Consider the following 43,310-nt stretch of genomic DNA (forward strand, 5'->3'; position numbering starts at 1 on the left):
AGAGCATTTTAATCTGTTCTTGAAAGAATGTGAGTGGAGGTTTAATATGGGCACACCAAGTGACTTACTGGCAGACCTGAAAAAGTTGCTCAAAGAATATTATTAGGTGTCAGCCCCAAGAAATAACCTAAAAATAAATTCTCGGAAGTGGCTTTTTTTAGATTATTTGAATTCATAACACTTATTTAACCCCTATCCTTTACTCTAACGGCTTAGAACCAGTGAAAGAGCGCATCGATGTCGACAGGAAATCCCAATGTTAAAGCAGCCAAATATATCGCAGATTATATCAATGCAGCCGTCACACGTCAGAAAAGCGAAACATACAATCCCCCCCAGTAGAGGGTGATTTCACTAAAAAGCAGATGATTGGCCAAGCGTTGCTTAAAACTTGTGACCCTGAAGAGCCGTATACCTCAATGCGGAAGCCGTGGCTGTAGAACAGGGAGAAGTGACTGCAGACCACGTCCAGGGCCTATTGGATGAAATGGGCAAACCGGTTAGCTATCCCCAAATTGTGCGTATTGAGAATGAAATCAATCGACCTAACAGCTCGTTTTTAGGCTAATTCGCAGAAAAACCTAGATTTCACACAATTGTCACAAACAAAGGCAAGCCTGTGCCTTATGATACCTCAGTTTCTTTGCTCACTTTTGCATACATATTACTCATCATTCTGATGACCTACGATATCACTCTATCGAATTTTCTTACCTTATGCGTACGAAGAAACGTTTATTTAATTTCTTAAATTTCATTTTAAAAAACATTTTAAAACTTCAGTAAAATTAATTCATTATGAAAAAAGTACCATTAATCTTAACATTGTTCCTTTTCGTATCCCTTACAATACAGGCCCAAGAGCTAGTACTGGATTATCAAGCTCTAGACATAATTGACCTAAGGACCATCCAAGAGCAACTTACTGATACAGGCTATAATTTTCAGCCTTTTGGAAAAGTTTTAGTCATCGAAAAATTTGGCGACGAAACCTCAAAAAAGTACAAGGACGTGCTTTTAGATCACAAAAAAGAAGTGATCTTAGTAGGTGGAAGCACGCTATTCCCTCGACCAGCAGGTAACCCAAGTAATTGGGTAGTTGCTTATTTTAGCTTCTTGAATGGAAATCAACTTCTACCCAATGGAGTCGAAATCCCGGACGGTAGCCATATAGCAGCCACCAACTACAAGGCAAAAAATACTACGTGTTCAACACCCCAACCTGCACAGTTATCGACTGTGATGCAAATGGATGGAACAGGTTGTTAATAATGCCTTCCAACACCCTCGACTGGTAAAACCAGTAGAAAAGATAAGAGTGATATCGTAAAAAACAAACCGCTAGAACTGCTTCCAATGGGAAGAGTTTTAGCGGTTTTGTCGTTTCTACACCCTTCTCACACCCATTTTTCCTTTATTCTCCCGCCGCTTCCACCAGCTGAGTAGCTGGCTTAGGGCATCGACTTGATCATCGTGGGCGGATGCGGGGAAGCTTAGGAGTTCATGCTCAAAATCGGCCAGCCACAGGGCTTGGGTGGGTAATATCATTCGGCCAGATTCGATCATTGGCGTGACGGCGGCAAAGCGGGTGAGCTTATCTTGCTTGGGCATAATCGGAACCAACGGCAGATTAGTATCGGCGCGCAGATCTTGCAGCAGCGATTGGCCAGAGGCCTTATCCTCAATCAAGATCGCATCCGGTTGCCATTTCTCCGCTCGCGCCAACAGCGCAGCACGCAAATGATGATATTCCAACCGCTCACATAGCACCTCCAGAATATGACATTCGCCCTGCACCAATTGCGCGGTGATACAGACAGACGGATCATTGTTTTGCCCAGCTTTAATGGCGGTATCCCAGCTTTGCACGATCTGGCCTCCCGTCGGCGGGACATCATCATAGAGCAGCCAACTGCGACGGATCATCGAACCATCGCGTGGCCGTGGGCGCTGCTGATATTGTGCCGAAAAGCTTTGACTTCCCATCTCATATTTGACCTTTTCAAGCTGCATTAAATCCTCACGCGCAGGATGCAAGACCTCGCCTTCACGGCGCAGATGGTGATTGTAAAACTGGGTTTGCGGCGCGAGTGCGGGAAGCTCCAACACCTCCCATCCGCCTTTCTTTCGTAAGTAACCCGTCAAATCCTCTTCATGTACACGCTGCATGACCAGCACGATTGCGCCGTGTCTTTTATCATTTAAACGGGAGGAAAACGTATGCTCAAACCAGCGGTTGACCTTATCACGCGCGACTTTAGATTCGGCATTAAGCGGGTTGATGGGGTCATCGATAATCAAGATATTACCGCCCTCGCCCGTGAGTGCGCCGCCGACCGAAGCCGCCAAGCGAAAGCCATGGTGCGTCGTCACAAACTTATGTTTTTCATTCTGCCCTGTGAAGATTTCCAGCTGCGGGTACGCACGCTTGAACCATGCCTCACCCAGCAGATGACGGCAATCGAGCGAGTGCTTCAGGCTCAATCTTTCCGCATAGGATGCGACGATCACCCGCCTCGCAGGATCTTGCCCTAACAGCCAAGCTGGCCAAGCGACCGATACGGTAAGCGACTTTAAATAACGCGGCGGCATATTAATGATAAGCCGGCGAATGGCGCCGGATTCAACTGCCTGTAAATAGGTTGCAAGCACTTCAATATGCCAGTTCTCATGGTAAGTTGCGCCACCATTCAACGACATAAACGCATTATGCAGAAAGGCCAAAAAGCTGCTTTGCATGGCCTGCGCTTCCAACGCGAGCAGTTGATGCTGCAGGAGAGCCTCGCCCATTTTAAACATGTTTCTGCTTGCCTTTACGTAGCTTTTTCTCGGCGCGGGTTTCCCTACCATGTTTTTTATTTAGATAATTCCTAATTATTTGTTCATTCGGTTGCGGTATCTCTTTGGTCGCCTCCTGCTCTTTTTCAATGGTTCGCAAAAAAGTATATTGCTTCTCAAGCAATTGGATCAATTTGATTAAGTCTCCTAGCAATGTACTTGTTTTTATTTGACTTATGTCAGTTGCTCCGGTGACTTCAGTCAGAATTTTTTCAGCCACTTCCTCAGCGACATCCAATATATTAGCCATACGTGCAAGCAAGGTGCCTGCCGCTTTTTTTTCTTCTTGGTTCATTTTGATACTTCCACCTGAAATTAATATGGATATATCTTATATTATAATAAGATTTATCATACTGGGAGGATGAAAATCATGAGGTATTATGGAGCGGAGATTCCAATAATGGGCATTCGAGGAGAGCAAGCATTGTGGCGCGCCGTCATCACGCAAGCGCTTATGGATGCCTCGAGCAAATCAAAAAAGATGGAGCTGAAATATGAAAAATCTCAATCCCTTTGTTGGCTAACAAGCAATAGCAACGACTATAGAATGGTCTGCGACTATGCAGGATTTGATCCGACATACATTCGCGAGCAGTCGATTGAAGCCCTCAAACGTGATTGCCAGTGGCGCGCCTCTTGCAACCCTTCAAAGCAGAATAGTCCTGATAAGAAAAACGAGAAGGAATTAGTCTGATGGGATTTTCAAGCCGCAGAGGTCGCCCCAAACAGAAGCGCGAAGACGTCGATAAAGGTACCGCAGAGCTACGCAAAAAACGTCGACTCAACCTGACAACAGAACCGCTCGATTGGCTACGTGAGCACGAACTCATCTCTAGCAAACAGCATTGGTGTGGCTTACATTTTCGCTGGCTTTACACCTTACGATATGGCTCCACCACCCCCCAATCTTTGGATGCCGCACGCGAAAAAGGGATTCTCCACAAACAAGACGATGAGAGCTGGAAACGAGAGCGTGAAGACGAATGGAAAGACGCCACCGCACACCTACGGCGCAACCACTTACTCGAAATAACACTCAAATATTGCATCTACCAACAAAACACCCCTCATTCCTGGCAACAACGCTCCCATTGCGCCTATAATAGCATCGCAGATTTGAACCACTCCCTAAGCTTTCTAGAAAAACTGTGGTGTAGACGCATCAGTTTTGACTAGCCCGTCATAAATGTTTCATATTTTAGCGAAAAATATCTCAAATTTTATATGACTTTACAGAAACTTACCTAAAACTTGTTTTTAGAAACCGCTTTGTAGATTTGCTAACTTATGTTAATATTAAGGTAGCTGAAAAATTCAGCGTATGTGAGAGAGAACACAGCTTCTCTCTAAAATGAAGAGCTAATGTTAAGGAGACTATTATGACTATGCTCAAAGAACTTTTTAAAGATGAATCAGGCGCAACGGCTATTGAATATGGCCTAATCGCCGCACTTCTATCTGTTGCTATTATCGCGGCGTTAAGCTTCGTAAGTGGCCAGCTAGAGAATACATACACCAAGATTGGTACTGCACTAGAGACTGGCAATACATAAGCTTAGTTTTTATTAAAGGAAAGCCCTGCCTCACGGCGGGGTTTTTTTTGCACTTTACGTAAAATTATTTGATTACCCCCCTCACCCCTGCCGGACTCCTAATGGACTGTCGTACGCTCACGCTTACCCCCGACTCAGCCTATTATCGCCACCCCTTTCTTCTTAGTTATATAAAGAGCATGCAAGTAGGCCGCAGAGCCATCAGTTAACGCAAAGGGGCTCCATCGAAGCACGAGTAGACACCCCCCTGAAGAATAAGCAGATCACTAGTCTGAGAGCTGCACCTGCAACCAATGCAGTGCAGAAATTAAGGCTACACCGCCTAACATGCACAAAGCCACGACACCTAAAGATCCAGCGTCAGACTGCGTCATAAAGGGTAAGGGCCATAGCTGCGGTAATGTTCCTGCAATCAGCCCTGTAATAAACATCAGCATCGTATCGTGATATTTCGCAAGTAACCACGTTAGCACGCGCACAAACAACAACATCCCCACGACAATACCTGCCAGGAATATCCCCAACACGGGCCAGTGCAGCGCCGCAAGCGCATTCAATATGAATTCATACTTACCCAACATCAGCAAAATGTAAGATCCCGAAATTCCAGGCAGTAACATAGCTGATATCGCGACCATACCACTCAGGAAGATATACGGTTTTGTGTCAGGCAAAGCAGCGAGATCCAGCGAAGTCAACAACAAGCCAAGCGCCGTACCAATTGCAAGAGTCAGCAATCGCAGCAATTTAGCACTCTTTTGCTGAGTAAGGAAAACAACGACGGTCGCAAAGACCATCCCAAAGAAGAAGCCATACACTTGCGGCTTGTAATAAACCAACCATGTTGGCAGGGCGATAATCCGCGTAAAGAAAAACAGAGCAAATAAAATTCCACACCCGATACCCGCTAAGGTTTTAACATCCACCTCTTCCCAGACCAATTTCCACTTACCGGTGATAAAATGATAGAATGCATCGCCATTTAGCGATTTCAGTGCTTGCATGAAGCGCTCATAGATCCCTAAAATGAAAGCCATGGTGCCGCCGGAAACTCCGGGGACAAGGTCGGCAGCTCCCATAACGAAGCCCCGCAAAAATAAACCAAGAAAGTCGCGCATAACGTGATGGAAACTGCATTGAAATCAAACGAAAATCAAGTGGGTAATACTACCACTTACCTAGATCGCCTTAATTCGCCCCAACAAGAGGCGGTCACAACGACAGAAGGTGCTGTTTTGGTACTCTCCGGCGCAGGTACGGGCAAGACGAGCGTTCTGACGGCACGTATCGCGCATTTGCTCAATACCGGCAAAGCGTGGCCGAGCGAAATCCTCTCCGTCACCTTTACCAATAAAGCCGCTCGTGAAATGGCAAAACGCGCCGAAACACTGGTGACGAATGCCGAGGGGCAAAGCAGTGGCCCACTTCCATGGCTTGGCACTTTTCACTCGATCAGCGCAAAAATCCTGCGTCGCCATGCGGAGAGGATCGGCTTTAGTAGCGATTATATTATTTTGGATACGGATGATCAAATTCGCCTGATCAAAACGATCTTGATTGAGAAGAATATTGACCCAAAACAGAACCCGCCAAAGCAATTTGTGTGGAATATTCAAAATTGGAAGGATAAGGGCCTAATACCGGAAAAAGTCTCCCATGCCGATAAAATGGTAACGGGTGGCAAACAGGTATTTGAAATTTATGAAGAATACCAGAAACGCATGCTCAATATGAATTGCATGGATTTTGGTGATCTCTTGCTTCATTGCCTCACACTCTTCAATAAACACCCCGATATTTTACAACAGTATGGCCAGCGCTTTAAGTATATTATGGTCGATGAGTATCAGGACACGAACATCGCGCAATATCTCTGGTTACGCTTGCTAGCACTAGGTCACAAGAACCTTTGCTGTGTCGGAGATGATGACCAATCTATCTATGGATGGCGTGGCGCTGAAGTAGGAAATATTCTAAAATTTGAGAAAGATTTCCCCGGAGCCGCCATTATTCGTCTTGAACAGAATTATCGCTCTACGCCGCAAATTTTGGCCGCGGCGTCGCATTTAATCAATCATAATGACACACGCTTAGGAAAAACGCTTTGGACTGAAAGCCCAGATGGCGACAAACTACAACTCCAAACAACCGCCGATAGCGAAGAAGAAGCCTACCAACTGGGCGAGAAAATTGAACACCTACGCCGCAATGATGTCGCCTATAGTGAGATGGCTATCTTGGTGCGCGCCGGCTTCCAGACTCGCCAATTTGAGGAACGCTTGCTCACGCTAGGCCTGCCGTATCAAGTGATTGGCGGACAACGCTTTTATGAGCGCGTGGAGATTCGCGACATTACCGGCTACTTACGCGTGACCCAAACCGCCTCCGATAATCTCGCATTTGAGCGCATCATCAACACGCCTAAACGAGGCGTGGGTAAAGCGACGATGGAGAAGATTCATTCCGCTGCGCGCGCGTGGAATATCAACATGGTTGATGCCGCCAAACGCCTGATTGACGAGAAGCAAATGCGCGGAAAAGTCGCGGATTCGATCGCTCACTTACTCGGACAACTTGTGCGTTGGCGCACCCTGCTTGGTACCATGCCGATTGGCGAGATCACCGATATGATCCTCGATGAATCCGGCTATCGCGCTATGTGGGAGAAGGAAAAGAACGCCGAAGCCAATGGCCGCTTGGAGAATCTACGAGAACTCGTACGTGCGATGGGCGATTTTGAAAGCCTAACGGCTTTCCTCGAACATGTGAGTTTAGTCACCGATATCGCTGAAGCGAATCGCGGAAACGATGGCGAGATGGTCACGTTAATGACCCTGCACGCCGCCAAAGGGCTCGAATTTGATGTCATCTTTTTACCCGGTTGGGAAGAAGGAGTATTTCCGCACCAACGCTCACTCGATGAATCGGGTAAAGAGGGCTTAGAGGAAGAGCGCCGCCTTGCTTATGTTGGCATCACACGCGCGCGCAAACAGGTCTTTATCAGCCACGCCGAACGCCGCCGCTTCTTCACCAAAGGCGGCATTGAGTGGCAGCCAACCGTACCATCGCGTTTCATTACCGAACTACCGCCGGAACATGTTGACGCCCAAGATCACTATAGCCGTCACAGCTATAACCGCTTCGCAAAGAGCCGCGATAACTTCGCCGATGAAATGGCCAGTATCATGCAAAATGCCGGCGGAAGCTTCGGCGGTTTACCGCAAAAAGCAAAGCATAAAACTGCGACGCAATCACGCGACACTCACGCCCCCGGCACCCGTGTCGCTCACCCAAAATTCGGCGAAGGAATCGTGATCAAAAAGCAAGATGACACCCTAGAGATCGCCTTTAATAGCGGCGAGAAAAAACGGATTATGGCCGAGTTTGTGGAGTTGGTTTAAGGAAAATTCAACACCAAAAAAATAACACCGCCAAAGCTCCTTTTAAAAAAGGTGCCGTAGCGGTGTTATCAACATTGATCAGAGATAGTTTGTAAAAAATATTTTAAAGAAATTATGAATTCTAAAGTTTTATAGGAGGAGTTCTCCATTTTGATAAAACCTTAAATTTCTAATCTTTCCTGCTACTCTATTAAAAATAAACCCCTTATGGGTTCCAATAGTGAGTACCGAGTCCTCTGTACCGATTTGGCAAGAAATACCCCCTTCTGTTGCAGATGCATAATGTAAATACACTTGCAAATTTTTAATTATTTTTCCTTCCTTATCATAAATATACCCTATGATTTCGTAAGTAACATTGTAACCACCTTGGTTATGGTGATCAATTCCTCCCCGAGATAGGGCCTTTTTGACGATGTATTCCTCACCGTCCCACTTCATGGTGAAACCATCTTTTTCTAAAGACAACCCTTTCGCAATCGGCTGCCAAATCAACTCCCCAAATTGAGAAATGTCTTTCTGTGAACTTCGCACAGAAGAGATTTGAGAGAGTTTAGGTCGGCCTTTTATTTCCAACCAACCGCGTAATTGCGTTGCGCAATTTGCTCCTCCTTTAATCGCCATGTAACTTAAGCCTGTAGCATCAAAACTGCTCTCAAAAAGCATCATACCTTTAGCGCATGACATCTGCTTTCTGGTAAAAGCTGATCTATCAATATACAGTACAGAGCCATCATTGGCTTCTGCTTTAGTAGGGCTGAAAAATATAAATTTCTTCACCGACCCTTTATCGTTGGTTAGGGTGGCAACATCCGATACATTTGGCAAGTCATCTGGAATGTTGGGTTTTTCTGTTTTGCCGCAAGACGTGGAAAAAAGAAATACTGTAAAAATGAACACAAATTTTAGAATTTTCATTTTGAAATTGTTTTAGTGTGTAAAAAAAATCTCTGATTTTAGACTGATTAAAAGTACATAAATGCGCCGTGAGTAAACTCTTCTGGCGAGGTTTAATTGAGGGGGCGTGATCCAAAATGGATAACAAAAGAGTTCAAAGAACGCATTAATACCCCGCCATAGTACAGGAACAAGTGTGCAAATAATAATGACAGTTTTGTGACGACCCTGCGCTAAAGCGTACTAATCCTGCGCGAAGGCTTCGTCGAAGGTGAGTTCTAGCACTTCGCAAATGCGGCGTAACGTGGCGAAATCGGGTTCGCGGTCATCCTTCACATAGCGACTATATCGCTGCTGGCTAATACCCACTTGACGCGCCACTTCCGCATCGCTCCATCCCAACTCACGCGCCCGCTTGCGCAAATTTTCCCCAATACCACTCATCACACCAATATGGTTATGAAAAAAACACTTGTACAACACCGTTACGGTGTATAATGTATCTATTATGGATATAAACAACAAAATTGAACTCCGCAAAATGCGTCGCACGATTGGCCGTCAGTTGCTGCGAGAGCGCCAACGCCAAAAATTATCACTCCACACACTGGCACAGCAATGCGGTTTCGGCATCAACAGGCTAGATGAGATCGAATTAGGCAAACGAACGGTCACGCTCGAACAACTGGCCTTGCTGGCCACCCATATGAACATACCACTCTATCAACTACTGCCCTCAACGGGCCGTAACCACTAGCCCGCTTTGCGAGCCAATGGCTTGAACTTGATGGCACGTGGCTCAAATTTATGGCCGTAGCGACGCTCATAGTCGGCTTCGTAATCGGCGAAGTTCCCTTCAAACCATTCCACATGACTATCGCCTTCAAAAGCGAGAATATGGGTAGCAATACGATCCAAGAACCAGCGATCATGCGAGATAACAATCGCGCAACCAGCAAATTCTAGTAAGGCATCTTCGAGTGCACGGAGGGTTTCAACATCCAAATCGTTGGTCGGCTCATCGAGCATGATGACATTATTGCCGGCTTTGAGCATTTTGGCTAAATGCACACGGTTACGTTCACCGCCGGAGATTTGTCCGACTTTCTTTTGTTGATCGGAGCCTTTGAAGTTAAAGGCTGAGCAATAGGCGCGGGATTTCATCTCAGTTTTTCCGAGATAGATCATGTCCGTGCCGCCAGAAATTTCTTCAAATACGGTTTTCGAACCATCGAGTGAATCACGTGATTGGTCGATATAACCAAGCTGTACGGATTCACCAATGGTGACGGCTCCAGAATCGGGTTTTTCTTGTTCGGTGATCATTTTAAACAAGGTCGTTTTACCGGCACCGTTTGGCCCGATGACACCGACAATCGCCCCGGGCGGGATATCGAAGCTGAGATCATCGATCAGCAAACGGTCGCCAAAGGCTTTGCTCACCCCTTCGACATTGATCACATTTTGCCCCAAACGTTCGGCAGCAGGGATGATGATTTGCGCATTCCCGCTGCGTTTTTCAGCGGCATTACGCACCAATTCATCAAAGCTTTTAAGACGCGCTTTTGACTTCGTTTGACGCGCTTTCGGTGAACTACGCACCCACTCCAACTCTTCTTCGATTTTCTTTTGCTTATTGCCATCTTCGCGCTCTTCTTGCGCAACACGCTTGGCTTTCGCTTCGAGATAGGTCGAATAGTTACCCTCGTAAGGGATGCCCTGCCCGCGATCGAGCTCCAAAATCCAGCCCGTTACATTATCGAGGAAGTAACGATCATGGGTAATCATCACGACGGTGCCCTCATACTGCTCAAGAAAATGCTCAAGCCATGCGACGGATTCGGCATCCAAATGGTTGGTTGGCTCATCGAGCAATAGCATATCGGGCTTCTCTAGGAGGAGCTTACAAAGTGCCACACGACGCTTCTCACCCCCGGAAAGTTGAGCGACTTCAGAATCACCGGGAGGCGTGCGAAGCGCATCCATCGCCACTTCGGCTTCGCGCTCTAAATCCCAAGCATTCGCCGCATCGATTTTATCTTGAAGGTCAGAGGCTTCATCGGCCACCTCATCGGTATAGTCCATCATGATCTCGTTATAACGATCAACAAGGGCTTTCTTTTCAGCCAAGCCCAGCAGGATATTTTCCATCACGGTTTTAGATTCGTCCAGATGTGGCTCTTGCTCTAAATAACCGATCTTGGTGCCTTCAGCGGCCCATGCTTCACCGACATAATCTGTATCCACGCCAGCCATAATTTTGAGGAGGGTTGATTTACCCGCACCATTAGGACCCAGCAGACCAATTTTCGCGCCCGGGTAAAAGCTAAGATAAATCCCCTTAAGTACTTCCTTACCACCGGTGTAGGTTTTCTTAAGGTCATGCATGTGATAGATAAATTTTTCGCTCATGGTCGCTCTCTCGCTTACGATTCGTTAAGATTTAAGTGCTAGGCTAGAGTCTCCGATAACAGTGCGCAAGAGCAATGATAGTGAATTACAAAGATGATTGGGCAAAGAGTGTTGGAGCGTCACCTACAATTGAAAATGGCGATAAAAAGCCGCCAAAAGATCAAGATGGCAAGAAAGTACGCCACAAGCCTGGAAAACGCAGTGATGATGGGAACCCACGCCCCACGCCCAAACGCCCACCCCCAAAAGGGCGCCCTCGGTAAAAGACACTTAATGCCAAGCTTCTCCCTCACCCCCCGCAAATAAACCACGTCATCTTACCCTTTTCTTAAGTTTTTCGCTTTATCGTGAGTTAAACACTGGTAAAAGGCTTGCCGCGCACTACATTAGGATAACATTAGCCTTAAAGATTTGCGAAATTGGATATGAATGACATGGATATGGAAGACGACATCTTAATCGACTACCCGACAATGATTGACGATGCTATGCGTAGCGTGGTTAAGCAAGCGTTACGTCAGGTTGAAGCCGAAGGCGAATTGCCCGGCGAGCATCATTTCTTCATTACGTTCGATACGAATTATGAAGGCTCGGAACTCTCTTTGACCCTGAAGAAGAAATATCCGAATGAGATGACCATCGTGCTACAGCATCAATTTTGGGATCTTATCGTGACGGATGAGCAATTCTCTATCACGCTCAGCTTTAATAAACGCCCCGAAAAACTGGTCGTGCCTTTCGCAGCGATGACGGCTTTTGCCGATCCATCGATCAAGTTCGGCCTTCAATTCCACCTTGTGGATGATGATTTCGACTTTGATGATGAAGATGCCGAACTCCCGCTCGTCGATGGTGATCCCGTCAATGATGCGAGCAGCAGCAAGAAAAGCAAAGATAAGCGCCCGGTAGCTGAAGTGATCAGCATCGATACCTTCCGTAAGTAATCATGCCTTTCATGCAGCAAGCGTTAGACCTTGCAAAGAAAGCGGCTCAAAAGGGCGAAGTGCCTGTGGGCGCGGTTATCGTCAAAGATGGCAAAGTGATCGCCGCAGCGCATAACCTGACCGAAACGAATAACGACCCTTGCGCGCATGCTGAATTATTAGCCATCCGCGCTGCCTGTGATCGCCTTGAATCCACCCGCCTGCCCGATTGCGATCTATACGTGACGTTAGAACCTTGCGCCATGTGCGCGGCAGCCATTAGCTTTGGGCGTATCCGTCGACTCTATTTTGGCGCTTACGATCCTAAGGGCGGCGGCGTTGAGCATGGGGGACGCTTCTACCAACAATCGACCTGCCATCACGCACCCGAAGTGGTGGGCGGCATGATGGAATCAGATTGTGCACTTGCATTGAAAGAGTTTTTTTCCGATAAACGATAGTATGAAAAACCTTATTTATCGTCCTGCCGAGCAAGCAGATCTTTCGGAACTTCGTGAATTTTCCATCCGCACGATGGTTGAAAAGTTTGGGCATATTTACCAAAAGGAAGATTTGGACCAGCATTTAGCAGAGGATTACTCTCCAGAGTATCACCAACAAGCCTTCAAGAATTCGAACCTCTTACTCGTAACGGATAAAAGTAAAATCATCGGTTATGCTAAATGGGGAGAGATGGGTTTGCCGCTCGAAAAACCGATCACTCCTTGCGGCGAGGTACACCGGCTTTATGTCGATGATGCTTATCGCGGACAAAAAATCGGCCATACGCTCATGCAACATATGATGGAGGATATGGCTGAGAAAAAGGCGATTTACCTCAGCGTATTTTCAGAGAATAAAGGCGCACATCGCTTCTACCACCGCTACGGATTCAGCAAAAAAGGCGAATATAAATACATGGTCGGCAGCCATGCAGATCATGAGTTTATTTACGGACTAGAACGCTAGCCATGATCTTTCATGATGCGGGATTTTTGTTTATCCCAATCACGCTTTTTGATGGTCGCACGTTTTTCAAATTCCTTCTTACCCTTACCTAAGCCAATGAGAAGTTTCGCTAATCCACGCTCGTTAAAGTAAAGCTTCATCGGAACAAGGGTGATTCCTTTTTTGGCAATTTCGCCCATCAGCTTCTTTTCCTGCTTCTTATGCAGCAGACATTTACGCGGGCGTTTCTCTTCGTGGTTTTCGCGATTTCCTCCAGGATATTGTGCAATAGCACCGCCGAGCAACCATAGCCCGCCATCCTTCTCACCCACATAAGCTTCATTGATTTGCGCCTTACCATTGCGCATCGACTTCACTTCGGTTCCGGTGAGAATCAACCCTGCTTCGACCTCATCCGTGATCTCATAATCATAGCGCGCGCGTTTGTTATTCGCGACGACCCCATGTGAGATGAGGGTGTTTTTACTGGTTTTTTTAGAAGTCATAATTATATCAGATTTAAACCGGCAAGCGCTGCGTCAATTTGCCGTTTTGCGGCTTCATCGACCGGCACGATCGGAAGGCGAACCTCCGGCGAGCATTTACCCAAATGCGCTAATGCATATTTCGCAGGAGCTGGAGAGGACGTGCAGAACATCGCTTCATGCAAATCAACCATACCATCATGCAACGCAAGAGCGGCCTGAAAATCACCCCGTGCTGCCAGTTCCTGAATTTTTACCAGCGCTGCCGGCATAACATTAGAGGTCACCGAGATACAGCCGACACCGCCCATCGCATTAAAACCGATAGCGGTCATATCTTCGCCTGAGAGTTGGATAAAATCGTTCCCCGCTAAGGAGCGTAACGTGCTGACGCGCGATAAATCGCCGGTCGCATCTTTAAGGCCGATAATACGAGGAAGTTCCGCAAGGCGTGCAATCAGCGCATCGCCCATATCAATCACGCTACGACCGGGGATGTTATAAAGGATGATCGGCAAATCACAGGCATTATGGATCGCCTCGAAATGCGCAAAAATTCCATCCTGCGACGGTTTATTATAGTAAGGTGCCACCGATAAAATAGCCTGCGCACCGCTAGCTTGGGCGGCTTGCGCTAATAAGATCGCCTCATCTGTCGAGTTTGAACCTGCACCGGCAATAATCGGCACGCGCCCGGCGGCGATTTCGACCGTGCGCTTCACCACATGCGTATGTTCTTCATGGGTAAGCGTCGCACACTCGCCAGTCGTGCCACAAGGAACCAAGCCATGTACGCCTTCGGCAATTTGCCAGTTAATGAGCGCTTCCAATGCAGCATCATCCACCGCACCCTGACGAAACGGGGTGACAAGCGCTGTGATAATTCCGTGAAATTTTTCCATGGGGCAATCTAACGAGACTCATCTGTTTAGGCAATAGCCATAAAAAGCTCCCCCACAGGAATAAACCTGCAAGGGATAAGGTGGACAGAGAGGTAATAATCTTAAAAGCTACATGCCGTGTAAACTTCACCGCCAACGGGAAACGGCACTTGCTCGCCTACCCTTAAGTTTAGGTGAGACCATAACGGGCTTTCATGGCTGTGATGATAGTATTGCGATCCGTATCGGACAAGGCTTCTTTGGAGAGCAATAAACTACGGAACCAACCGATACCGGTACGAGCAGAATGGCTGGGTTGTTCGTTAAATAAACAGCCCTTTCCAAACACACGGGTTGCCCCCGCCGCACCGCCACCACCTTCAAGCGTATCACCATAGTGAACCGACACATCCTCCTGGTCATAGGTGATCGCGAAACTTTCAAACGCCGCATAAGGGTTGCCATCCAAGATGGAGCCTTTGCTATAGGCGACAAAGCTAAAATTTTGCGCATTGGTGCGATCTTGACGCAAGGCGACACTGTTATCTGAGGTATCAGCACCGCCAAAAGCGAACACCACATTTAAAGAGGAACCTGTCGTTGGATCTAGCGTGACAGCATCGCCTCGAAATAGAGCAATGACGGTGAAAGGGTCATTCTGAGTGACACTATGGGTGAAGTCGAGTTTGCGCCCCGTATCGCCATTACTGTAAATCGCCGGATAACCGTCCTTATCCGCTACATAGGTTGGCATCGGATCGCTCCCGACCTGCAGCGCGTGATTGCCGTTACCGGATAAATCACTCCACTGGCTGATATCGCCGCTGCCATCTTTGGTGATCGGCGAATCAATCGCGTCGAAATACACCTCTAATGAAGGGCGCGAGACTAGCTCAGTAAAAGCATTACCGCTGCTCGTAAGCGTTGTTAATAAGCTCATGAGCTGCTCCCTAAACCGGGCGCGTCATAAGCGTGAGAATCGTCGCACCGTCTTGCGCGGTATCCGCGACAAGTTTGATGAACCGCACGCCGGCTAATTTAGCAGGCTCAATGACGGTCATACGCGAGGCACTCGCGGTGATGCTCATTTGTGTGCCTGCCATATCATGCACATCCACAAAGGTACTGTCCGCAGAGCTGGCCGCTTTAAGCGTGACCGCAGTTCCATCAAATTCCGCAGGGAAAGCGATCGCCGAAAGCGTGGTGCCCGAAAGGTCAATCGCGTCCGACTCAGTCGCCGTATCGGCAATGGTCGCAGTTAGGTTACTGGTAACAATAGGTTGAAATTGGTTAGACTCCGCCATGATGATTCCTCTTGAGGTTCGTTAGATTACCTGAAGAGTATGGCGAGTTAGGGATGCCCGGAAGGGGATTTCTTCTGTTCCGTCCCCGCTCGCCCTACTGGGCTCGACGATGGACTATTGGCTTCGCCAATGCTCAAGGCTGGGTCGGCCTACTGGCCTCCCTTCTTTGTTATGTTTAGTTTTGTATAAAGAATCCCTTGGGTACGAAATCGACTAGGGCTTGTTGGAGGGTTGGTAGTACGTTTTCAGCGGTGCAGATATCGTGTTCGTACAAGCGCTGCAGGGCGGCTTCTAGCGTTTCGGTTTCGTGGATGGCTTTAAGCACGTGATAGTCGTTACCCTCTAATGGCTGGCGGAACACCTCTAGTTTTTGGCATATAAGTGCGAAATTTGGCAAGAGTTTGGCAGCGGGAGTGAGACTCAGATTTAAATGCAGGAATTGGTCTGGGGGTGTTTGGCCTAGGGCCTCTAGGCTCAGTGCTTCGGGTTGCGGATATTCTTGAAGCGAGCCAGTCAGCACCTCCAGCGCTGCGGTGGCAGCATAGTCTGCCGCCTGTTCTTTTAGGAATGGCACGAAGTTACGGATGTAGGGCTCCAAGGCATAGAATTGCGAAGGGTTGCGCTCAATATAGGTTCTGACGAGGATGTCGAAGGCTTCCTCTCCCATTTCCTCACGGGTTTGCGGATAATCTTGCACAATCGTATCGAACAGGCGCTTTCGGTACGCCAGCTGGTAGACATTCATTTGGGCTTTGGCGGGGAATTCGTCTTTTTCGCGCACCCAATCACTTGGCTCTGCACGTTCTAATATGCAGGCCTGGAAAGTATCCATGAGTATTTCGTAAGACTGGTTATGCTCGCCGGTGAGCACGGGGCGCTGTTGTGCGAAATTGGGGAGATTCTCGGTTTCAGCAAACTGCTTCACTTTGTCTAATTCGGCCAGCATTGCTGAGAAGTCTGGGATGTTCGAATCCCACTCGATCATCGTGCTTTTCATGCCTTTGGTACGCATGGCATAGGCATAAAGCGCCAGCACTTCGTCATTCACAGGCGCATCATGCGTATCGATGAGGTGGGTGCCGTGGTTTTCATGCCCGGCCAGATGGATCTGACCGATACGCTCCGCCGGTATCGCATCAATATAGACTTTCGGATCAAGCCGGTGATTGTAGCAGGTGACATAGACGTTGTTAATATCTAGCAACAGCATGCAATCGGCTTGCTTGAGCAGTTCCGCAATGAATTCCCATTCGGACAGGGTATTGGCAGCGAATTCCATATAGTTGGAAGGATTTTCCAGCAAAATACGTCGACCTAGAAACTCTTGCACCTGCCCGACTTTCTCAACCATCTGCTTGAGCGCATCTTCGGTATAAGGCACCGGCAGCAGGTCATGTGTGTTGATATGCGCATTACCCGTCCAGCAGACATGGTCGGATATCCAGGCAGGTTCTAGCCAGTCGGCCAGCGCTTTAAGATGGGTGAGGTATGTTTCATTCACCGGATCGCTACTGCCGATAGAGAGCGACACGCCATGCATGACCACCGGGTAATCTTGGCGAATTTTACCCAGCACTTCGCGCGCATAACCGTAATTGGTCATGAAATTCTCAGAAATAACCTCGAACCATTCGACTTTCTTGGACTTATCATTGAGCACGTCATCCCAGTGCTGCGAGCGCAATCCGAGGCCATATCCAAGATGTGGGAGTGTTTGAGTCATATCGCATAAAAAAGCCGAGAGCAGCGTTTACTGCCCCCGGCTCCTTTAAAAGCTTAGAGGCGATTAGCCTTTTTTCGGCTCAGTCGTCGCACCGGCGAGTTTATCGCAAGAGCCTTCAGGTAGGTATACCCACTCGTCCCATGCACCATCGGCGGCAGCTTGACCGGCGCAACCATGTGTACCCGATACGTTACCACAATCGTTTTTACCGGCTTTAACAGCACCGTAGCATTTTTCCATACCAGGTTTAGCGGCTTGAACGTCGTTAGCGCCCAATGTAACAGCGCCAACAACGGCAGCAAGAGCAACAGCAGGGATAATCAATTTTGTTTTAGTCATAGTAATCTCTCCAATGTGTAATTTTGTTAAAGCAGAATCAAAAATGAATTCTCATAACTCACTTCGTTAGTGCTAACGAAACCATTACAAGAAATCATGTATTTTTTACCAGCGCAGTGCTTTTTTGCCGATAAACACGCCAACCAAGCCACAAAAAAGGATCGGTGAATAGCACCAAACCAACACATCCGCGAAGTTATCAGCCTGACCGATCGTACGCATAAGAAGATGCCCGACCGCGCTAGCCGAAAGCAGAACCATCGAACCAGCCCACCCTAACTGCGTGGGTGATCCTTGACGCAACAACCAAAACAAAAGCAACGCCACCGGCACCGCACCCGCTAGTACACCCAGCGTAATATAGAAATGACTGGGCGATTGAATCGAGGCAGAGAAGCTCTCCACGCTGACTTGTCCTAATAGCCAAATAACGGCGCCTATCGCAATCGGAAGAATCAACATCAACAGGCTTAAAGAAGATTTCCTTTCGCGCGGGACGGAAAGGCGCAAAGCAGCAATCGCGGCACCAAAGGCCAATATCAGCGTGATCAGCATTTCTGATGGGTAGGCAGCCCCTTCTATCATCTGATCGGCCCAATCACGACGGAAACCAAAATACGCCACCGTCAACAGGATGTAAGTCGTCAGAGCCGTCACCATCCAAAAGCAACGCCTGAACAGGTTAAGCGGCACGACGGGCGTCGCGTCTTCTACCAAATTGGCTATGAGGGCTTCGTGACTCATCCGACCATTTCCGCTTTCTTACGTAATTCTTTCATCGCTCTATGCGCAGAGGTGCGAACATCCGGCACTGAGATTTTCATTTCATCCGACACTTCTTGCGCGGAATTCCCCTCTAGATAGAGCAGTTCTACTATCCTTCGTTGCTTAGGCTTCAAACATGACAATAATTTTTCACTTAATTCTTTATCGCTCGTAACCTCTTCAGGATTAAGCGCATGGACACCTTCCACCGGGTACAAAGATTCACCCGTTTCGCGCGCTTTCAGGCGATAATAACGACGCAGGTAATCTTGCAAACGATAACGGAAGATCGCATACATCCATGGATAGAAAGGCTTAGCCGCATCGTAAGTGGGGCGCGCTTTATGAATCGACATCAGAATTTCTTGCACGAGATCATTGGCATCATCACGCACAGCCAAACGTGTTGCCAGATAACGCGTTGCCAAGGTCTCAACCGTGCCTAACAGCTTCGCATACGTGGCTTTATCGCCCGTTTGTGCTGCGGCCATCCACTCTTGGCACTGTTTTTCTTGGCTATCGGACATTATTTGTAACGTTTTAGACTCCCTTAGCGAAGATGAGTTTAACACCCTGAAAAATCCAAGGAGAAGAACCCATGTCCGCTTTGATCGCTTTATATCATAAAATCATCACAATGCTAGCACCCCTGCATGACGTCGTCATATTGCTGACTCGCATCTGGATCGCGAAGATTTTCTTTATGTCTGGGCTATCCAAAATTGATAATTGGGAAAGTACGCTCAGCTTATTTGAGTATGAATATGCCGTGCCCGTACTGCCAGTTGTCTTTGCAGCGGCTTCCGCCACTTTCTTTGAGCTTGTGGTACCGCCTTTATTAGTACTTGGAGTCTTCACTCGTATCGCAGCCTTGCCATTGCTCGCCATGACGGCGGTGATTGAATTTACCTATAATTCTTATCCTGAGCATGCTTATTGGGCTTTATTGCTGGGTGTCCTGATCACTTACGGAGCCGGTAAATTCTCGGTCGATCATTATGCGAAAAATCATTTTGCGAAACCTGTATGAACAAAGGTCCCTTCACCGTAAAAGAGCAAATCCCGCCCGAGAGAGACCATAGCAATACCTTTCTCGGGCTGGGAGCACTCAGCGGTGCTTACGGTATCTTCACCAAAATCAGCGTCGGCTACTTTTGCCCCGCGTGCCTATCTTTGACCCCTATATTGCTGACCATCGGTCTTTGGAAGAAACAAATCAAAAAGCGACGCAACAAATAACAGCCTTATCGTGATTGACTCCTAACGCGCACACCATATTCTACAGCTACCCTATTTGTATAATAATGGAAGTGCTGACTCGCCCTATGACGATCAAACCTAAAATTCTGATTATTGACGACTCAATCAGCGAATGCTTAATTCTGAGAAAATATTTATCGCCAACTGCCGTTCCTATTTATGAGATTCAAACTGCCAATGACTTTTCTGAAGCACGCAAGATTCTCGCAACGACACACTTCGACTGCATCCTACTCGATTATCTGATCGGCGCGGAGACGGGCCTAGATTTCATACGCAAGATTAACCCTAAACTAGACGCTGATAGCGCTGTTATTATGATAACCGGTTACGCGAATCCCGAACTAAAAGAACAAGCTCTTGAAGCCGGGTTCAATGCGTTTATTAGCAAAGATGACATGACACAAGAGCATCTGAATCAATGCGTTCAAAGCCTGATCAAAGTTACACAGGAGAGGCCTGATGACGAATAGAGACATTACCTCTTGCGCACAATACCAAGCACTCGAACAAGATTTCGCTAACTTTGTGTACTCTGTTTCGCATGATTTCAATGCGCCGTTACGCCATGTGCGCGAGTTCCATAAGCTACTCTTGCAAAAACGTGAGGCCGACGCCTCAAGCGATGAAAGCCTCTATATTGACATGATCAATCAATCGCTCGATCATATGCAGGCGATGCTTGACTGCTTGCTCGAAATTTCACACCTATCCAACAACAGCCAAGAAACGGTGCAGACACTTGATAGCAAAGCAGTTATCAAAGAAGCGATGCACTCGTTCCAAGACACCCTTGCTGAGCATAAAATACAAATCACTTACGGTGAGAACTTACCTACTATCTGCGGTCAAAAAGATGTTCTAGTACGGCTATTTTCTGAAATTATTGGTAACGCCATTATGTTCAGAAGCCCCAACACTGTGCTGCAATTAGACATAGCAGGCAATGAGCAGAGCGGCACCAGCCAGCTTACCTTTACCGATAACGGTATCGGTATCGCCGAGAGTTTCCGGACAGATGCCTTTACCGTTTTCCGCAAATTACATCCTGAAGAACATCACGAAGGCATGGGATGCGGGCTTGCATTATGCCAAGCTACCATACGCCATCTCGGTGGGAAAATCTGGTTTGAAACGGCACCTGACAAAGGCACCCGTTTCCACGTTACCCTGCCTACATGTTAGGCAGAATCGCCGTATTACTCCAATAATTTAAAACATTCGTAAGAAGTTCTTTCAAGCTACCTTCTTTACCGGATTTAAGGATATAACTCGCCGCGCCCATACGGTAACTGCGCATCATATCATCCCAATTGATACTACCTGAAATCACAACCACAACCAAATGTCGCAGACTGTGATCGTCTTTAATTTTCTTTAGCAGGTCGAAACCATTGCCCGATGTCAGACTTAGATCCAAAAACAAAATATCGGGAAGCTGATAGTTCGGATTTTGATGATGGTTCAGTAAAAATGGAATCACCTTATTGGCATGATGCTCAATAATGATGTCATCGATCATGTCTAGCTGCTCAGCCGTCTCACGGAACAGAATCGCGTCCGCCGGGCTGTCTTCGACTAGCATTAATTGGAGTTTCTTCTGGCGCGTACCGTTGATGACCGTTGGTTTTGCACCATCGCCAATCGTGATCGCGTTAAAATCAATATCACTGTAGAAATATTCGATCGGCTCGCTGAAAATATGCGAAATCAGCGCTAGGCGCTCCGCCGAGACTTTACTCGCCCCTGATTCATATTTCTGCACTTGCTGGCAAGACAGTTTTAGTAAATCGGCGAGCTGTTGCAGACTGATTCCCATTTGCTTGCGCTTCTTTCGAATGCGCGCGCCAATATATTTATTAAACTCTAAATTACTCATGGTAAGATATTTATCTCATCTGATGAGAGAAAGAAAGCAGCTATACCCGAAAAGTGCCCACAGCACCGACTTCGAGCGTTAACATGGTTATCCGTTAATCTTTGAGATAGAAAAAGCGCTTATCTGGCGAGGGAGCATCAAACTCCTTACGAACACGGGCTAAGCGCTCATTACCCTCAAAAAACTGACCTTCATTGGCCGTGATATAGACACCTGGCTCTAATGTTTCGCTACGTAATTCCTTTACCGCACGCGTCAAATTCGCATAACCATCCGGGCATGACTCATTGGCTAGCGGCACCATCGAACAGGCGAACACAATAAGTTTGTCACTTCCGGCGGCTTTCATTGCTTGATAAAGCGCAACCGCCGTAATGCCCAACGCATCTGTACCATGCGTAATCAAAATATGCGTCTCGCTCGAAGCTAAAATTAACTCGATTAGCAGACTCAATCCGCCACCATCGGCCAAGAACACTTTACTATCCGCCGGGGGCAAGGGATGGTGCTCGAAATTTTCCACCTGCAATTTAGCCAGAGCCGCAGGCACCAAGCTTTTCGCTAAGGGAGTAATATTCGCCGGCGTTTGCGCGATATCATAGGGCTGCGCATCAATCGTCCCACCGGTGGTAATCAACATTATTTTCGGCTTTGTCATCATTCTGTAATAATCTTTTGTTATATTCTTTTTAAGGAAATACTAATCACGAGGGCTTATTCATGACAACAGAAACTATTCTACCCACCACTCACGCCATTTCAGCAACGGATACTGGTGTAGCAACCGCGATGCCCGCGATGGCCTTGCCGGTAAATGATGCAAGCGCAAAAGTTACTAACCCCACCACCCTTGGTGCAACGCCTGTCATGCAAAATATGACTAACACACCAACAGGGGTTCAGCTTGAAAAGCCTGCAGTAATTGCACCTAAAAAAGAAGCAACAATCACATTCACAGAAAAAGAGCTTGAAGACTTGATGCTTCAAACCATTATCACTTACGAAGCTCAAAAAGCAGGCAAAGAGGCGGCGCAAGAAGCAGCTAAAGCAACAAATAAAGATCTCCATAGTGGAAATATTGCAGCACAGCTAGCACAACAAGCAATGGGTAATCGGGCTCCTGAAACAGTGCCTACAAAGGCGCGCCCTACAACGCCAGCATCTATCATCGCAGCCACTCAACAAGACGTCTCTCATACTGAAACAGTCACGACTCGTGCGAATGCTGCACAAACCGTTCACGTCAAATGCTAGATTTTTCTAACCAAACTTATTATCGCGAGGGAAGCCTTGTGGAGGCAGCTTGCCTGCACCTGCACGATTTCCTAACCAGCTTGTTAGGGTTTCCTCCGTACGGGTTCGGTTCTCGCCTTGTGCCCAGCTTAATCCCTGTTCGATATTAATCGCCAACGCGTCGGTTAGCTCACCATCTTTATATTTCTGCAAGGTTACGCCCTGCCCCTTTTTCATCTCAGGCAACTGATCGATGGGAAATACTAACAGCTTACGGCTCGTGCCGGTGACGGCAATATGCGTCGTATCAGCAGGCATAGTGCGGAACACCACCCCTTTAGAATCACCCGGCGGGTTCAGTACTTGCTTACCGCTTTTGGTAGAGGCCACCATATCCGATGCTTGCACCACAAAGCCCTTACCGGCAGAAGATGCTAGGAGATAGCGATGCTCTGCATTGTAAACGGCCATGCCGATAATATCAGCGGTGCTTTCAATATCCATACTCAGATTGAGTGGTTCGCCATGCCCACGCCCGCGCGGGATTTTATCGCCACCAATGGTGTAACAACGGCCATTGCTGGCAAAGCAGAGAATCTGATCCGTCGTGTAGGCATTCAGGATAAATTGCTCGCTATCACCCTCTTTATAATCCGCCGTCGTTTGGTTGAGACCTTTAAGCGCACGAATCCAACCTCGCTTTGAATAGAGTACCGTGAGCGGTTCTTTTTCGACAAAGGCTTCGATCGACACGACCACACCCGTTGGCGCATCCGCAAATTGCGTGCGGCGTGCACCGAGTTCTGTTTTCTGACCGAAAGCAACTTTGGTGGCTTTGATCTCTTCAGAAATCCGATCCCAACGCAGCTCTTCGGATTTGAGGAGGGCTTCTAAACCGGCTTGCTCTTGTGACAGCGCATCATGCTCAGTTTGAATCTCGATCTCTTCCAGCTTGCGTAACTGACGTAGACGCATATTGAGGATCGCTTCAACCTGAACATCGGATAAGTCCCACTTGGCCATCATCACTTTTTTCGGCTCATCCTCTTCACGGATGATGCGGATCACTTCATCGAGATTGAGATACGCAATCAGGAAGCCTTCAAGAATTTCGAGGCGATGCGCAATCTTTTCTAAACGGTATTCAGAGCGGCGGGTCAGCACTTCCATCCGGTGATCGAGGAAGCAACGCAGCACTTCACGCAAGTTCATCACACGCGGGATTCCGGTCGCATCCAACACGTTCATGTTGAGGCTAAAGCGGTTTTCCAACTCCGTCACTTTAAAGAGCGATTCCATCAGCATATCAGGATCGACCTGACGTGATTTTGGTTCTAATACGACACGGATTTCTTCCGCCGATTCATCGCGGAAATTGGCGAGTAAAGGCAGTTTTTTCGCGCGAAATAGTTCGGCCATTTTCTCGAGCAAACGAGACTTCTGCACCTGATACGGAATCTCGGTAATAATGATTTGGAACAGGCCGTGGGAAAGTTTCTCCACTTCCCATTTCGCGCGGGTACGGAACGAGCCTTTGCCCGTTTCATAGGCTTTAAGGATATTTTCGCGCGGTTCCACAATGATACCGCCCGTTGGGAAATCTGGGCCGAGCACTTTACCGACAAGCGTTTCGATACGCGCTTCAGGCGTTTTTATCAGATGCAGCAATGCATCGCAAAGCTCGCCCGCATTATGCGGCGGGATCGAAGTTGCCATCCCTACGGCAATCCCTTCCGAACCATTCGCCAACAGGTTCGGGAAAGCAGACGGCAGCACCACCGGCTCATTATCAGAACCATCATAGGTTGGGTTGAAATCAACGGTATTTTCTTTCAGGCCTTCTAGTAACGCCATCGCCACTGCTGTCAATTTCGCTTCGGTATAACGCATGGCAGCCGCGTTATCTCCGTCGACCGAACCAAAGTTACCCTGCCCCTCAACCAACGGATAGCGCACGGCAAAGTCTTGGGCCAAACGAACCATCGTATCGTAAACGGCAGTGTCACCATGCGGATGATATTTACCAATCACATCACCCACCACACGTGCACATTTTTTGTAACCACTAGCAGGATCGAGCTTCAATTGTAGCATCGCATAAAGTAGGCGACGGTGAACAGGCTTCAAGCCATCGCGCACATCCGGCAGCGAGCGTGAAGTGATGGTGGACATGGCGTAAGCGAGGTAACGCTCGCCAATGGCATCTTTAAAAGCAACAGGGATGATCGGCGCTTCGGCCTTATTATTATTTTTACTCATCGTTACTTCTTAACGGCTTCCACAGCCAATTCCAAGTAAATTAACCGCGTTTCTCATAAATCGTGACGCCTTCATCGGCTGCTTTAAGCAGAGCCTCTGTTACGGCCTTGGCGCCGATGCAGAAAAACGGGACGCCGTGCCAGTGCCATTCACGCAACTCATTTGGCTGCAAATACGCCTCGATACGCTCGACTCGGCGCAGGTCATTATTATTGGCGCGGATCAGGGTGAAATCATGTTCTTGTGCCTTCGCATCCACGATTTTCATGGGCACGTGATCGTAATCGAGCGGGTATGGGAATTTCTCACCCAAAACATTTTCCACCGTATGCACCTGCGTTAGCACGCGGAAATACTGACAGCCCAGACCGATAATTTCCGTCTGATAATCATTCATGCGCATGAATGGCGAATCCGCGCCGAAGATGCTGCCACACGTATGGTGCGCCTCATTGAGTTTTTCGGCCAGAGGGCCAATCGCGCAGATCGAATGGGTTGGATGCAGGCTGCGGTTCACGCCCTGTTTATTGCGGAAATACTCGGTCATAAAACCGGTTTCTGATTTGGCTTGGATCACATCGAAAATTGGGTTTTCTGTATAGAGCTGTGTCGCATCGTAAGCTTTCCCGCCAAAGATAAAGGCAGGCATGCAGAGCGTACGATTTGTTTTAATGGCATAATCGGCAAGCGCATCGGCGAGTTCTTGCGGGCTCCCCGAATACATCGGATAGAGATCATGCATGGAGCTATGCAGCATGATTACTTCGGTCGAATCTGGCAGTTGCGAGTCAAGATGATCGACTAGATCCTGCGCGCTGAAAGGCCCATGATAAGCACGGCGAATCGGTGCCATTTTCTTTTTCGTTTTGCGCAGTGTTTGCTTAATACCATTACGCGTTTCTTGCGAAAGAACCCGGCGCAATAGCGCATAAATTTTAGACTTCATATTATTTATTCACCTCCATTTTTACAAAATGTAGGGGGCGCTCACACGGCGCGTATCCTTCGCCGCTAACGGCGGATTGGCCTTGCCAATCTAACCTCAAGATCAACTGTTTAATAAAAACCTTCATTTCCACTCAGTATCCTCTGCTAATAGTAACTGCCCTTCATGCTTCGTTACGGCACGCGATGAAAGTATCATTTTATTACCCGGCAGCACGCCTTTAGGCAGATGGAAAATACCAAATTGCGGCACTTTATCATTAGTTGCTTGATAGACATCCTGCCAGCTTCCATCAGGGCGCAACGCAATGAGATGTGCGAGATTATCTTTCACTGCAGGGCCCGGCTCTGCGGTTGTTCCTAGATACACGCCACCCGCCTCGTTACGCGTCATATAATAAGCAGGACCTGGCAGTTCATAGATAATTTCAGGCTCGGTTGGGTTATGTTTATCGACTTGCAAAATGTACGAAGTCTCAAGCGGTGAATCCATTCCCCAGATAAGCTTATCTTCTAGGATGATCATATCCACCGCGCGGCTCTTTTGGCCGAAATTACAAAATTTATGCACGGTCTCAAATTCATCATCCGTATAATAGATGGTGCATTCCTCATCTTCATCGCCGCACGGAATCCAGATGCGTTGGGGCATATAAGGATCATTTAGCAAGGCGTGAATGTGACGAACCTCACCGGCTGCAAATGCATGTACGGGCGCGAAGCTCAAGCTATCTTCACGACTGCCCAACACCTCCACCGCGCGACGCTGCGCATTGCCGAAATACTCGCCGTAATAGACTCGGCCAGAGGCACCGATGCAGGTACTGCGCATCATCGGACGGGTATCTGACGGCATCGAAACTTTGCTCGCACGCCCTTGATCGAGCAACCACCAACCATGGTCATTCGCGACGAGGTAACGTGACTCATCAATCGGACAGGCATGTAATATGCCGTACTTTAAAATACGATCGACCAAACGGATATGACAGGGTAGCTGCTTAATTCCCCAAGGAACATCGCCCAAAGGTTCCTGCGTTTTGAAATCCTGCATCGAAAGTCGGAACAGTCGGTTTTTCGAGGAACAAATCAGCCACTCGCCTTGCACCGCATGCGCTACCGTGTTTTTCAAAAGCGGGTGAAAGGCGAGTTCAGGCATCTTCCGGCTCCCGATCCCACTGCATTTTATTGACCTGATTCTGCATACGGTTGCGCGCTTCAGGTAGCGACTTATTATGACTCGCAAACAAACGATGCTCTAAGAAATAACCGCTCAGACGCAACGCCTGATTCAGCATCACCCCATCAACCGACGCGGATGAATCACGCAAAAAGGCAGGCAGCGCTAATAGCTTCTCTTTATAGGCCGCACCCGCATCTTCCGTAACGGCACAGCCTGATTTTGGCGACACATAGGCGAGATTCTCGACCTCACCCGTCACCACGCAACGCTTCAGTTCCAAACGAAATCCGCATTCAGAAAGCAGCTGCAATTCGTAACGCGCATAATCCGCAAGCCACGCTTCATTGCGCTTCATTTTATCTAATAGACTCGCCAACGCATCGTATAATTGCGGATGCGGGTCATGCTCCGCCATCGTGGTTTGCGTTAATATAAGTAACGAGTTCAATCCGGCCAACCGTAAAGGATCATTCAAGAAATAAGCGGCGACAGGAGATAACATTTCGCATTTCAAGCTGCCTAAATGCTCAGCTAAACGCGCGCTCCACTCCACCTGCAAAACATTGCCCGGCTGATAATTGCCGCGATTCTTCCGACCCGTCGCACCGCGCACAGCCCCCGAAATCAAACCATAGTCGCGGCCAAATAATCGGCAAATGCCGGTCGATTCGCTGTATTTGGTGACTCCTAATAAAATGGCATGATCGGTAAAACGCATCAGGCATTGTGTCATTGCGAGCGCAGCGTGGCAATCCAGAATTTACGCGTTCACTGGGATGACGGCGCGCTTTCACGCTACGTCTTTCTTCACTGCGCTCCGTTTGCCGCGTCACTTGCGCTCCTCGCCATGACGAGCTAGATAATAAGCTATGAACAAACAAGCACTCACTGAAATTTTTAGTCGCCTACAAGCGGCTGATCCTGAACCGGTGACGGAACTTGATTATACCAACGAATTCACGCTACTCGTGGCGATCGTACTATCGGCTCAGGCGACGGATGTGGGAGTCAATAAGGCCACCAAAGCGCTCTTTGCGAAATATGATACGCCACACGCGATGCTCGAATTAGGGCTAGAGGGCTTGAAGGGTTACATCAAAACGATCGGCCTGTTTAATTCAAAAGCCAAAAATGTGATCGCCCTATGTGAAATGCTCATTCACGTTTTTGGCAATGAGATTCCAGAAACCACGCAAGAGTTGATCAAACTTCCGGGAGTCGGCACCAAGACCGCCGCGGTTTGGCTCAATTGCGCGCGCGATCACCCTACGATTGCGGTGGACACGCATGTATTTCGCGTGGCCAATCGTACAGGGATGGTCAAAACCAAAACGACCGATGCGACTCAACAAGCGCTCGAAAAGAAAGTGCCTGCCGAGTTCAAACAGAATGCCCATCACTGGATGATCTTACATGGCCGCTACACTTGCAAAGCGCGCAAGCCCATGTGCTTCAACTGCCGGATTGATGATATTTGTCGATTTAAGCAGAAGACACCGCCACCGGAAGGTACATAAAAAAAGGGAGCACGAGGCTCCCTTTTCATTGACCTGATGAGTCAGAATTTATGCGGCAGCTTTTTCTTTTTTGCTGCTTTTCTCAACTGCTTTTTTAGCAGCTTCTGGCGAGTATGACTTGATCGTACCGGTCAATTCGCCGCCACGTTCAATTTCGATTTCACCGTAAGTAATCTTACCGCGAACTTTACCCGTTGCGTAAATCACCAAACGACCACGAACGGTTAATTCCCCGTCGAATTCGCCGCTAATTTCAGCATCTTCAATTTCTGCAGCGCCCTTGAAAGAGCCTGTTTCAGAAATTTCTACCGTGTGCACTTCGTTCAAGACTGCATCTACAGCGCCTTCAATCACCAAACGGTCACAGGTTGCGATTTCACCTTTAAGCAAAATGTCATGACCGACGGTTAGCACGCGACGACCTGCCGGTGGTTTTGGTTTTTCGCTAGGAGCACCCATGGGCGCTGCAGCCATTCCGCCTGCCGGACGATAATCCGAACCCGGACGACCTGCACCTGCGGGGCGAGTTGCTTCGCCACCTGGACGGAAACTTGCTGGGCGTGTTGCTGATTCTGCAGGACGCGTATAGCCACCTGCGGGTGCCATTGGCGTCACTGCTGCTGGCGCTGCGGCGGCAACTGGAGCAGTCGCTTCCGGTGCTGCTGCCATTGGCGTCACTGCTGCTGGTGCTGTCGCCATTTGCGGCTCGTTCTTTTCGTTTGTATCTGCTGGCATGTTTCCCCCTGCTTCGCTCAATAAATCGATATCATCTTCTTTGCGTTTGAACATTGTATTCCTCCTCGAAATCTTCTTTTTCTTCGTGCGCTCGTGCAATATAGCAACACCATAACCCAAGCATTTCCTTATTCCCAGCGAATTTTTGGGATTTCCTGATTTTTATTTCTTGACTTCAATCGTTGCTATCTGCGGCTTTGCGGCTTATATACAGTAACATGTTTGAATCACTCAGTAATCGCCTTGGCGGTATCTTTAGCGGGCTTAGCGGCCGCGGTAAATTAAGCGAAAAAGACATCGACACTGCCATGCGCGAGGTGCGTATCGCTTTACTCGAAGCGGATGTCGCCCTGCCCGTCGTTAAAGATTTCGTCAAAAGCTTGAAAGAAAAAGCCCTCGGTGCGGAGGTGATTAAGAATGTTAATCCCGCACAAATGGTTATCAAGCTAGTACAAGACCATCTTGAAGAATTACTGGGTTCGGAAATCGTTGAACTAAACTTACGCGCCGAACCTCCTGTTGTCATTTTGATGTGCGGGTTGCAAGGCTCTGGTAAAACGACCAGTTCCGGCAAACTTGCCTTACGCTTAAAAGATAAAGAAAATAAGAAAGTGATGCTCGCGTCACTGGATACGCAACGCCCTGCCGCACAAGAGCAGCTTGAAGTGCTCGCCGGACAGGTTGAAGTCGACTCCCTTCCGATCGTCAAAGGCGAAAATGCGCTGACCATCACCAAGCGCGCGCTGAAGGAAGCCAAGCTTTCCGGTATGGATGTATTGATCCTTGATACTGCAGGTCGCCTCCACCTTGACGGTGAGTTGATGGATGAGTTACTGCAGATTCGTAATCTGTCCAAACCGACTGAAACACTCCTTGTCGCCGATGCGCTGACCGGCCAAGATGCCGTAACCATCGCCCGTGAGTTCCACGAGAAGATTGGCGTGACTGGCATTATCCTCACCCGTATTGATGGTGATGGCCGTGGCGGTGCCGCACTCTCTATGCGTCAGGTAACGGGCCAGCCGATTAAGTTTATGGGTGTCGGTGAAAAAGTCACTGAATTTGAACCATTCCACCCGGAACGTATTGCCAGCCGTATTTTGGATATGGGTGATGTGGTCTCGCTTGTTGAAAAAGCCGCTGAAACGATTGATGCCGCAGAGGCTGAGGCGATGGCAAAGAAGATGCAATCGGGCATGTTCGATTTCAACGACCTCGCCAATCAACTCAAGCAGATGAGCAAAATGGGCGGCCTCGGCGGCCTCATGAAAATGCTACCGGGTATGGGTAAGATGAAAGGCCAGCTTGATGCAGCAGGCATGGATGATTCGGTTATCACACGCCAACAAGCCATTATTGGTTCGATGACGAAGAAAGAACGCGCCAACCCGAAGCTTCTCAATGGCTCGCGCAAGAAACGAATTGCTGCAGGCGCAGGCGTAGAAGTGCCCGAAGTGAACCGCCTCATCAAAGCGCAAATGCAAATGCAAACCATGATGAAGAAAATGAAAAAGATGGGCGGTGGCAAAGGCGGCATGATGAAAATGATGCAGCAAATGGGCGGCATGCCCGGCATGGGCGACATGATGAAAGGCGCTGGCGGTGGTGGCGCTGCAATGCCCGATATGAGCAAAATGCCACAAATGCCTCAAGGCGGCGCCGGCGGATTACCGCCAGAATTGGCCAAATTGCTCAAAAAATGATATAATGAGGGATGATTCAAAAAATCGCACTCCTCATTTTAGGGATTGGCCTGATGGTCGGTGGATTTTATTGGGCGGAAAATTATTCTTCAGGAAAATCTAAAGCCGTTTACGAAAAATTCGCACGAGACTTAAGCTCCGGCAATATTCAAGCGGCTTATGATGTACTTCATCCAAACGCGCAACGCGGCATCCCGTTTGCCCAATTCAAAGCAGCATTTGGCCGCCTACAACCGATTGTAACTATCTCCATGCACCCAGAGAGCACCATTGACAAAATGTTCGGGAAGACCTTCAGCGTGCAGGGCTGCGAAAGTGAATATACCATGAAAGCCGTCGATTATGTCGGCGAAATACTGATCACTCGCTTCAACTTCAAACCTTTTTGCGGTTATTAAGAAGAACAGGCCATCCATAGCATTATCGGCCTAATACTGAGCGAAAATTATCGTAAATAAGTGAGGGGTTCCTGTTGCCCGGTACCCCTCGGACCGCGTTTACAAACTGTACTCGTTAGGTGCCGTTAGGCAGCCATACGAGCAGCTACGACAAAATTGTCGTTAGATGCAACAGTCGCTGAATTATCATTAGCAACTATAAAGTTTGACCCGATTCGGTGGTATCATGCCGAGCGAAAATAATTTCTTTATTACGTCTGTCGAGTCTGTTTCATCCCCCTAAATGGTGGAGATGCCGAGTACTGCCCTCGGGTCCAATCCGCCTATTCCAAACAACGTTTATCGCCATAGTTCAAAAGAACAGGTCAATTATGCCTCACTTGCACCCCTATGGGAAGGGAATTGCACCTGGATTGGATCATTTTATTGAGTAACACTTAATTTCACAGCCAAAGGCAGTAAAATTAACAAATGTCTAGTTCAGCACAACAAGCCACAACCGTCGATGCTTTAAAGCAAGATCGCGACCGGTTCGTCGCCTTTGCCTTCGCCTCCTCGGATATGCTCATCGAGTTAAATGAAAACCACGATATCGTCTATATTGACGGTGCCACACGTGGATTTTTAGGCGATGCCGCAGATAGTTTTTTAAATAGAAACGTCACAGAATTATTCGAAGAAGGCCAATCAAAAAGCTGGAAACGGATCTTATATGACATCACCAACACGGGCCGCGTACAGCAGCGAAAGCTCATTCTGGCCAGTCGAATTTTCCCCAACCTTCCCGTCGCCATCTCTGGCGTTACATTGCCGAGTAACGAAACGTCCATTTTCTTGAGCTTTTCGATCCTACGACACGAGATAGATGAAAGTGAAATTTCCGCACGTGACATCACTACCGGTTTATTCAATCGCGAAGAATTTTCGAAACGAGCAGCCGAACGCATGCGTGAGCTAGTCGATTCAGGAATTGACGCGCAGATGTCGTTGATCGACCTACCTGACTTCAAAGGTTTCCTCGATAAATTAGAGCCCGAAAGAGCCAAAGAATTAAGCCTCCAAATTGCAGAATATCTACGCAGTCACTCCATTGCTGAAGATACAGCAGGCCTCGTAGATGACGGTGTTTTCAGTTTTGTTCACGATGAAACGGTTGTAGGGGACGATGTCTTAAGTGAAGTAAAATCGCTCCTCGTCAAACTTGCCCCTACCATGCAGGGGATGACGGCACAGCTCTCAACGGTTGAAGCAAATATCGGCAATTTAAACGAAGAGGATGCCTCGCGCGCGATTCTCTACACGCTCAACCATTTTGCAGAAACAAAAGAAAACTTCAGCTTCAATTCGATCCAAGATAGTTATGATGCGCTGCTCGATGAAACCGTTCAACGCATCAGCAGTTTTAAATCCACGGTCGAAGATGATGCGTTCCAGATCGCCTACCAACCGATCGTCGATTTACGCAACGGCAAAATTCACCATTACGAAGCCCTCGTACGGTTCGATACTTCTAGCTCAGCGCACTCTTGCAACCCTTTCCAATTCATCAATTTTGGCGAACAGACAGGACTCATTAGCGAATTCGATCTCGCCATGTGCCGCCGAACGTTAGAAGTTTTGGACCGCGCGCATGATGCCGGTCGTTGGCCGCTAGTAGCGATCAACCTCTCTGGAAAATCGCTCTCATCGCAATTTTTCATGGATACGATGCTTATTCTACTGGATAAGTTCCCCCATATTCGCAAGCAACTGATTATTGAGGTGACTGAATCGGCTAAAATCACCGATATGGAATGCGCCAACCGCTTCATACAAGAGCTACGCAAACGTGGCCATGTTTGCTGCCTCGATGACTTTGGTGTCGCGGAATCCTCGTTCGACTATTTACGTCACCTACATGTGGACCACATCAAAATCGATGGCAGTTACGTGCAAGATAACCTCGACACCACACGTGGCCGACACTTGTTACGCGCGATGGTCGGCATGTGCCGCAACCTCGGCATGACGACGATTGCGGAAATGGTCGAAGATAAGAAGACCGCCTCTGTCCTATGGGAGAGCGGTGTGCATTACGGTCAAGGCTGGTTGTTTGGCAAACCCAATACGGATGAATCTACTTTAGAAAACTGGAATCAAAAAACGCCGGATTTCGAAGGAATGATGACGACTAAAAAAGACGAACCAGAGGACTAGATTAACGACCTAGAAGATCATTGCCGGGACTGGACTTAATCCATCGCCTCGGCTGAATTTTATAAGTGTCTTCATGCATTTTCTTAGTAAGATCACTATCATGCTTAAGCTGGCCAGCAAGTGCTTTTATATCCGCTGCGATCATGAAACCATTCGACTCTAATTGACCGCTCTTTTCATCAATAAATGAAAGTAACTGCTCCATTACATAATTTCCCGTATTGGCCAGTTCTTTAAATTTTATGGCCGCAGCAGGCTGAGATATTTCATTCTGTTCCAAGGAATCTCTCAAAGAATCAAACGCCGCTAGCGCCTCTACCCGCGCCTGCTCTATACCATGTAATTCTGCGGCAGTCGCTGCTGCACTTCCCGGCGCTGGGCGGTTGGGCGCTATATCTTTGGATAAGAGTGGAAAGGGGAATTCTTGCCTCATCGCTTTAATGGCGACGCCAGCCCTGCCCAACATGGTCAAGGCGCGATGGATACGCCCGGTAGTTACCACATTCACCGGATTTAAAAAGTTAGACCCCATTACCATGTCAACATCATAGCGGTTGTCCCTTAATATTTCACTAACTTCACTTGCAAAATCTCGCGCATCGCCCTATCTAAGCCTGAGTAAATTAGTAAGGCTTAGATATGTTCATTCAAACCGAGACCACTCCAAACCCGCAAACCCTTAAGTTCCTGCCCGGCAAGCAAGTAATGCAAGCTGGTGCGACCGCTTTCTTTACCCGCAAGGAAGAAGCAGCTGAGAAATCTGAACTCGCCGCAACCATGTTTGAAGTAGACGGCATTAATGCTATCTTTTTCGGCACTGACTTTGTGAGTATCACCAAGAGCGAAACAGTAGATTGGGACGCGCTAAAAGCACAAATTCTCAGCCGCATTATGGATCATTTTGTCGCTGGAAAACCGGTAATGAATGACGCGACCGCCAGCGCGGACAAAGGCGGTTCTGACGAAGCCGATTCCGACATTGCGCGCACGATTAAAGAATTAATTGAAACGCGCGTGCGCCCAGCTGTGGCACAAGATGGCGGTGATATCGTCTTTAAAGGCTTTGAAGAATCTTCTGGTACCGTAAAATTAGAGCTACACGGCTCATGCTCTGGCTGCCCAAGCAGCACCATCACACTCAAAGACGGTATCGAAAACATGCTCAAACATTATGTACCTGAAGTAAAAACGGTAGAAGCAGTCGCTGAGTAGATTCCTCTAACGCAACGCCTCGAAGGTTCGGTCTTTATAGAGTGCCAGCGCGATGAGTGAGCAAATACAGCAAATCATCACGTAATAGGCGACAGAAGCAGTATCGCCGGTGCGATCAATCAGCCATACGCAAACCATGGGTGTGGTGCCGCCAAAGATTGTCGCGGTTAGGTTATACGGAATCGCCATGCCGGAATAGCGTACAGAGGTAGGGAACATCTCGACGAGTAGCGCAGGCACAGGGCCTAGATAACAGCCAATTAAGAATGCCAGCCCGACTTGGAGCGTGAGAATTTGCGAATAATTTCCCGGCTCTAATGCCGTAAAGAGCGGCATCACCACCACCAATATTGCAGCGGCGACCACCATCAACACCTTCTTACGGCCAATCTTATCCGAGAAGATGGCCGAGAGCGGGAACGCCACCAGCATCGCCAGCAGGTTGAGGGTATTGATGGAGAGCGATTCGCTTTTCTCCAACCCCATATGCAATTCGTTAAAGGAGATAAAATAGATCGCGACCAGATAGAATGGCATGGTCACGGTCATGTAGATCGCAAAGGCTTCCAGCATCTCGCGCCAGTGGCTTTTGAAAGCTTGTTTAACCGGGGATTCTGCGAGTATCCCCTGCTCTTTCGCCGCCAAGTAAGTGGGGCTTTCTTCGCAATGCGAGCGAATGTAGAAGCCAACAAAACCAATCGCAATACCGAGGATGAATGGCACGCGCCACCCCCAGGTGAGGAAGTCTTCCTCCGGCAACATCGAGAATAAATTGGCGACGATAGAACCCATCATAAAACCAATAATCAAACTGCTCATCGACATCGAACCGATAAAGCCACGCTTGGCTTGCGGGGAATGCTCGACCATGAAGGCCATCGAGCCCGAAAACTCTCCGCCCAATGACAAGCCTTGCAGCACCCGAATCATCGTCAACAGCACCGGCGCCATCACGCCGACCATCTCATACGTGGGAAGTAAGCCAATACAACCTGTCGGAATCGCCATCATCAAAACGGCGACGGTTAACGCCATTCGGCGGCCATATTTATCGCCCAGCCAACCGAAGAAGACCGCGCCGACCGGCCGCGCAATAAAACCAGCGGCAAAAACGCCGTAAGTGGCGATTAAGCCAACGACAGGATCGGTTCCGGGAAAGAATAGATCGCGCAACACCACCGCCATATGGCCATAAATGGCGAAGTCATACCACTCCAACCCATTACCGACCATAGATGCAGTGATGACTTTACGCATGAATTTTTAGAAGGGTAGCTTCATGCCGCCAGTTGCGTCTGACATGGCATCAGCATTGAGTGTATCTGCCTTTTGCTTGGCATCGTTAAAGGCGGCCATGACGGCGGCTTCGAGCATCTCTTTATCTTCAGGGTCGATGAGATCTTCGGAGATTGAGATCGCTTTCATATCATGCTTGCCTGAGAGGGTGACTTTCACTGCACCGCCGGCGGTGGTGCCCTCAACCTCCATTGCCGCCAACTCTTCTTGCAATGTCGCCATCTTGGCTTGCATTTGTTGGGCTTGTTTCATCATTTTTTGAATATTCATGGGACTTATGCTCCGAGTTTTATTTCTTTAATTTCTGAACCGGGGAAAGCGGCTAGCACCTCTTCCACCAATGGATGTTTACGAATTTTCGCCTCTTGCGCGGCGATTCTGCTGTCTTTTTGTTCACGTAGAGACGGATTTCCCGGCTCGCTACTGACGACAACCATCCATGCATCACCGCTCCACTCTTTGAGCTTTTCGGAAATCTCGGCTGGCACATCGCGGCCTACACTCTCGCCAAAATTAATCTCTAGCTTACCTCTAGAGAAACTCACCAAACGTGATTCCGTATAAAGCTGATGAGAGAGCATCATTTCTTTTTTGCGTTTAAACAGTTCGACGATACTGGCAAAGCTGGCAAAATCATCGGAACGCTGCGCTTCTTCCAATAGGTTTTCATTAGCAACAACCTCAGGCGCGGGTGCGGCGACTGCGACAGGTGTGGGGGCGGCTATTGCAACAGGAGCTGGCGCGGGTGCCGCCGGTGCCGATACCGTTGGTGTCGCCGCAGAACTGCTTGCTGTTTCTGCTTTCAGCTTTTTCAGCAATTGACCCGGATCTGGCAAATCAGAAAGATGTGCAAGGCGGATGATAATCATCTCCGCTGCGGCCAGAGCGTTGCTTACTTGCGCAATCTCCTGCATGCCTTTGGCGAGTACTTGCCAACTGCGTGTTAGAAGCCCCAAGCTCAACTTGCCTGATAATTCTTTTAGGCGGGTATATTCCGGTGCAATCTCTGCCCCATCGGCTTGCGTATTTGTTTTAAGTAATGTGATTTCATGCACACGCCCCATCAATTCCTGTAGAACCAACGCCGGATCATTTCCATCTGCATATTGCGCGCGCAGTAACCCGATCGCTTCGCTCACTTCGCCCGCATAGAGGTGCTCTAGCAAACTTACGGTACGGCTCTTATCTGCCATGCCTAGCATTTGCGCAACCTTGCCTGTAGCGACCGTTGTTTTGCCCTGTGCTTCATCGCCCAAGGCAATGGCTTGATCGAGCATAGAAAGTGCATCACGCACAGAGCCTTCGGCAGCTCCTGCAATAAGCTTCAACTCATCTTCGGCGATGGTGACATTCTCTTTTGCGGAAATATTCGCCAAATGCGCGGCAAGCTCTGAGACCTCCACACGACGTAGATCAAATTTCTGACAGCGAGACAGGATCGTGATTGGAATCTTACGAAGTTCTGTGGTCGCAAAGATAAATTTCACATGCTCCGGCGGCTCTTCCAGCGTTTTCAAAAGCGCGTTAAACGCACTTTTAGAGAGCATGTGCACCTCATCAATAATATAGATTTTGGCGCGCGCTTGGCCGGGAGCATAATGCACGGTCTCAATAATATCACGGATGTCATCAACACCAGTACGCGAGGCGGCATCCATTTCCATCACATCAATGTGGCGATCTTCGGTGATGGCAACGCAATTGGCGCATTTTCCGCACGGGTTGATATTGGCGCCGCTATTGCCATCTTCGCCGATACAGTTGAGCGCCTTGGCGATAATGCGCGCGGTCGTCGTTTTACCGATTCCGCGAATTCCATGCAGCAAGAAGGCATGCGCCACACGGTTACGCTCAATGGCATTCGAGAGGGTCTGCACGAGCACCTCTTGGCCAATAAGATCATCAAAAGTAGTGGGACGGTATTTCCGTGCGAGAACGCGATATTCCATAAGATTAGAACCATTCTTCTTTTTATTATAAAAGGCCGGCAGCGACCCGAAGAGAAAACCGTTACGGCTGCTGCCTCTCGGCCCTGACCGGGTTCACGGACACTTCGCCCGCTGACCGACCCAAAAGGAATGTAACGTCAGTTGAGAGGCGAGACAAGGGATAACTTCGTCATTGCCTGATTTATTCGGCCCATCCATCCATCCCAAAACCTCCTGCGAAATGGATTACCTGAACGAGCCGAGTACTGACGATTTTATCGGGTAAAAATTCAGCCTGAAAATCCACTCTTTTTACTAGCCATGGAGCCGTTTTACTTATAGAAACTAGGGGACTAAAAATAATAAGAATAATCACGGGTAATAACTCCATGACACAAGCAGCTGAACCAGCGAGCAAGGCCGAAGAATACGGCGCAGATTCCATTAAAGTTCTCAAAGGCTTAGAGGCAGTTCGCAAACGCCCGGGCATGTATATTGGCGATACGGATGATGGCTCTGGCCTTCATCATATGGTCTATGAAGTGGTCGATAACTCGATTGATGAAGCCCTTGCAGGCCATTGTGATAAAGTCAGCGTGACGATTAATGCAGATGGCTCCGTTTCGGTTGGCGATAATGGCCGCGGTATTCCGGTTGGCATCCATGAAGGCGAAGGCGTCTCAGCTGCTGAAGTGATCATGACTCAGCTGCATGCGGGGGGTAAGTTTGACTCTAACTCTTATAAAATATCAGGCGGTTTGCATGGCGTAGGTGTATCCGTTGTAAACGCACTCTCCGATTGGTTAGAATTGACTATCTGGCGCGATGGCAAAGAGCATAATGCACGTTTTGAGCTAGGTGACACGGTTAAGCACCTTGAGGTAATGGGTGATGCGGGCGAGAATAAAGGCACGCGAGTCACCTTCATGCCATCACTGGCCACGTTCGCGCATATTGAATTTGATTACCCAACGCTAGAACATCGCTTGCGCGAGTTAGCTTTTTTGAACTCAGGCGCACGCATTGTTTTACGCGACGAACGCCCTACCGAGCCACTTGAAGTAGAACTTTACTACGAAGGTGGCACCACCGCTTATGTTGAATACCTTGATCGCAACAAGCAAGCGTTGCATGAGACCGTCGCTCTGATTGGCGAGACACCAGAGGGAGTCGGCGTAGAAGTAGCGCTGCAATGGAATGATAGCTATCACGAGAACGTGCTTTGCTTCACCAACAACATCCGCCAACGCGATGGCGGAACGCATTTAGCGGGTTTCCGTGGCGCGCTCACACGTGCGATTAACAACTATGCCGTCTCAAGCGGCATCGCGAAAAAAGAAAAAGTAAGCCTTTCAGGTGAAGATGCGCGTGAGGGCCTCACAGCCGTCGTTTCCGTTAAAGTTCCAGACCCTAAATTCTCCAGCCAAACCAAAGACAAACTCGTTTCATCTGAGGTTCGCCCTGCGGTTGAAGGCATCGCTTACGATAAGTTCCAGCAATGGTTTGAAGAGCATCCTAAAGACGCCAAGATGATCATCATGAAGATCGTCGAAGCGTCATCTGCCCGTGAAGCCGCGCGTAAAGCACGCGATCTGACACGACGCAAATCGTCGTTAGAGATATCTTCTCTGCCGGGTAAATTGGCCGATTGCCAAGAAAAAGACCCCGCTAAATCTGAACTCTTCATTGTGGAGGGTGACTCAGCGGGTGGCTCGGCCAAACAAGGTCGTTCGCGTAAATCTCAGGCTATTCTGCCGCTTAAAGGTAAAATTCTGAATGTGGAACGCGCACGCTTTGATCGTATGCTCGGCTCACAAGAAATCGGCACGCTAATTACCGCAATCGGTACCAGCATTGGAGTGGATGATTTTGACGCCAACAAAGCGCGTTACCACAAAATTATTATCATGACCGATGCGGACGTGGATGGTTCTCACATCCGGACACTCCTGCTCACGTTCTTCTACCGCCAAATGTTGCCGCTGATTGAGGCAGGCTTCCTTTATATTGCGCAACCACCGCTTTATAAAATCCGTCGCGGTAATAACGACACCTATTTGAAAGATGATGAAGCACTGCAAACGCACCTCATCAATGGCTTACTTGACGAAGGTAAAGTCACGCTCGGCGATGGTTCTGTGGTGGAAGGCGAAACCCTACGCGGCAAGCTTGAAGCCCTTTGCGAAATTACAGAGCGTTTAGAAATTATGGGCCGCCGTATTCCGCAACATATTCTGGAAGCAGCGGTGATTGTTGATCTCTTCAATGGTGAATTAGGCGATAGTGCTAAAGCAACCGCCCTCGCCGAAACGATGAACCGCTTAGCCTCTGAAGAGGATGGCGGCGGCTGGTCTGTTGTAGGTGAGGATTTTGGCTATCATATTTCGCGCATGCGCCGCGGTGTGGAAGAGCGTCACGTGATTGACGAAAAACTCTTCGGTAGCCGCGAAGGTCGCTTCATCGCACAAAAAAGTGTCGCCGCTGCGGAGTTATTCGCGACAGGCGAAGTTATCTACACGCGCAAAGCCGCTGAAATTAAAGGCACGACGCCGGGTGGCTTCTTCAAAGCCTTGATGGATCAGGCCGGTAAAGGCATCAGCATCCAACGCTTTAAAGGTCTAGGTGAAATGAATCCGGAACAGCTATGGGAAACCACGCTCGACCCTGATACGCGCACCCTACTACAAGTGACGATCGGGCATGCCGAACAAGCGGATGAGATTTTCTCAACCCTAATGGGCGATGTCGTAGAACCCCGCCGCGACTTCATCGTAGAAAACGCCCTAAAAGCCGAGGTGGATGCTTAGAGCACTCCCGCAAAAGGCAGTTAAGGCAAATTTTAGGCCCAGAAAAGAGTTATCCCCCATGCGCTAAGTGCATGGAGGATAAAACTTTTAAAAAAAATACGGAAATAATTTAGAACCTTAGAAAGTAAAACCGACTTTAACAACCCCTTGAGTAAAAAGTTGTTCGCCTTCACTCTGTGTTGCATACGAATACTCTTGGGTAAACCGGTAGCCTTCAATTGAACCACCGACATACCACTTCCCCGTAGCAAAATAAGCGTCCATATTCCACCCTCTAAAGGGGCTGTCTTGGTCGCCAGAGCTTGCGCCTACTGGGACACCTTGAAAAGTGAACCCAAATCGGTGGCAGAAATTCTTCCCCCACTCGATGTTAAAGTTACCTCCTAAGGAAACTCCGACACCTGCCGTGTTGGAAGAGACAAAATCAACAGCAGCCGTTAAACCACCTAAACCGATCAAGGTCATACGGACATCGCCGTCATCTTCCAATTCAAAAGGAAGGCTTAACCCTCCACTAAAAATGGCAGTTTGAAGCGCCTTCCCTTCATCGAGATGGTTAATTCCTCCTGTACGCACTCTATCTACATCTAAAAGAATTGAACCTTCAGCAGCAGCCCACCAGTCAATGGCGCGCTTTGTGTGCATAGCATCCTTCCAAATATTGGTGGAAGGTAAGCGTTCAAGCCCAATCGTCAAAGCTGTAAACTCTGAATTGAAAGTTCTGAACTTATGCGTACCCCCAGTAATACCTGCCGACAAAACGAATTTCCCCGGTAAGTAAGTCGGGCGCAATGCCACGACTGATGCACTTAATTCCGCTGGAGAAATTGCCTTTTTAGGGCCTCCAACTGAAGTAAAGTTCACGCTTACACCACCATCCTCCAAAGGACGGACGGTGAGGTTTGCTGTTTGAACAGCTCCTGGTTGTTGAATGTCTAACTGAAGTTGAGCTTTAATAGCTTCCTCAAGTGGAGCAGACATACCATAACCTTCATAAACTTTTGTGCCTTTGGCGAAAAACTTGAAGTCGTCTCCAATTTCTTCTGCTGAAGACTTCAGGGTTATATCAATATTGATGTCCTGAGCTTTCTGGCTCAAGAATGCCACTTCACGCGTAAGATTATCAATAGTTTCTGCATCAACATTTTTTTGTGCTTTAGCAACTTGCAAGGCTGCCTTAGCATTTGACCATCCCAACACTACCCCATGCAGGTTTTTTTGGTTGCTCGTCCACGCTTTGGTTCCTGCAGTCCGATTTCCCCAATCATAAACACCATTGGCATTTACGGGAAGTCCGACAGCAAGTACCTCTGCAAGGACGTTTTGTGGTACTTTGTAATTTTTTTCCGTTTGTGCGTTCATATTGATCGCAAAAAATCCGACAAGGATGATTAATAGTAAATGCTTCATTTTACTGAATATTTAATGGTTAGGTGGCGGTGATTGCTGATTGCAATTCCGTACCACGTGATAAATTGAAAACGAACGAGAGATTAGTGTCTCGTTTTTTCTTTTCTCTATTAACCGTACATGTGCATCCGAAGAATACATGAATCAAAAATGGGAACCAATCTTATCAAGAAAAGGAGCGCAGAGTTCTGGAACAAAAAAAATAAATGTACAAGAGGTCTCAAGAGAAACTCGTGGCATGTCGCCGGGCTTGGGCGCGTTTAACCCACACAAACCGGGCGACATAACGTGTTATTACTACCGACTATTATATTAACTCTTTGTTAATGTTTGATGACGGAAACCTTAACAAATGGCAAAAAATGTCGATTCTTGTGCAAAAAATGACGAATTATCCGTCTAAAGCGCGCACTCCTGCCCCTACCAGCTCATACATAGAAGCAAGGCTACCCTAGATTACCTCAATGGTGGTGACAGACGTAAGAAGAACCCTGAAAGCCCTCTATGGGAAGCTCTAGAGAAGCGTTGGGAAGCTCTCCTAGAACACTCCAACGCTATGGCTTAGGGGTGCTTGAGCTTGGCATATCGGAAGAAACCACCTAAGAGTCTATTATACAACAATTTATTCTATTCCATGTGATAATCTAACAGGACACCACAGGGGGCTACCCCCCCTGAAACACGCTTCTAGAATTATAAAATATGGGGTGAATATGTGGGGTAAAATTTTAAAGATATATTTCAAGCTATTGATTTTTATAGGGGCTGACACCTAATAATATTCTTTGAGCAACTTTTTCAGGTCTGCCAGTAAGTCACTTGGTGTGCCCATATTAAACCTCCACTCACATTCTTTCAAGAACAGATTAAAATGCTC

Annotated in this window: 48 protein-coding genes, 2 other RNA genes and 1 pseudogene; 22 read left to right on the plus strand and 29 right to left on the minus strand. The window is 48.2% G+C overall.

The genetic code is table 11. The features are described 5' to 3' along the window. Both P8P30_05545 and P8P30_05550 read left to right on the plus strand, forming a co-directional pair. The coding region (locus P8P30_05545) for an IS1595 family transposase (protein ID MDG1287014.1) at positions 1-106 on the plus strand (106 nt) is incomplete at its 5' end. Between the two features lie 692 nt (positions 107-798). After that, a complete protein-coding gene (locus P8P30_05550; protein ID MDG1287015.1) occupies positions 799-1,269 on the plus strand; it encodes a hypothetical protein in 471 nt (156 codons plus the stop codon). A 117-nt stretch (positions 1,270-1,386) separates the two neighbouring features. On the opposite strand, the gene terL is transcribed toward P8P30_05550, so the two are convergent. Together terL and P8P30_05560 are read right to left on the minus strand one after the other, a co-directional pair. Next, entirely contained in the window at positions 1,387-2,799 is a 1,413-nt protein-coding gene (gene terL / locus P8P30_05555) for a phage terminase large subunit (GenBank protein ID MDG1287016.1), read from the minus strand. Then, positions 2,792-3,133 carry a hypothetical protein gene (locus P8P30_05560; protein MDG1287017.1) on the minus strand — a complete coding sequence of 114 codons (342 nt, stop codon included), beginning with the start codon at positions 3,131-3,133 and terminating at the stop codon, positions 2,792-2,794. The genes terL and P8P30_05560 overlap by 8 nt, the downstream gene beginning before the upstream one ends. 78 nt (positions 3,134-3,211) lie before the next feature. Here P8P30_05560 and P8P30_05565 point away from each other — a divergent pair, with 78 nt between their 5' ends. The 3 genes from P8P30_05565 (at position 3,212) to P8P30_05575 (ending at position 4,394) form a co-directional block, all read left to right on the plus strand. After that, entirely contained in the window at positions 3,212-3,535 is a 324-nt protein-coding gene (locus P8P30_05565; GenBank protein MDG1287018.1) for a hypothetical protein, read from the plus strand. Further along, positions 3,535-4,017 carry a hypothetical protein gene (locus P8P30_05570; GenBank protein ID MDG1287019.1) on the plus strand — a complete coding sequence of 161 codons (483 nt, stop codon included), beginning with the start codon at positions 3,535-3,537 and terminating at the stop codon, positions 4,015-4,017. The genes P8P30_05565 and P8P30_05570 overlap by 1 nt, the downstream gene beginning before the upstream one ends. A gap of 203 nt (positions 4,018-4,220) precedes the next feature. Then, positions 4,221-4,394 (plus strand): Flp family type IVb pilin, encoded by a 174-nt coding sequence (locus P8P30_05575; GenBank protein MDG1287020.1) that lies wholly within the window; start codon positions 4,221-4,223, stop codon positions 4,392-4,394. A gap of 266 nt (positions 4,395-4,660) precedes the next feature. Here P8P30_05575 and P8P30_05580 read toward each other — a convergent pair whose 3' ends face one another. Beyond that, the gene (locus P8P30_05580; GenBank protein MDG1287021.1) at positions 4,661-5,473 is read right to left on the minus strand and encodes a DUF368 domain-containing protein; all 813 of its coding nucleotides are present in this window, start codon (positions 5,471-5,473) and stop codon (positions 4,661-4,663) included. Between the two features lie 45 nt (positions 5,474-5,518). Between P8P30_05580 and P8P30_05585 the strand changes: the two are divergent. Continuing rightward, positions 5,519-7,489, plus strand: a pseudogene (locus P8P30_05585) (UvrD-helicase domain-containing protein). Between the two features lie 435 nt (positions 7,490-7,924). Here the strand turns inward: P8P30_05585 and P8P30_05590 are convergent. Continuing rightward, positions 7,925-8,713, minus strand: a complete 789-nt coding sequence (locus P8P30_05590) for a hypothetical protein (protein ID MDG1287022.1) — start codon at positions 8,711-8,713, stop codon at positions 7,925-7,927. A gap of 222 nt (positions 8,714-8,935) precedes the next feature. After that, positions 8,936-9,136: a helix-turn-helix transcriptional regulator gene (locus tag P8P30_05595; protein ID MDG1287023.1), complete on the minus strand. Its 201-nt coding sequence runs from the start codon at positions 9,134-9,136 to the stop codon at positions 8,936-8,938. A 64-nt stretch (positions 9,137-9,200) separates the two neighbouring features. Here P8P30_05595 and P8P30_05600 point away from each other — a divergent pair, with 64 nt between their 5' ends. Beyond that, positions 9,201-9,449, plus strand: coding sequence for a helix-turn-helix transcriptional regulator (locus tag P8P30_05600; GenBank protein MDG1287024.1), 249 nt, complete (start codon positions 9,201-9,203; stop codon positions 9,447-9,449). On the opposite strand, the gene ettA is transcribed toward P8P30_05600, so the two are convergent. Continuing rightward, entirely contained in the window at positions 9,446-11,104 is a 1,659-nt protein-coding gene (gene ettA / locus P8P30_05605; protein ID MDG1287025.1) for an energy-dependent translational throttle protein EttA, read from the minus strand. The two genes, P8P30_05600 and ettA, sit on opposite strands and share 4 nt — an antisense overlap. A 74-nt stretch (positions 11,105-11,178) precedes the next feature. On the opposite strand from ettA, the gene P8P30_05610 reads away from it, so the two are divergent. From P8P30_05610 to P8P30_05625, 4 genes are all read left to right on the plus strand, one after another. Beyond that, positions 11,179-11,367, plus strand: a complete 189-nt coding sequence (locus tag P8P30_05610; GenBank protein MDG1287026.1) for a hypothetical protein — start codon at positions 11,179-11,181, stop codon at positions 11,365-11,367. Between the two features lie 162 nt (positions 11,368-11,529). Beyond that, positions 11,530-12,048, plus strand: a complete 519-nt coding sequence (locus tag P8P30_05615) for a ClpXP protease specificity-enhancing factor SspB (GenBank protein ID MDG1287027.1) — start codon at positions 11,530-11,532, stop codon at positions 12,046-12,048. A gap of 11 nt (positions 12,049-12,059) precedes the next feature. Next, on the plus strand, positions 12,060-12,488 hold the full coding sequence (locus tag P8P30_05620) for a nucleoside deaminase (protein MDG1287028.1): 429 nt from the start codon (positions 12,060-12,062) through the stop codon (positions 12,486-12,488). Between the two features lies 1 nt (position 12,489). Continuing rightward, positions 12,490-12,996, plus strand: coding sequence for a GNAT family N-acetyltransferase (locus tag P8P30_05625; GenBank protein MDG1287029.1), 507 nt, complete (start codon positions 12,490-12,492; stop codon positions 12,994-12,996). On the opposite strand, the gene smpB is transcribed toward P8P30_05625, so the two are convergent. The 8 genes from smpB to P8P30_05665 all read right to left on the minus strand — a co-directional run bounded on the left by smpB (position 12,993) and on the right by P8P30_05665 (position 18,999). Next, positions 12,993-13,481: an SsrA-binding protein SmpB gene (smpB, locus tag P8P30_05630; protein ID MDG1287030.1), complete on the minus strand. Its 489-nt coding sequence runs from the start codon at positions 13,479-13,481 to the stop codon at positions 12,993-12,995. The genes P8P30_05625 and smpB overlap by 4 nt on opposite strands. Before the next feature lie 2 nt (positions 13,482-13,483). After that, on the minus strand, positions 13,484-14,362 hold the full coding sequence (gene dapA, locus P8P30_05635; protein MDG1287031.1) for a 4-hydroxy-tetrahydrodipicolinate synthase: 879 nt from the start codon (positions 14,360-14,362) through the stop codon (positions 13,484-13,486). A 169-nt stretch (positions 14,363-14,531) separates the two neighbouring features. Beyond that, a complete protein-coding gene (locus tag P8P30_05640; GenBank protein ID MDG1287032.1) occupies positions 14,532-15,281 on the minus strand; it encodes a hypothetical protein in 750 nt (249 codons plus the stop codon). A 10-nt stretch (positions 15,282-15,291) separates the two neighbouring features. Continuing rightward, on the minus strand, positions 15,292-15,645 hold the full coding sequence (locus P8P30_05645) for a hypothetical protein (protein ID MDG1287033.1): 354 nt from the start codon (positions 15,643-15,645) through the stop codon (positions 15,292-15,294). Positions 15,646-15,820: 175 nt separating this feature from the next. Beyond that, positions 15,821-17,368: a DUF692 family protein gene (locus P8P30_05650; protein MDG1287034.1), complete on the minus strand. Its 1,548-nt coding sequence runs from the start codon at positions 17,366-17,368 to the stop codon at positions 15,821-15,823. A 63-nt stretch (positions 17,369-17,431) separates the two neighbouring features. Then, the gene (locus tag P8P30_05655) at positions 17,432-17,707 is read right to left on the minus strand and encodes a DUF2282 domain-containing protein (protein ID MDG1287035.1); all 276 of its coding nucleotides are present in this window, start codon (positions 17,705-17,707) and stop codon (positions 17,432-17,434) included. Positions 17,708-17,812: 105 nt separating this feature from the next. Further along, complete coding sequence (locus tag P8P30_05660; GenBank protein MDG1287036.1) at positions 17,813-18,451, minus strand: NrsF family protein; 639 nt, start codon at positions 18,449-18,451, stop codon at positions 17,813-17,815. Next, on the minus strand, positions 18,448-18,999 hold the full coding sequence (locus tag P8P30_05665; protein MDG1287037.1) for a sigma-70 family RNA polymerase sigma factor: 552 nt from the start codon (positions 18,997-18,999) through the stop codon (positions 18,448-18,450). Before P8P30_05665 ends, P8P30_05660 begins: the two co-directional genes overlap by 4 nt. A 71-nt stretch (positions 19,000-19,070) precedes the next feature. Between P8P30_05665 and P8P30_05670 the strand changes: the two genes are divergently transcribed. The 4 genes from P8P30_05670 (at position 19,071) to P8P30_05685 (ending at position 20,917) form a co-directional block, all read left to right on the plus strand. Then, positions 19,071-19,502: a DoxX family protein gene (locus tag P8P30_05670; GenBank protein ID MDG1287038.1), complete on the plus strand. Its 432-nt coding sequence runs from the start codon at positions 19,071-19,073 to the stop codon at positions 19,500-19,502. Then, positions 19,499-19,711: a hypothetical protein gene (locus P8P30_05675; GenBank protein ID MDG1287039.1), complete on the plus strand. Its 213-nt coding sequence runs from the start codon at positions 19,499-19,501 to the stop codon at positions 19,709-19,711. The genes P8P30_05670 and P8P30_05675 overlap by 4 nt, the downstream gene beginning before the upstream one ends. 71 nt (positions 19,712-19,782) lie before the next feature. After that, complete coding sequence (locus P8P30_05680; GenBank protein MDG1287040.1) at positions 19,783-20,205, plus strand: response regulator; 423 nt, start codon at positions 19,783-19,785, stop codon at positions 20,203-20,205. Continuing rightward, positions 20,195-20,917 carry a HAMP domain-containing sensor histidine kinase gene (locus P8P30_05685; protein ID MDG1287041.1) on the plus strand — a complete coding sequence of 241 codons (723 nt, stop codon included), beginning with the start codon at positions 20,195-20,197 and terminating at the stop codon, positions 20,915-20,917. The genes P8P30_05680 and P8P30_05685 overlap by 11 nt, the downstream gene beginning before the upstream one ends. On the opposite strand, the gene P8P30_05690 is transcribed toward P8P30_05685, so the two are convergent. After that, a complete protein-coding gene (locus tag P8P30_05690) occupies positions 20,907-21,611 on the minus strand; it encodes a response regulator (GenBank protein ID MDG1287042.1) in 705 nt (234 codons plus the stop codon). The two genes, P8P30_05685 and P8P30_05690, sit on opposite strands and share 11 nt — an antisense overlap. Positions 21,612-21,705: 94 nt before the next feature. Further along, complete coding sequence (locus tag P8P30_05695; protein MDG1287043.1) at positions 21,706-22,272, minus strand: asparaginase domain-containing protein; 567 nt, start codon at positions 22,270-22,272, stop codon at positions 21,706-21,708. Between the two features lie 59 nt (positions 22,273-22,331). Between P8P30_05695 and P8P30_05700 the strand changes: the two genes are divergently transcribed. Further along, positions 22,332-22,865, plus strand: a complete 534-nt coding sequence (locus tag P8P30_05700) for a hypothetical protein (protein ID MDG1287044.1) — start codon at positions 22,332-22,334, stop codon at positions 22,863-22,865. A 6-nt stretch (positions 22,866-22,871) separates the two neighbouring features. Here P8P30_05700 and parC read toward each other — a convergent pair whose 3' ends face one another. The 4 genes from parC to recO all read right to left on the minus strand — a co-directional run bounded on the left by parC (position 22,872) and on the right by recO (position 27,964). Further along, entirely contained in the window at positions 22,872-25,103 is a 2,232-nt protein-coding gene (parC, locus tag P8P30_05705; GenBank protein ID MDG1287045.1) for a DNA topoisomerase IV subunit A, read from the minus strand. 40 nt (positions 25,104-25,143) lie between these two features. Beyond that, positions 25,144-26,049: an AAC(3) family N-acetyltransferase gene (locus P8P30_05710; protein ID MDG1287046.1), complete on the minus strand. Its 906-nt coding sequence runs from the start codon at positions 26,047-26,049 to the stop codon at positions 25,144-25,146. 123 nt (positions 26,050-26,172) lie between these two features. Beyond that, positions 26,173-27,207, minus strand: a complete 1,035-nt coding sequence (locus tag P8P30_05715) for a hypothetical protein (GenBank protein MDG1287047.1) — start codon at positions 27,205-27,207, stop codon at positions 26,173-26,175. After that, positions 27,200-27,964, minus strand: a complete 765-nt coding sequence (recO, locus tag P8P30_05720; protein MDG1287048.1) for a DNA repair protein RecO — start codon at positions 27,962-27,964, stop codon at positions 27,200-27,202. The genes P8P30_05715 and recO overlap by 8 nt, the downstream gene beginning before the upstream one ends. Positions 27,965-28,100: 136 nt before the next feature. On the opposite strand from recO, the gene nth reads away from it, so the two are divergent. After that, entirely contained in the window at positions 28,101-28,748 is a 648-nt protein-coding gene (nth, locus tag P8P30_05725; GenBank protein MDG1287049.1) for an endonuclease III, read from the plus strand. Positions 28,749-28,796: 48 nt separating this feature from the next. On the opposite strand, the gene P8P30_05730 is transcribed toward nth, so the two are convergent. After that, positions 28,797-29,537, minus strand: a complete 741-nt coding sequence (locus P8P30_05730; GenBank protein ID MDG1287050.1) for a polymer-forming cytoskeletal protein — start codon at positions 29,535-29,537, stop codon at positions 28,797-28,799. A gap of 164 nt (positions 29,538-29,701) precedes the next feature. Here P8P30_05730 and ffh point away from each other — a divergent pair, with 164 nt between their 5' ends. After that, positions 29,702-31,186, plus strand: coding sequence for a signal recognition particle protein (gene ffh / locus P8P30_05735; GenBank protein ID MDG1287051.1), 1,485 nt, complete (start codon positions 29,702-29,704; stop codon positions 31,184-31,186). A gap of 11 nt (positions 31,187-31,197) precedes the next feature. Next, positions 31,198-31,584, plus strand: coding sequence for a hypothetical protein (locus tag P8P30_05740; GenBank protein MDG1287052.1), 387 nt, complete (start codon positions 31,198-31,200; stop codon positions 31,582-31,584). Positions 31,585-31,643: 59 nt separating this feature from the next. On the opposite strand, the gene ssrA is transcribed toward P8P30_05740, so the two are convergent. After that, positions 31,644-31,985, minus strand: a transfer-messenger RNA (tmRNA) gene (ssrA, locus tag P8P30_05745). Between the two features lie 70 nt (positions 31,986-32,055). Between ssrA and P8P30_05750 the strand changes: the two genes are divergently transcribed. Further along, complete coding sequence (locus P8P30_05750) at positions 32,056-33,780, plus strand: EAL domain-containing protein (protein ID MDG1287053.1); 1,725 nt, start codon at positions 32,056-32,058, stop codon at positions 33,778-33,780. 1 nt (position 33,781) lies between these two features. On the opposite strand, the gene P8P30_05755 is transcribed toward P8P30_05750, so the two are convergent. Next, complete coding sequence (locus tag P8P30_05755; protein MDG1287054.1) at positions 33,782-34,318, minus strand: hypothetical protein; 537 nt, start codon at positions 34,316-34,318, stop codon at positions 33,782-33,784. 101 nt (positions 34,319-34,419) lie between these two features. On the opposite strand from P8P30_05755, the gene P8P30_05760 reads away from it, so the two are divergent. Continuing rightward, a complete protein-coding gene (locus tag P8P30_05760) occupies positions 34,420-34,992 on the plus strand; it encodes a NifU family protein (protein ID MDG1287055.1) in 573 nt (190 codons plus the stop codon). A gap of 6 nt (positions 34,993-34,998) precedes the next feature. Here P8P30_05760 and P8P30_05765 read toward each other — a convergent pair whose 3' ends face one another. The 4 genes from P8P30_05765 to ffs form a co-directional block, all read right to left on the minus strand. After that, entirely contained in the window at positions 34,999-36,249 is a 1,251-nt protein-coding gene (locus P8P30_05765; GenBank protein ID MDG1287056.1) for an MFS transporter, read from the minus strand. A gap of 6 nt (positions 36,250-36,255) precedes the next feature. After that, positions 36,256-36,558 carry a YbaB/EbfC family nucleoid-associated protein gene (locus P8P30_05770; protein MDG1287057.1) on the minus strand — a complete coding sequence of 101 codons (303 nt, stop codon included), beginning with the start codon at positions 36,556-36,558 and terminating at the stop codon, positions 36,256-36,258. Between the two features lie 5 nt (positions 36,559-36,563). Continuing rightward, positions 36,564-38,279 carry a DNA polymerase III subunit gamma/tau gene (locus tag P8P30_05775; GenBank protein ID MDG1287058.1) on the minus strand — a complete coding sequence of 572 codons (1,716 nt, stop codon included), beginning with the start codon at positions 38,277-38,279 and terminating at the stop codon, positions 36,564-36,566. Further along, positions 38,266-38,360: signal recognition particle sRNA small type (gene ffs / locus P8P30_05780), an RNA gene on the minus strand. Before ffs ends, P8P30_05775 begins: the two co-directional genes overlap by 14 nt. A gap of 245 nt (positions 38,361-38,605) precedes the next feature. Between ffs and gyrB the strand changes: the two genes are divergently transcribed. Further along, on the plus strand, positions 38,606-41,023 hold the full coding sequence (gene gyrB, locus P8P30_05785) for a DNA topoisomerase (ATP-hydrolyzing) subunit B (protein ID MDG1287059.1): 2,418 nt from the start codon (positions 38,606-38,608) through the stop codon (positions 41,021-41,023). A gap of 117 nt (positions 41,024-41,140) precedes the next feature. On the opposite strand, the gene P8P30_05790 is transcribed toward gyrB, so the two are convergent. Beyond that, positions 41,141-42,433 (minus strand): hypothetical protein, encoded by a 1,293-nt coding sequence (locus P8P30_05790; protein ID MDG1287060.1) that lies wholly within the window; start codon positions 42,431-42,433, stop codon positions 41,141-41,143. A gap of 772 nt (positions 42,434-43,205) precedes the next feature. Further along, on the minus strand, positions 43,206-43,310 hold a 105-nt coding region (locus tag P8P30_05795), incomplete at its 5' end, for an IS1595 family transposase (GenBank protein MDG1287061.1).

The organism is Rickettsiales bacterium, from assembly GCA_029252805.1.
Classification (GTDB): Bacteria; Pseudomonadota; Alphaproteobacteria; order Rickettsiales; family JALZUV01; genus JALZUV01.

Excerpts from the sequence above, each read along its gene's own strand:
- P8P30_05550 (MDG1287015.1), top strand. The coding sequence starts at position 799 with ATGAAAAAAGTACCATTAATCTTAACATTGTTCCTTTTCGTATCCCTT.
- terL (MDG1287016.1), bottom strand. The coding sequence starts at position 2,799 with ATGTTTAAAATGGGCGAGGCTCTCCTGCAGCATCAACTGCTCGCGTTG.
- P8P30_05560 (MDG1287017.1), bottom strand. The coding sequence starts at position 3,133 with ATGAACCAAGAAGAAAAAAAAGCGGCAGGCACCTTGCTTGCACGTATG.
- P8P30_05565 (MDG1287018.1), top strand. The coding sequence starts at position 3,212 with ATGAGGTATTATGGAGCGGAGATTCCAATAATGGGCATTCGAGGAGAG.
- P8P30_05570 (MDG1287019.1), top strand. The coding sequence starts at position 3,535 with ATGGGATTTTCAAGCCGCAGAGGTCGCCCCAAACAGAAGCGCGAAGAC.
- P8P30_05575 (MDG1287020.1), top strand. The coding sequence starts at position 4,221 with ATGACTATGCTCAAAGAACTTTTTAAAGATGAATCAGGCGCAACGGCT.
- P8P30_05580 (MDG1287021.1), bottom strand. The coding sequence starts at position 5,473 with ATGGGAGCTGCCGACCTTGTCCCCGGAGTTTCCGGCGGCACCATGGCT.
- P8P30_05590 (MDG1287022.1), bottom strand. The coding sequence starts at position 8,713 with ATGAAAATTCTAAAATTTGTGTTCATTTTTACAGTATTTCTTTTTTCC.
- P8P30_05595 (MDG1287023.1), bottom strand. The coding sequence starts at position 9,136 with ATGAGTGGTATTGGGGAAAATTTGCGCAAGCGGGCGCGTGAGTTGGGA.
- P8P30_05600 (MDG1287024.1), top strand. The coding sequence starts at position 9,201 with ATGGATATAAACAACAAAATTGAACTCCGCAAAATGCGTCGCACGATT.
- ettA (MDG1287025.1), bottom strand. The coding sequence starts at position 11,104 with ATGAGCGAAAAATTTATCTATCACATGCATGACCTTAAGAAAACCTAC.
- P8P30_05610 (MDG1287026.1), top strand. The coding sequence starts at position 11,179 with ATGATAGTGAATTACAAAGATGATTGGGCAAAGAGTGTTGGAGCGTCA.
- P8P30_05615 (MDG1287027.1), top strand. The coding sequence starts at position 11,530 with ATGAATGACATGGATATGGAAGACGACATCTTAATCGACTACCCGACA.
- P8P30_05620 (MDG1287028.1), top strand. The coding sequence starts at position 12,060 with ATGCAGCAAGCGTTAGACCTTGCAAAGAAAGCGGCTCAAAAGGGCGAA.
- P8P30_05625 (MDG1287029.1), top strand. The coding sequence starts at position 12,490 with ATGAAAAACCTTATTTATCGTCCTGCCGAGCAAGCAGATCTTTCGGAA.
- smpB (MDG1287030.1), bottom strand. The coding sequence starts at position 13,481 with ATGACTTCTAAAAAAACCAGTAAAAACACCCTCATCTCACATGGGGTC.
- dapA (MDG1287031.1), bottom strand. The coding sequence starts at position 14,362 with ATGGAAAAATTTCACGGAATTATCACAGCGCTTGTCACCCCGTTTCGT.
- P8P30_05640 (MDG1287032.1), bottom strand. The coding sequence starts at position 15,281 with ATGAGCTTATTAACAACGCTTACGAGCAGCGGTAATGCTTTTACTGAG.
- P8P30_05645 (MDG1287033.1), bottom strand. The coding sequence starts at position 15,645 with ATGGCGGAGTCTAACCAATTTCAACCTATTGTTACCAGTAACCTAACT.
- P8P30_05650 (MDG1287034.1), bottom strand. The coding sequence starts at position 17,368 with ATGACTCAAACACTCCCACATCTTGGATATGGCCTCGGATTGCGCTCG.
- P8P30_05655 (MDG1287035.1), bottom strand. The coding sequence starts at position 17,707 with ATGACTAAAACAAAATTGATTATCCCTGCTGTTGCTCTTGCTGCCGTT.
- P8P30_05660 (MDG1287036.1), bottom strand. The coding sequence starts at position 18,451 with ATGAGTCACGAAGCCCTCATAGCCAATTTGGTAGAAGACGCGACGCCC.
- P8P30_05665 (MDG1287037.1), bottom strand. The coding sequence starts at position 18,999 with ATGTCCGATAGCCAAGAAAAACAGTGCCAAGAGTGGATGGCCGCAGCA.
- P8P30_05670 (MDG1287038.1), top strand. The coding sequence starts at position 19,071 with ATGTCCGCTTTGATCGCTTTATATCATAAAATCATCACAATGCTAGCA.
- P8P30_05675 (MDG1287039.1), top strand. The coding sequence starts at position 19,499 with ATGAACAAAGGTCCCTTCACCGTAAAAGAGCAAATCCCGCCCGAGAGA.
- P8P30_05685 (MDG1287041.1), top strand. The coding sequence starts at position 20,195 with ATGACGAATAGAGACATTACCTCTTGCGCACAATACCAAGCACTCGAA.
- P8P30_05690 (MDG1287042.1), bottom strand. The coding sequence starts at position 21,611 with ATGAGTAATTTAGAGTTTAATAAATATATTGGCGCGCGCATTCGAAAG.
- P8P30_05695 (MDG1287043.1), bottom strand. The coding sequence starts at position 22,272 with ATGATGACAAAGCCGAAAATAATGTTGATTACCACCGGTGGGACGATT.
- P8P30_05700 (MDG1287044.1), top strand. The coding sequence starts at position 22,332 with ATGACAACAGAAACTATTCTACCCACCACTCACGCCATTTCAGCAACG.
- parC (MDG1287045.1), bottom strand. The coding sequence starts at position 25,103 with ATGAGTAAAAATAATAATAAGGCCGAAGCGCCGATCATCCCTGTTGCT.
- P8P30_05710 (MDG1287046.1), bottom strand. The coding sequence starts at position 26,049 with ATGAAGTCTAAAATTTATGCGCTATTGCGCCGGGTTCTTTCGCAAGAA.
- P8P30_05715 (MDG1287047.1), bottom strand. The coding sequence starts at position 27,207 with ATGCCTGAACTCGCCTTTCACCCGCTTTTGAAAAACACGGTAGCGCAT.
- recO (MDG1287048.1), bottom strand. The coding sequence starts at position 27,964 with ATGACACAATGCCTGATGCGTTTTACCGATCATGCCATTTTATTAGGA.
- nth (MDG1287049.1), top strand. The coding sequence starts at position 28,101 with ATGAACAAACAAGCACTCACTGAAATTTTTAGTCGCCTACAAGCGGCT.
- P8P30_05730 (MDG1287050.1), bottom strand. The coding sequence starts at position 29,537 with ATGTTCAAACGCAAAGAAGATGATATCGATTTATTGAGCGAAGCAGGG.
- ffh (MDG1287051.1), top strand. The coding sequence starts at position 29,702 with ATGTTTGAATCACTCAGTAATCGCCTTGGCGGTATCTTTAGCGGGCTT.
- P8P30_05740 (MDG1287052.1), top strand. The coding sequence starts at position 31,198 with ATGATTCAAAAAATCGCACTCCTCATTTTAGGGATTGGCCTGATGGTC.
- P8P30_05750 (MDG1287053.1), top strand. The coding sequence starts at position 32,056 with ATGTCTAGTTCAGCACAACAAGCCACAACCGTCGATGCTTTAAAGCAA.
- P8P30_05755 (MDG1287054.1), bottom strand. The coding sequence starts at position 34,318 with ATGGTAATGGGGTCTAACTTTTTAAATCCGGTGAATGTGGTAACTACC.
- P8P30_05760 (MDG1287055.1), top strand. The coding sequence starts at position 34,420 with ATGTTCATTCAAACCGAGACCACTCCAAACCCGCAAACCCTTAAGTTC.
- P8P30_05765 (MDG1287056.1), bottom strand. The coding sequence starts at position 36,249 with ATGCGTAAAGTCATCACTGCATCTATGGTCGGTAATGGGTTGGAGTGG.
- P8P30_05770 (MDG1287057.1), bottom strand. The coding sequence starts at position 36,558 with ATGAATATTCAAAAAATGATGAAACAAGCCCAACAAATGCAAGCCAAG.
- gyrB (MDG1287059.1), top strand. The coding sequence starts at position 38,606 with ATGACACAAGCAGCTGAACCAGCGAGCAAGGCCGAAGAATACGGCGCA.
- P8P30_05790 (MDG1287060.1), bottom strand. The coding sequence starts at position 42,433 with ATGAAGCATTTACTATTAATCATCCTTGTCGGATTTTTTGCGATCAAT.